The sequence below is a fragment of the Mesorhizobium sp. P2_F5 genome, from assembly GCF_056403715.1.
The window spans coordinates 55,922-108,808 of record NZ_JBFUEY010000015.1 but is presented as its reverse complement, the minus strand read 5'-3'; the positions used below and the strand labels follow the sequence as shown (position 1 = coordinate 108,808).

Genomic DNA, 52,887 nt, shown 5'->3' with positions numbered 1-52,887 from the left:
ATTGCGGCCGGCGCCGGCATCACCCTTGGCTTGCTGTTCGGGATAATTGCCCCGTCGCTGAAGCCGATCTGGCTGAGCCCGGCGATCAAGGCCGCGGTCGACGCGAACCGTCCCTGCGACACGACCGTGCTTGCCTCGGCGCCGTATCACGAACCGAGTCTTGTCTTCCTGGTCGGGACCAAGACAATCCTGACCGATGTTGACGGCGTCGCCGGACACCTGCTCGGCGATCCGGCCTGCGCGCTCGGGCTGGCGCCAGTCGCCGACGAGAAGAAGCTGAACGATATGCTGGCCGCGCAAGGCAAGACGGCCAATCGTCTCGCCGAGATCGACGGCCTCAATTATTCCTCGGGCGACAGGCTGCAGCTTGGCCTCTATCGGGTGGCCAGGTGAAAACCCCCGTAACGCCGTCCGTGGTGTTTCACCGGTCGCGCGACAATTTCCTCGATACGATGCGCATCGTCGGCAAGCGCTTTGCCGCGCGCAAAACCTACTATCCCGACATTGCCTGGCCGGTCTGGCTCGTGGCCTGGATCCTGCTTGCCGCTGCCGCCTTCGTTCACCTCGACCGGGCGGCAGGCGTCCTCTGGGGGGAATGGCCGCCTCGGCTTGCCAGGTTTACTGAGTTTTTCACGGTTTTTGGCCTCGGCGGCTGGTATCTGATCCCGGCAGCCGCCTTGCTCGTAGCCGCCAATCTGACGGATTGGCGAAGCCTTTCCAGGCGATCGCGGATGCTGGTTTACAACTGGACCTGCTTTGCCTTCCTGGTGCTTGGCGGAGTTGGCCTGTCGGGCCTTGCGGTCAATGTGCTGAAATACGGCATCGGCCGGGCGCGGCCGCTCTATTTCGACAATTTCGGCGTGCTGTCACTGCATCCATTCGCCATGAATGCCCGCTTTGCCGCTTTTCCATCCGGCCACGCCACCACCATGGGCGCCGTGTTCGGCATCGCTCTGCTGCTGTTTCCAAAGCGCTGGTACGTCGCACTGGCAATCACCGCCTGCATCGCCTCCACCCGGGTGTTCGTCGGCGCGCATTACCCGAGCGACACGGTCGCCGGTTTCGGCCTCGGCTGCGCCGTCGCGATCCTGTGTGGGCTTATCCTTGCGCGGCTTGGCTTCATCTTTCGCCGGACACCGTCCGGATTGCCCGTCCGCAAGACGACCTTTCGATTGGCAGGCGGTCCACCGGTTCAAAACCGCGTCGCTGCGGACCGGCCCGCAAACTACTAAGGCTCAAGCCCGCCATAGGATCGAACCAGCCCGGCCATATCCGGCGCGCTTGCGCTCGGCGCCTCGCTTTCAAGCCCCTCGGCGACACCGACGCGATCGGCGACAGGCCGGTTCTGGCTGACCTTCCACTTGCCGCTGATCTCGGCGATCTCGATCTCCAGCCCAATAATGCCCTTGATCTGCGACTGGATGTAGCTTGGCGGCGCATCGGTGACCGCCCAGGGCGTCTCCCGGGCGCCTTCCTGGGATAGCGTCAGATCGGAAATCTGCCGCGCGATCCAGGCGGTATCCTCGATCACCTTGACCGTTCCGCGCACCTGGACGATGGCGTAGTTCCAGGTCGGCACGACCTTGCCGGTCTCGCGCTTGGTCTCATACCAGGACGGCGTCACATAGGCGTCGGCGCCCTGGAACACCACCAGCACCGGCGATGCCGGATTGTCGGCAAGCAGGCGCCATTGCGGGTTGGCCTTGGCAAGGTGCGCGCGCAGCTTGCCGTTCGGCCCCGCCTCGGCGTCGAGCAGGAACGGAATGGCGTTGGCGATGGGGCCGTCCTGTCCATTTGAAATCAGCAACCCCAGCGGATGTGCCCGGATCAGCCCGTGCAGGACGTCCTGTCGCGTTTCGATGAAATGGGGAGGTTGGTACATGATCGGTCACGCCTTCTTCGGCTTTCTGAACCCGGCATTCTGCACCGTTCAGCCAGGCTGCGCCACATGTCAGGCGTGCCAGATCATATGGATCAGCGGAAACGGCATTCGCGCCCGTCACGGGCACGAATGCGCACGGCGCAACATCCGATTGGGAGGGACCAGGCCTCTAGCGCAGCCGCTTCGGCCGCGGATCCGACAATTCGCCGGCCAGCCGCCGGTCGAGATAGTCGGCGCATTCCTCGAGCAGCAGCTCGGAATCGTTGGCGAAGAAATGGTTGGCGCCGGGCAAGGTCTTCTGTGTGATGGTGATGCCCTTTTGCGTGTGCAGCTTGTCGACCAGGCCTTGCACGTCCTTGGGCGGCGCCACCTTGTCGGCGTCGCCATGGATGATCAGGCCCGATGACGGGCAGGGCGCCAGAAACGAGAAATCATAGGTGTTGGGCTGCGGCGCGATCGAGATGAAGCCTTCGATCTCCGGACGGCGCATCAGGAGCTGCATGCCGATCCATGAGCCGAAGGAATAGCCGGCGACCCAGCAGCTCTTGGAATCCGGATGCAGCGACTGCACCCAGTCCAACGCCGCGGCCGCATCCGACAATTCGCCGGTGCCGTGGTCGAATTCGCCCTGGCTGCGGCCGATGCCGCGGAAATTGAAGCGAAGCGTGGTGAAATCGCGCTTCTGGAACATGTAGAAGAGGTCATAGACGATCTTGTTGTTCATCGTGCCGCCGAACTGCGGATGCGGGTGCAACACGATGGCAATCGGCGCGCTCTTTTCCTTGGAAGGCTGGTAGCGACCCTCCAGGCGGCCGGCCGGACCGGTGAAAATGACCTCAGGCATAAAATACTCCACGTGGCATACGAATGCGCGGCGCCCGGAACAACTCTTTACTCTGGCCCCCAGCCTTCTGCAGGCCTTGACGCAGGGCGAGCGTCTTCTTAGAAGCTAGTTTAGAATTGTTCAAAACTGGATAGCCAGCCGTGACGGCTCGGCCATCCCCGCCGCAAGCCGCGTAAATAGGACGTCTTGCCTTGCAATTTCAAGGAAATAACGCGCTATCCCTGCGGAATGGGTTTTGACGGGATCGATTGAGTGAAAATGGCCGCAGCACGCGCCTATCTCGACTACAATGCCAGCGCGCCGCTCACCGCAGAGGCACGTGAGGCGACGATTGCCGCGCTTGATCTTGTCGCCAATCCGTCGTCGGTGCATGCCGAAGGCCGCGCGGCGCGCAGGCTGATCGATGCTGCCCGGCGCGACGTGGCCGCGCTTGTTGGCGCCAGGGCCGAGCATGTCGTGTTCACCTCCGGCGCAACCGAGGCCGCCTCGACGCTTTTGACGCCGGACTGGCAGATGGGCCGTGGCACTGTGCGCATGAGCCGGCTCTATGTCTGCGAAGCCGATCATCCTTGCCTGCTCAATGGCGGCCGTTTTCCTGCGTCTCAGGTTTCGCGGATCGGTGTCGATGCCAACGGCATCGCCGATCTCGCTCAACTGACGGCGGCTCTGGCCGCGCATGACAAGGCCGAGGGCCTGCCGCTGGTCGCCATCCATGCCGCCAACAACGAGACCGGCGTCATCCAGCCGATTGATCGCATCGCTGCCATCGTCAAGGCGGCGGGCGGCATTCTGATGGTTGACGCCGTGCAGGCGGTGGGCCGCGTTTCCATCGATATGTCAGCGCCTTACGCCGACTATTTGATTCTGTCTTCGCACAAGATCGGCGGCCCCAAGGGCGTCGGCGCCATCATTGCGGCAGCCGATCTGATGATGCCAAAGCCGCTGATCAATGGCGGCGGCCAGGAAAAAGGCCATCGCGGCGGCACCGAAAACCTGGCGGCCATCGCCGGCTTTGGCGCCGCGGCGCGGCAGGCTCTGGCGGGGCTGAGCGACATCGATGCGCTCGCGCATCGCCGCGGTGAAGTCGAAACCATCATCAAAACCCTGGTGCCGGACGCGGAAATCTTCGGAACCGGCGCGCCAAGGCTTGCCAATACGACATTCTTCGCTATTCCCGGCATCAAGGCCGAGACGGCGCAGATCGCTTTCGATCTGGCCGGCGTGGCGCTGTCGGCGGGATCGGCCTGTTCGTCGGGCAAGGTCGGGCCGAGCCATGTGCTGAAAGCCATGGGTTACGGCGACAGCCTCGGTGCTTTGCGCGTGTCCATCGGCCACGCAACGAGTGCCGGGGATATCGACCTGTTTCGTACTGCGCTGGCGGGCATTGCCCAGCGCCGGGCGGGCAGGGAACAAGCCGCCTGAGGCGGCGAAAAGAAATTCAGGCCTCGTGGCCTGGTAGAGCCGTGCGTTTGCAAGTGGCCGGGTGAATTCCCGGTCGAGACGCACTATATGGAACTTACGCCGCCTTCGGCGCCCAATGGGCAGCCCTCGGCGATGCCATAGTTTGAAAACTGTCGGGCCTTGACCCCGGCGTGGATGGAGAACGCTTATGCCTGCTGTGCAGGACACGATCGATCGGGTCCGAAAGATCGACGTCGACCAGTACAAATACGGATTCCAGACAGAGATCGCGATGGACAAGGCCCCCAAGGGCCTGAGCGAAGACATTATTCGCTTCATCTCGGCCAAGAAGGATGAACCGTCCTGGATGCTGGAATGGCGTCTGGAAGCCTATCGTCGCTGGTTGACGCTGGAAGAGCCGACCTGGGCGCGCGTCCATTACCCCAAGATCGACTTCCAGGACCTCTATTACTATGCGGCGCCCAAGAGCACGCCCGGCCCGACCTCGCTGAGCGACGTCGATCCCGAGTTGCTGAAGGTCTATGAGAAGCTCGGCATTCCGCTCAGGGAACAGGAGATCCTCGCCGGCGTGCAGAAGACCGACGCATCCGATCTCGAGGAGCCAAGCGACAACGTCTACAAGTCGGGCCGTGTCGCGGTCGACGCGGTGTTCGATTCCGTCTCCGTCGTCACCACCTTCAAGAAAGAGCTGGCGCAGGCCGGCGTGATCTTCTGCTCGATCTCGGAAGCCATCCGCGAGCACCCGGAATTGGTGCAAAAGTATCTCGGCTCGGTCGTGCCGACCTCCGACAATTTCTACGCCACGCTGAATTCGGCCGTGTTCACCGACGGCTCCTTCGTCTTCGTGCCCAAGGGCGTGCGCTGCCCGATGGAACTGTCGACCTATTTCCGCATGAACGAGAAGAACACCGGCCAGTTCGAGCGCACGCTGATCATCGCCGAGGAGGGGGCTTACGTCTCCTATCTCGAAGGCTGCACGGCGCCGCAGCGCGACGAGAACCAGCTGCATGCCGCTGTCGTCGAACTGGTGGCGCTCGACGATGCCGAGATCAAATATTCGACGGTGCAGAACTGGTACCCCGGCGACGCCGAGGGCAAGGGCGGCATCTACAATTTCGTCACCAAGCGTGGCGACTGTCGCGGCGACCGTTCGAAGATCTCGTGGACGCAGGTCGAGACCGGCTCGGCCATCACCTGGAAGTATCCGAGCTGCATCCTGCGCGGCGACGATTCCTCGGGCGAGTTCTATTCGATCGCCGTGTCGAACGGCTACCAGCAGGTCGACTCAGGCACCAAGATGATCCATCTCGGCAAGAACACGTCGAGCCGCATCATCTCCAAGGGCATTGCCGCCGGCTTCTCGCAGAACACCTATCGCGGCCAGGTCTCGGCGCACCGCAAGGCGACCAACGCCCGCAACTTCACCAATTGCGATAGTCTGCTGATCGGCGACCAGTGCGGCGCGCACACCGTGCCCTACATGGAAGCCAAGAACTCGACGGCGCAGTTCGAGCACGAGGCGACAACGTCGAAGATTTCCGAGGACCAGAAATTCTACGTCATGCAGCGCGGCATCCCTGAGGAAGAGGCGATCGCGCTGATCGTCAACGGCTTCGTCAAGGATGTCATCCAGCAACTGCCGATGGAGTTCGCGGTCGAAGCGCAGAAGCTGATCGGCATCAGCCTTGAGGGCTCGGTCGGCTGACCGGACAATATCTATCCAGGAAAGAAAAAATGCTCGAAATCAGAAACCTGCATGCCCGCATCGTCGATGACGGCACCGAGATCATCCGCGGCCTGAACCTGACCGTGAAAGCCGGCGAGGTCGCCGCTATCATGGGCCCGAACGGCTCGGGCAAGTCGACGCTGTCCTATATCCTCGCCGGCCGTGAGGACTATGAGGTCACCGAAGGCGACATCCTCTACAACGGCCAGTCGATCCTCGAAATGGATCCGGCCGAGCGAGCCACGGCCGGCATCTTCCTGGCCTTCCAGTATCCGATGGAAATACCGGGCGTCGCGACCATGGAATTCCTGAAAGTGGCGATGAACGAGCAACGCAAGGCACGTGGCGAGGAGCCGCTCAAAATCCCGGAATTTCTGAAGCGGGTTAAGGAGGCAGCAGCCTCGCTCAACATGGACATGGCGATGCTGAAGCGGCCGCTCAATGTCGGCTTCTCCGGCGGCGAGAAGAAGCGCGCCGAGATCCTGCAGATGAAGCTCTTGGAGCCGAAACTCTGCGTGCTCGACGAGACCGATTCCGGCCTCGACATCGACGCGCTGAAGATCGTCTCGGACGGCGTCAACGCGCTGCGCTCGCCGGACCGCGCCATCGTCGTCATCACCCACTACCAGCGCCTGCTCGAGCACATCGTGCCGGATAGCGTGCACGTGCTCTACAAGGGCCAGGTGATCAAGTCCGGCGACAAGTCGCTGGCGCTCGATCTCGAGGCCAATGGCTATGCCGGCGTGATCGGCGAAGCCGCGTGAGATGCCAGGTCATTTTGTACCAAAAGACAAGGCCAGACTGATGAACATGCACTCGACACCCCAGCGCACCCAGGCCGAGACGGCGCTGATCGACGCCTTCGGCGAGCGGCTGTCGCTGCTGCCCGGCGATGGCGCGGTGATGCTGAAGCGCGACGACGCCATCGAGGCGATTAAGCACGGTCTGCCGACGCGGCGTATCGAATCCTGGCACTATACGGATCTGCGCCGCCTGCTGGCTTCGGTGCCGGCATTCGATTCCACGGCCGCCACCAAGGCACTCGCGCCCATCGTCGAAGGCTCCGCTGTCCTGGCCGTGCTGAACGGCGTTTCGAGCGCGAAATTTCCCGCGATCGAAGGCGTGACCGTCCAGCGCCTGTCGGAAAAGCTGACCGACGGCTCCATCGCACCGGGCCTCGACCCCTATGGCAGCGATGACGCCATCGGCGCGCTGAACACAGCCTTCGTCGCCGACGGCTATTTCGTCGACATCGCCGATGGCGCAGCACTGGAAAAGCCGATCGAACTGCAGAATTTGCAGGCCGGTGGCCAGGCGCATGTGCGCTTTCCCGTGCGTGTCGGCGCTGGTGCCAAAGCCGCTATCGTCGAGCGTCAGGCCGGCGAGGGCGCGGCACTTGCCAGCTCGGTCAGCCAGCTCGTTCTGGGCGAGGGTGCTGATGTGACCTGGCTGATCGTGCAGGAACAGCCGGAAACGGCCACGCATCTTGCCCAGTTCAAGGCACATCTCGGCAAGAATTCGAAGCTGACCGTGTTCTTCATGAATGCCGGCGGCAAGCTTGTGCGCCAGGAGATCGTGGTCAGAACGACGGGCGAAGGTGCCGACTTCAAATTGCGCGGCATCAACCTGCTGGCCGGCGACACCCACACCGACGTCACCATGGTGCTCGACCATGCCGTGCCGCACACGACTTCTACGGAAGTGATCCGCAATGTCGTGACCGGCAAGGCGCGTGGCGTCTTCCAGGGCCGCATCAACGTCCATCAGTATGCGCAGAAGACCAACGCCAAGATGGCCTGCAACACGCTGCTTCTGTCCGATGATGGTGAGTTCTCGACCAAGCCGGAGCTGGAAATCTTTGCCGACGACGTCATCTGCGGCCACGGCGCGACCGTTACCGAGATCGACCACAACCATCTGTTCTACCTGATGGCGCGCGGCATCGACGAGAAGAGCGCCCGCGGCCTGCTGGTCAAGGCGTTTGTGGCCGAAGTGATCGAGGAACTGGACGACGAAACCATAGTCGAGGCCCTGGAGACACGGCTCGATGATTGGTTTGTTGCGCATGGGTAAGCGCCCAACCTTCTCCCCTTGTGGGAGAAGGTGGATCGGCGCGTAGCGCCGAGACGGTTGAGGGGTGTTGGAAGGATCGCGGCCTTGGCCGGCTAGGACTTTGTAATGGACCAGAAAGTCGAAAACACCCCCTATGACGTCGAGGCGATCCGCCGCGACTTCCCGATCCTGTCGCGCGAAGTCTACGGCAAACCGCTCGTCTATCTCGACAATGGCGCCTCGGCACAGAAGCCGCAGGTGGTGCTGGATACCATCCAGCACGCCTATTCCAAGGAATACGCCAACGTCCATCGTGGCCTGCATTTCCTGTCCAATGCCGCGACTGATGCCTATGAGAAGGCGCGTGAGACGGTGCGCCGCTTCCTCAACGCGCCAAGCACCGACAACATCGTCTTCACCTCCAACACGACTGCGGCAATCAACACTGTAGCCTACGGCTATGGCGTGCCCAATATCGGCGAGGGCGACGAGATCGTGCTGTCGATCATGGAGCACCACTCCAACATCGTGCCGTGGCATTTCATCCGCGAACGCCAGGGCGCCAAGCTGGTCTGGGTGCCGGTCGACGATCTCGGCGTCTTCCACATCGAGGAATTCGAAAAGCGGCTGACCGACCGGACCAAGCTGGTCGCCATCACGCAGATGTCGAACGCGCTGGGCACGGTGACGCCGATCAAGGAGATTGTCCGTATCGCCCATGCTCGCGGCATTCCCGTACTCGTCGACGGCAGCCAGAGCGCGGTGCATATGCCGATCGACGTCCAGGACCTCGACTGCGACTTTTTCGTCTTCACCGGCCACAAGGTCTACGGGCCCTCCGGCATCGGCGTGCTCTACGGCAAGAAGGACATTCTCTCGGGCATGCGGCCCTTCATGGGCGGCGGCGAGATGATCGAGGAGGTGACGGAAGACATCGTCACCTACAACGAGCCGCCGCATCGCTTCGAGGCCGGCACACCGCCGATCGTCCAGGCGATCGGCTTGGGTGCGGCACTCGAATACATGGAAAAAATCGGCCGCGAGCGCATCGCCGCCCACGAAGCCGATCTCAAGACCTACGCGCACGAGCGTCTCAGAGCGATCAACTCGCTGCGCATCTTCGGCGATGCGCCGGGTAAGGGCGCCATCATCTCGTTCGAATTGCAGGGTATTCACGCCCATGACGTATCGATGGTGATAGACAGGCAAGGCGTGGCGGTGCGCGCCGGCACCCATTGCGCCCAGCCGCTGTTGAAACGCTTTGGCGTAACCTCCACATGCAGGGCGTCGTTCGGCATGTATAATACCAGGGCCGAAGTCGATGCTTTGGCCGAAGCGCTTGAGAAAGCGCGCAAGTTCTTTGGATGATGACCATGGATGATGCGAGCCACACTACCGAGACCGCGCCGGAAGCAGCCATCAACCCGCTGGTTTCCGCCTCGGCCATTCCCACCGACGAACTGGCGCGGCTGACCGACGACATCGTCTCGGCGCTGAAGACGGTCTACGACCCGGAAATCCCGGCCGACATTTATGAACTCGGCCTGATCTACAAGATCGACATCGAGGACGATCGCTCGGTCAAGATCGACATGACGCTGACCGCGCCCGGCTGCCCGGTTGCCGGCGAAATGCCGGGCTGGGTGGAAAACGCTGTCGGCGCCGTCGAAGGCGTGTCCGGCGTCGAGGTCAACATGACCTTCGACCCGCCTTGGTCCCCCGACCGCATGTCGGAAGAGGCGCAGGTGGCAGTGGGTTGGTACTAGGCTAGTAGAGGCTGGCGTACTTGCGCCAGTGGTAAAACTTCACCATTTTAGGTGAGGAATCATTCGGCAGGCCTTGAACCTGCATGGAATGGAAGAGGAAAAAGAATGGGACGCTTCGCCGTCATCACGATGACCGAAAAGGCCGCCGACCGGGTGCGCGAGATCGTCGCCACCCGCGACAACGCGCATGGCATTCGCCTCGGCATCAAGAAGGGCGGCTGCGCCGGCATGGAATACACAGTCGACCTGGTGACCGAGCCTAACACCAAGGACGACCATATCGAGCGCGACGGCGCCCATGTCTATGTGGCGCCGGAAGCTGCGCTTTTCCTGTTCGGCACCGAGATGGATTTCGAGCAGACGACGCTGCGCACAGGCTTCACCTTCCACAACCCGAACCAGAGCTCGGCCTGCGGCTGCGGCGAATCGGTCGAGCTGAAGCCGGCGGATTTGAAGGCGCTGGCTGAAGCGCGCGAGTCGGCTTGAGGCCTCTTCCTTCGCCCCGTTCACGGGGAGAAGAAGGCTACTTCACCCACATCCCCGTCCGCTTGTGCCAGTCGGCGATCGATTCCTCGGGATAGACGTCGAAGACCTTATCTTGTCTGCCGATCACTGGCTCGACCCAGCTCGCCTTGTATTTCAGCATCAGATGCACCTTTTCCGGCGGCGTCGGCAGCTCGCTGTCGATCGCCGAGGCGAAGGGGTGCACCAGATTCGGCCATGTCGGGTCGTAGAGCCACAGCGCCGAGCCGCATTTCTTGCAGAAATTGCGCTCGCCCGACGACACCTCGCACAGCGGATGCTCGTCGTCCTCGATCTCGGCCCGGTACACGCCGAGGCTGCGCTTACCCTTGACCTTCAGCGTCTTGTAGTCGGCGCCGAGATTGATGGCGAAGCCGCCGCCGCCCTGCTGCTTGCGGCAGATCGAGCAGTAGCACAGCATGAACGGCACCGGCGTGTGGCTCTCCACCTCGAAGTGGACGGCATCACAGCGGCAGGATCCTTTGAGCAGAAGTGGCACGGCAAAACTCCAACGAATTGGTTCTCAACCTGTCAGCATGGTTTTGGTTGCGGCGATGACAAGGCCAAATCCCGGTGACATGATCGCGGCATGGATAATGAACGCATAGAAGAACTTTTCGAAAGCCTGGGCCCGGTCAGTATCCGAAAACTGTTCGGCGGCAAGGGCATCTATTGCGACGGCGTCATCGTCGCCATCGTGCTGCGTGGCGAGTTGAAGCTAAAGGTCGATGGAGAAAGCGCGCCCGATTTCGAAGCCGCCGGCTGCCAGCAATGGACCTATACCGGATCGCGGCACGGCAAGCTGGTCGCCATGCCCTACTGGAGCATTCCGGACAGCGCTTTCGACGATCCCGACGAGATGGCGGTCTGGGCACGGCGGGCCTACGAGGCGGGAAGGCGGGCTGGCAAGTAGGGCCCAGACTGGCGCGTCAACAACGCCTTTCCGCCGATACCAGCGTGTTACATCCCCTTCGTCCCTTACCGGTCTCTCTCGACGTTCGACAAGTGCTTGCAATTACTCGCAAAAAGAGACGTTTTTGGACGGAAACTAGCTAGCCAACCGGAAACTCGCGAGCCGCCTGCGAAGTCTGCCAGATCACCGCAGACACTGGGTGATGGCTATGAGATGGTCAATGACGACACGAATGCGGGCGGAACGGCCGATGTCGGGATGATAGATGAGCCACATTTCGCGTGTGGCTTCCTCGCTCTCGGCCACGCAACGCAGATCTTTTGCCTCCTCAACCAGCAGATGGGGCAGCGCCGCCAGCCCCATCCCGGCCCGGGTGGCCGAAATCAACGACACCAGATCGTTGGTTAGCATTCCAACCGGTCGCCCTTGCGTGATTTTGCGCAGCCAGCGCTGCTGCGGCGAGGCTTCAAGCGCTTCATCATAGGCGAGGAAGACCCGATCCTCCTCAACGACCTCGTCCAGATAGGTGCACGCACCATAGATTCCATAACGCAGACGTCCCAATTTTCGTGCCTTCAAGGCCCCGTTCGTTGGCCGTGAGAGCCGCAACGCGATGTCGGCCTCACGCCGCGCCAGGCTTGCGGCGGCGGTGGCACCGATCACGTCGAGGACAAGACCTGGATGATCCCTCATCAGGGTGGCAAGCCGCGGGACCAGCCAGAGGCTGGCGAAGGCAGGCGGTGCACTGATCCTCACCCGACCTTCGATCGCTGCTTCGCCACCTTGAAGGCGCTGAATTGAGAAAACGGCCTCTTCGAGCACGCCCACGCGCTCGGCAATGCGCTCGCCTTCCAAGGTCAGCACATAACCGCGTGGCAGGCGATCGAACAGCTTCATGTTGAGCGCCCGCTCAAGGCTGTCGATCCGCCTTGCAACTGTCGAGTGGTCGATGCGAAGCCGGCGGGCGGTCGCCGAAAGATTGCCGTGGCGCACCAGCTCGGCAAAGAAGCGAAGGTCGTCCCAATCCATATGCGAATTTTTGCACAGAATCTGTGCACGGATAAGGAATTTTCGGGCGGAGAGACAGCGCGCCTAATGGGTCACCTTACAGGAGATCAATCATGACCCTCAGCATTGCCATGACCGCCATCGGCGGCGTCGAGGTTCTCAAGCCGCTACGCGCGGACCTTCCGCCACCATCTGCGGGCGAGGTTCGGCTGCGCCAGACCGCGATCGGCGTCAACTTCGTCGACATCTACCAGCGCATGGGCCTCTACCCCGTGCCTGCCATGCCCGTCGTTCTCGGCGTGGAGGGCGCCGGCGTTGTGGAAGCCGTCGGGACCGATGTGAAGATGCTTCGCAAGGGAGATCGTGTCGCTTATGCAGGCCTGCCGCTGGGCGGCTATGCGGAGGCCCGCAACTTGCCAGCGAACAGGCTGGTGCGCATTCCCGACGGCATCGACGACCATATCGCGGCGGCGGCCATGTTGCGCGGCGTGACCGCACACATGTTGCTCTATCGCGTTTGCCCGGTGCGGCCGGGTATGGTGGTGCTGGTGCATGCCGCCGCAGGTGGATTGGGATTGATTCTGACTCAATGGGCGAAGCGTCTCGGCGCAACAGTGATCGGCACGGTCGGCTCGCGCGAAAAGGCCGAACTCGCGGTGAGCCATGGTCTCGATCACGCGCTCCTTTATCGCGAAACCGATTTCGTCGCCCAGGTGCGGCGTCTGACCGACGGCGCCGGCGTCGATGTGGCCTACGATGGCGTGGGCGGCGAAACGCTGACACGCACTCTCGATGCCATGAAGTCTTTCGGAATGATCGCGAGCGTCGGCCAGGCCAGCGGAACGCTGCCCGCGATCGCACTTGGCGAGTTAGGCCCCCGACGGTCATTGTCGATTGCACGGCCCAGTTCGTTTGCCTATGCCAACGACCCTAAATCCTACGCTCTCGCCACGACGGGCCTATTCGAGGAGCTTGGACGAGGGCTGAAGATCAAGATCGGCATCGAGTTCCCGCTCGTCGAAGCGGCCATGGCCCAAGCGCAGCTCGAGATGGGCGCGACCGTCGGCTCGATCCTGCTGAGACCGTGAACCAACTGCCTCTACTGACTGCTGAATCCGTCTGATGGAGGGCGCGCCGGGCGTATCAGGCGGGACGGCGGTGGGGAAATAGGTTCCCCGCTACCGCGAGGCCGCCCCCCTCATCCGGCGCTTCGCGGCCACCTTTTCTCCGCTGGGGAGAAGAGGTTGGCGTCGGCGCCGGCACGCTCCTCTCCCCCTTGGGGAGAGGTCGGATTGCCCCGAATTGTTCTTGCAATTCGGTCTTGGCAATCCGGATGAGGGGGCCTTCGCCGCGTGAACTTACAGCGCCTTCGCGACCTTCGCCGCCAGCCGCGCATTGTTTTCCACCAGCGCGATGTTGGTCTTCAAACTCCGGCCGCCGGTGAGTTCGAGAATCTTTCCCAACAGGAACGGCGTCACCGCCTTGCCGGTCACATTCTGCACCTCCGCAGCCTTCTGCGCGGCCTCGATGTAGCCGGTCATCTCGTCGGCCGGGATTTCGTCATCCTGCGGCACCGGGTTGGCGATCAGCATGCCTCCACCCAGGCCCAGCGCAGCCCTGGTCTTGTAGAAATGTGCGATCTCTTCCGGAGTGTGCAGGGTCAGCGGGGCGCGAAACCGCGATTGCCGCGACCAGAAGGCCGGCATGGTTTCGCAGCCATGGCCGATGACCGGCACGCCGCGCGTTTCCAGCACTTCCAGCGTCTTTTCGATATCGAGGATCGCCTTGGCGCCGGCCGAGACGACGATGACCGGCGTGCGCGCCAGCTCGTCGAGGTCGGCCGAGATGTCGAAGCTTTTTTCGGCACCCTTGTGCACGCCGCCGATGCCGCCAGTGGCGAACACCTTTATCCCGACCATGTCGGCCGCGATCATGGTGGCGGCGACCGTGGTGCCGCCGGTGCGGCCTTGCGCCACCGCAAAGCCGAGATCGGCGCGCGACAGCTTCATGGCGTCGCCGGTCATCGCCAGCGACTCGCGCTCGCCGTCTGACAGGCCGATCTTGATGCGGCCGGCAACCACGGCGATCGTTGCCGGCACCGCGCCATTGTCCAAAATGATCTTCTCGACATTGGCCGCCATGGCGCCATTGTCGGGGTAGGGCATGCCATGGGTGATGATGGTGCTTTCCAGCGCCACCACCGGCCGGCCGGCTGCAAGTGCTTCGGCCACCGGCTTGTGGATGTCGATGAAGGGGCGGGCGCTTTGCGGGGTCATGACGGTCTCCGGTCCGAAGTGCCGCGCGTCCCCTTGGACGGCGCGCTCCGACAATGGCAATTCGCCGCCCTCATGCCATTTCCTGCGCGTCGGGCACAAGGGCCAGCGCCTCGGCGAAGGTCGCGGCCGTAAAAGCGGGGACCGCGTCCGCGCTTTCGATGGCAAGCGTCGCCGCGGCAACGCCTTCGCGCACGGCCTGGCGCAGGGGCAGGCCGCGCAGCAGGGCAGCGATGGTAGCCCCAGCCAGCGCGTCGCCGGCGCCGGTGACGTCGGCAATTTTTCTGGGCGCCGGCGGCAGGATCGAGAAGGCGCCGGCTTCGTCGAAGCCCAGCACCGGGCCGTCGCCCGCCGTCACCACGCCACTCCCGAGGCCGCTACAGCGCAGGCCGTCGACGGTCTCGCGCTCGGTGGCATTCGCGCCGACGCCGGCCAGCACCATGGCCTCGCGCCGGTTCATGAAGACCTGCGCGAGCTCCTTCAGCACCGGGATCAGCCGCACCACCTTGGCCGGCGAAATGGCAATGGCGTAGACCGGCTTGTCGGCGGCAAGGCCCACCAGCCGCTCCAGCGCCGATGACGGCAGATTGGCGTCGCACAGCACCGCGTCGGCCCCGGCGACCACCTCGCGCACCTTGGAGCGGCGGATCTGCTTGGGGAAGGCGAGGTCGTAGAGCGCCATGTCGGCAAAGCCGGTGATCAACTCGCCGTCGCGGTCGATCAGCGCGGTGTAGCTCGGCGTCGTGCGGTCGAGGAAAACCGCCGAGAGATCGGCAATGCCGGCTTCAGCGATGGCGCGCGACACCGTGTCGGCCGAGGCATCGCCGCCGCGTACCGATAGCAGCGAGGCCGAGACGCCGCGTCGCACGAGGCTGCGCAGCGCGTTGAAGACGCCGCCGCCGACATCCTCGCGCATCGTGCCGGGGTTGGAAGCAGCAGGCACGTAAGCGCCGGACACCTGGCCGCGCCGGTCGATATGGGCGCCGCCCACGGCGAGGATTTTTGCAGATTTCACCATGCCGGCGATATGACCTTTGTTCTTCCTGCCGCACAAGCGCCAGAGCAATTCCAAGAAAAGCGCGCAGCGCTTTCCCTTGGGAATTGCGTCAAAGCAAGAAGCTAGGGCAAGTCGCCGTTTCCATGAAACGGTGAACTGCCCTAGGCTGTGCGGCGGAGCTTCGCAGGCAAGCCAGCGATTCGGGTTGATCGAAACAGCCGGACCGGCTGGCCCAATGTCGGATGCATCCGGAAACAGAGCCCTGAGACAAAAAAAGAACAAATCCGGATACTGATTGTTTTTCAGATATTTGATCCCCCTTGCCAAACGAGAACAAAAAAGGTACAAACTGGGGCAGGGATTACGGATTGTCCGGCCTTCATTGACGACCAAGGGGTGATGTATCATGGCTCAGAATTCTTTGCGGCTTGTAGAGGACAAAGCGGTGGACAAATCAAAGGCTCTGGACGCGGCGCTGTCGCAAATCGAGCGTGCCTTCGGCAAGGGCTCGATCATGCGGCTGGGTGCCAATGAGCAGGTCGTCGAGATCGAAACCGTGCCGACCGGATCGCTTGGCCTCGACATCGCGCTTGGCGTCGGCGGCCTGCCGCGCGGCCGCATCGTCGAGATATACGGGCCGGAAAGCTCGGGCAAGACGACGCTGGCGCTGCACACGGTGGCCGAAGCCCAGAAGAAGGGCGGCATCTGCGCCTTCGTCGATGCCGAGCACGCGCTCGATCCGGTCTATGCCCGCAAGCTAGGTGTTGATCTCGAAAACCTGCTGATCTCGCAGCCCGACACCGGCGAGCAGGCACTGGAGATCTGCGACACGCTGGTGCGCTCCGGCGCCATCGACGTGCTGGTGGTCGATTCGGTCGCGGCGCTGACGCCACGCGCCGAAATCGAGGGCGAGATGGGCGATTCGCTGCCCGGCCTGCAGGCGCGTCTGATGAGCCAGGCGCTGCGCAAGCTGACCGCCTCGATCTCGCGCTCCAACACCATGGTCATCTTCATCAACCAGATCCGTATGAAGATCGGCGTCATGTTCGGTTCGCCCGAGACCACGACCGGCGGCAACGCGCTGAARTTCTACGCYTCSGTGCGCCTSGACATCCGCCGCATCGGCTCGGTCAAGGACCGCGACGAGGTCGTCGGCAACCAGACCCGCGTCAAGGTGGTCAAGAACAAGCTGGCGCCGCCCTTCAAGGTGGTCGAGTTCGACATCATGTATGGCGAGGGCGTGTCCAAGACCGGCGAGCTGGTCGACCTCGGCGTCAAGGCCGGCGTGGTCGAAAAGTCAGGCGCCTGGTTCTCCTACAATTCGCAGCGCCTCGGCCAGGGCCGCGAGAACGCCAAATTGTTCCTGCGCGACAACCCCGACACGGCGCGCGAGATCGAACTGGCGCTGCGGCAGAATGCCGGGCTGATCGCCGAGAAGTTCCTCGAAAATGGTGGCCCCGAGCGCGGCGAAGACGACGGTTTCGAGGAAGAATCCGGCGCGATGTAGGGCAATGGTCAGAGTTCGGCCATAAATCCAGTCTATTATCTGATGCTTATGTAACCGAGTTCTTTAGTTTTGCGTTCCAAACCGCCGGCCTTCGCGCCGGCGGTTTTCGTTTTTGGAAGACCGGCGAATGCACGGATTGGCCCAATTCCGTGTTTCTGGACAGGGTGCGGTGCGACCGCTAAAAGGCCAAGTCCATCTTCCAATGGGCAACGTCCATTTGCCGCCGGCCGCGCCGGCGGTTTTCGCGAAAAGGCAGCAGTCATGAGTGGCGTGAACGAGATTCGGTCGACATTTCTCGACTATTTCCGCAAGGAGGGCCACGAGGTCGTGGCCTCGAGCCCGCTGGTGCCGCGCAACGACCCGACGCTGATGTTCACCAATGCCGGCATGGTGCAGTTCAAGAACGTCTTCACCGGCCTGGAGAAGCGGCCCTATTCGCGCGCCACGACCGCGCAGAAGAGCGTGCGCGCCGGCGGCAAGCACAACGACCTCGACAATGTCGGCTACACCGCGCGGCACCTGACCTTTTTCGAGATGCTCGGCAACTTCTCCTTCGGCGACTATTTCAAGGAGCGCGCCATCGAGCTTGCCTGGAACCTGATCACCAAGGAGCTCGGGCTGAACAAGGACAAGCTGCTGGTCACCGTCTATCACACCGATGACGAGGCGGCCGGCTTCTGGAGGAAGATCGCCGGTTTCTCCGACGACCGCATCATCCGCATCCCGACCTCGGATAATTTCTGGGCGATGGGCGACACCGGACCGTGCGGCCCGTGCTCGGAAATCTTCATCGACCGCGGCGAGCACATCTGGGGCGGCCCTCCGGGCAGCCCGGAGGAGGATGGCGATCGCTTCCTCGAATTCTGGAACCTGGTGTTCATGCAGTATGAGCAGGTCACCAAGGAAGAACGCATCGACCTGCCGCGGCCGTCGATCGACACCGGCATGGGCCTGGAGCGCATGGCGTCCATCCTGCAAGGGGTGGAAAGCGTCTTCGAGACCGATCTGTTCCGCCACCTGATCGACGCCGCGTCGTCTGCGCTTGGGCAGGGCCCCGACAAGGAGACGGTCGCGTCCTTCCGCGTCATTGCCGACCATCTGCGCTCGTCCTCCTTCCTGGTGGCCGACGGCGTGCTGCCTTCCAATGAGGGCCGCGGCTATGTGCTGCGCCGCATCATGCGCCGCGCCATGCGCCATGCGCAGCTGCTCGGCGCCAAAGAGCCGCTGATGTGGAAACTGGTGCCGGCGCTGGTGCGCGAGATGGGCCAGGCCTATCCCGAGCTGCTGCGCGGCGAACAGCTGATCACCGAGACGCTGAAGCTCGAGGAGACGAGGTTCCGCAAGACGCTGGTGCGTGGCCTCGGCCTGCTCTCGGAGGCGACCGATACGCTGCACGCCGGCGACATGCTGGATGGCGAGACGGCGTTCAAACTCTACGACACTTACGGCTTCCCGCTCGATTTGACGCAGGATGCGCTGCGCCAGCGCAGCATCTCGGTCGATCTTGCCGGCTTTACCCATGCGATGGAGCTGCAGAAGGCCGAGGCGCGCAAGCATTGGGCCGGCTCGGGCGATGCGGCCACCGAGACGATCTGGTTTTCGGTGCGCGAAAAGGCTGGCGCCACCGAGTTCCTCGGCTACGAGACTGAAGCTGCGGAAGGCCTCATCCAGGCGCTGGTCAAGGACGGCAAGACCATCGACAGCGCCGCCAAGGGCGACGTCGTGGCTGTGGTCGTCAACCAGACGCCGTTCTATGGCGAGTCCGGCGGCCAGATGGGCGACACCGGCATCATCTCCGGCGAAGGTTTTTCGATCGAGGTTTCGGATACACAGAAAAAGGCCGACGGCCTGTTCGTGCATCTCGGCAAAGTGGCGAGCGGTACGGCCAAGACCGGTGCGGCCGTCGAACTGAAGGTCGACCATGCACGGCGCACCCGGCTGCGCGCCAACCATTCGGCGACGCATCTGATCCACGAGGCGCTGCGCGAGGTGCTGGGCACGCACGTCGCGCAGAAAGGCTCGCTGGTGGCGCCGGAGCGGCTGCGCTTCGACATCTCGCACAACAAGCCGATCTCGGCGGAAGACCTCGAAGAGGTCGAGCGCATGGCCAATGAAATCGTCGTTCAGAACAGCCCGGTGACGACGCGCCTGATGTCGGTCGACGATGCCATTGCCGAGGGCGCCATGGCGCTGTTCGGCGAAAAATACGGCGACGAGGTGCGCGTTGTGTCGATGGGCACCAGCGTGCATGGCGCCAAGGCCAACCGGCCCTATTCTGTCGAGCTCTGCGGTGGCACCCATGTCCGGGCAACCGGCGATATCGGTCTGGTGCGTGTCGTCTCCGACAGCGCGGTCGCTGCCGGCGTTCGTCGCATCGAGGCGCTGACCGGCGAAGCCGCGCGTAAACATCTCGACGAGCAGGACAGGCGCCTGAAGGCAACGGCGGCCGTGCTGAAGATCTCGCCGGCCGACGTGCCGGCGCGCGTCGAGACGCTGCTCGATGAGCGCAAGAAGCTCGAGAAGGAACTGAGCGAAGCGCGCAAGAAATTGGCGCTGGGTGGCGGCTCGGCAGCCGATGCTCCAGCCACCAACGAGACGGTCGCCGGCGTCGGCTTCCTCGGCAAGGCGGTCTCCGGCGTCTCGCCTAGGGATTTGAAGCCGCTGGCCGATGCCGGCAAGACTTCGCTCGGCTCGGGCGTTGTCGTCTTCGTCGGCGCCGGTGAGGACAACAAGGCGAGCGTCGTGGTCGCCGTCACCGACGACCTCGTCGGTCGCTTCAGCGCCGTCGATCTGGTGCGCGTGGCCTCCGCAGCGCTCGGCGGGCAGGGCGGCGGCGGACGGCCCGACATGGCGCAAGCCGGTGGTCCGGACGCATCGAAGGCCAATGATGCGATCGCAGCCGTCAGGGCGGCGCTGGAGGCAGCCTGAAAGCCACCCCATGCCCGATAGTCCCGGCAAGAAGGTGCTTGTCCTTGGCGGCTACGGACTGATCGGTGAAGCCGTCGTCGGTCGCCTGCTTGGCGACGGGCATCAAGTGACCGGCCTTGGCCGCGATGTCAGAGATGCCGAACGGCGTTGGCCGGCGGTGCGTTGGGTCGCGGCCGACATGGCGCGGCTGCTTGCCGCTGAAGATTGGCTGCCGCTGGTCGCCGGCATGGATGCGGTCGTCAATGCGGCCGGCGCCCTACAGGACGGCCCGCGCGACCGCCTCGACGCCATCCACCGCGGCTCGGTCGTGGCACTGGTGGCGGCCTGCGAACAGGCCGGTATCAGCCGCTTTGTGCAGATATCCGCGATCGGCGCCGATCCTGCCTCTTCAGATGCTTTTTTCAGCACCAAGGGTGAAGGCGACAAGGCTGTCGCAAACTGCTCGCTGGAATGGACGATCCTGCGGCCGGGCCTGGTGATCGCGCCCGCCGCCTATGGCGGCACGGCACTTCTGCGAGCCCTTGCCGCCTTTCCCGGTTTCATCCCTGCCGTCATGGCGCGCCAGCCGATCCAGACCGTGGCCGTCACCGACGTCGCTGAGGCGGTCTCTCGCGCGGTTGTCGGATCCCTGCCGCTGCGTCTTTCCGTCGATCTCGTCGAAGCCGAGGCCCGCTCGCTCGCTGATGTGTTGGTTGCCTTCCGCGCATGGCTTGGCCTGTCGCCGGCTCGCATTGTGCCGATGCCGGCCTTTCTTGGCCGGCTTGCTGCTGTTGTTGCCGACGGCCTCGGCCTGCTTGGCTGGCGATCGCCTTTGCGTAGCGCTGCCCTTGCCGCATTGGCGCGCGGCGTGACCGGCAACGCCAAATCCTGGAATGAGATTTCCGATCATAGATTGCAGCCGCTTGAAGCAACGCTGGCCGCAATGCCGGCCCATGTCCAGGAGCGCTGGTTCGCGCGCCTGTGGCTGCTGAAACCGCTCGTATTCGGCGTGCTCTCCCTCTTCTGGCTGGTGTCCGGCATCGTCGGCTTTATCAGGCAGGATGCGGCGGCCGAAATTCTGGTCTCGCATGGCCTGTCACCGGCGCTCGCGCTCGGAATGGTTCTCGTCGGAAGCGTCGCCGACATCGTTGTCGGCGCCGCTGTTCTCGTGCGGTCCTTCGCGCGCCTTGCGCTGCTGGGGATGATTGCGATCACCTTGGTCTATCTCAGCGCCGCAACCGTACTTGCGCCCGATCTGTGGCTCGACCCTCTTGGGGCAATGGTAAAGGCGGTACCCGCGCTTTGCCTTGCCCTGGTGGCGCTTGCGATCTTGGAGGACCGATGAACCTCTGGGCCGACCTCCTGCGCTGGGCGCACATCATCGGCGCCACGGTGTTGTTCGGTACTGGCGCCGGCATCGCCTTCTTCATGCTGATGGCGCAGCGCACCGGCCGCGCCGAACTCGTTGCCCATGTCGCCGGTACGGTCGTCATCGCCGATATGATCTTCACCGCGACCGCCGTCATCGTGCAGCCGATCACGGGCGTGCTGCTGGCGCAAGCCGTGGGCTGGCCGCTGTCGGAAGGCTGGATCGTGCTGTCCTTGCTGCTTTATGTCGTGACCGGCCTGTTCTGGCTGCCGGTGGTCTGGATCCAGATACGCATCCGCAACCTGGCGCGGCAGGCGGCCAGCGAAAACGCGCCGCTGCCGCCTGAGGAAAAGCGCCTGTTTCGCACCTGGTTTCTCTGCGGCTTTCCGGCATTTGGCGCCGTGCTCGCCATTCTCTGGCTGATGGTCACCCGGCCGGAAATCGCCCTTTAGACCTAGGTCAGCTTCGCCGCCTTCAGCGCGCGCGTCATTCTGCTGGAATCGCCCCAGGTGGACAGCCAGATCAGGGCGTCGGTGGCGACCGAAATCAGCGACCGTAAAAAGTTCAGCGCCGGGCTGGGCGATTTCAGCTGCTCTTCGGCGTGATGGAGATGCGCGAGCTCTTCCTCGCGGATTGCCAGGATGATGCCGTGCAAGTCGCGGTCGCGGTTGGCCAGAAAGAAAAGCTGATCGTCGAGATGCCGGTGAACAGCGGCTTCGACGGCCGCTGTGCAGGCCCAGATGCCTTGCGGGCCGAGCAGGGCGGTTACAAAGCCCAGAAACCAGCCTCCCCAGCTCCAGAATTGCATCACCCGGCACGGTCGCGACTGCCGCGCCGGCATGGCGGCGCGGAAGGCAGCGCAATGAATGCGCTCGTGCCCAAGCATCTCCGACAAGGATGGCACGCAATCCGGCCAAAAGCGCCTGGCGACAAGAATCTGCGCCGAATAGATCCTGATCGCACCGAACTCGCCGGCGTGGTTGACCCTGACTATTCTGGCAATGGTGAGCGCGTCCTGGCGAGAAAGCTCAGCCATGGGCGCCCCTCAACCCCATGTCAGCCTGCCGCCATGCTCGGACGTTTTGCGATGCGGTCCCACCAGGCCCGGATGTCGGCGAACGCAGCAAGCAGCTTTTGCCCCTCGGGGACCTTGAGGAAATAGGCGATGATGGATGCCGCGTGCAGGTCGGCGAGCGTCAGCTGATCGCCGAGCAACCACGGCCCGGGCGCTTTGAGGGAGGTAAGCACCCTGAGCACCGCTTCGGCCTGGCGCAGCCCGTTGGCGATCAGCGCCTCGTCGGGCGCTTCCTTCTCCAGCCGCTCGACGGCGACATCCCAGACCATGGCGCGATAGCCGTAAGCGTCGAGCATGCCGATAATCTGGTTCATCCGTGCGCGGCCGTGCGGGTCTTTCGGCTGCAGCGCCGGGCCGTCGAACGCCTCATCGACATAGCGCGCGATCGCACTGGTTTCGAACAGGCGAAAGCCATCATGCTCGAAAGCCGGAATGCGGCCGAACGGGTGATGCTCCAGATACCAGGCCGGGATGCCCTCGGCCGCGAAGATGTCGAGAGGCACCAACTCATAGCCGACGCCCTTTTCCGCAAGCGCCATCCGCGCAATGCGGACATAGACGCTGTAATCAGCGCCGTAGAGGATCGGCTTGGTCATCGATCAGCCCTCGCTCCTGCTCGCATCGCTGGCCCAAAAAACGAAGGCTCCTCTCGGAGCCTTCGTTGTCGGCTTACGCCATCGCCTTCTGCAGATTCTCGTCGATCTTGTCGAGGAAGCCGGTGGTCGAGAGCCAGGGCTGGTCAGGGCCGATCAACAGCGACAGATCCTTGGTCATGAAGCCGCTTTCGACCGTCTGGATGCAGACCTTCTCCAGCGTGTCGGCAAACCGCTTCAGTTCGGCATTGTCGTCGAGCTTGGCGCGGTGCGCCAGGCCACGCGTCCAGGCGAAGATCGAGGCGATCGAATTGGTCGAGGTTTCCTCGCCCTTCTGGTGCTGGCGATAGTGGCGGGTGACCGTGCCGTGCGCGGCTTCGGCTTCCACCGTTTTGCCGTCCGGCGTCATCAGCACCGAGGTCATCAGGCCGAGCGAGCCAAAACCCTGCGCCACCGTGTCGGACTGCACGTCGCCATCATAATTCTTGCAGGCCCAGACATAGCCGCCAGACCATTTCAGGGCGGAGGCCACCATGTCGTCGATCAGCCGGTGCTCGTACCAAAGCTTCTTGGACTTGAATTCCGCCTCGAATTCGGCCTCGTAGACCTCCTGGAAGATGTCCTTGAAGCGGCCGTCATAGGCTTTGAGGATGGTGTTCTTGGTTGAGAGATAGACAGGATAATTGCGCAGCAGGCCGTAATTCAGCGAGGCGCGGGCGAATTCGCGGATCGAATCGTCGAGATTGTACATGGCCATGGCAACACCGGCGCCGGGCGCGTCGTACACGTCGTGCTCGATCACCTTGCCGTCCTCGCCGACGAACTTGATGGTCAGCTTGCCCTTGCCGGGGAAGCGGAAATCGGTGGCGCGGTACTGGTCGCCGAAGGCGTGACGGCCGACGATGATCGGCTTGGTCCAGCCGGGCACCAGCCGCGGCACGTTCTTCATGATGATCGGCTCGCGGAAAATGGTGCCGCCGAGGATGTTGCGGATGGTGCCGTTCGGCGACTTCCACATCTTCTTCAGCTTGAATTCCTCGACGCGCTGCTCGTCGGGCGTGATCGTCGCGCATTTCACGCCGACGCCCCATTTCTTGATGGCGTTGGCCGAATCGATGGTCACCTGGTCGTTGGTGGCGTCGCGGTGTTCGACACCGAGGTCGTAATATTCGAGTTTCAGGTCGAGATAAGGGTGGATCAGCTTGTCCTTGATGAACTGCCAGATGATGCGGGTCATCTCGTCGCCGTCGAGTTCGACGACCGGGTTCGCCACCTTGATCTTCGCCATGGAAAGAATGCCTCGCTTTTGGGGAACGGAACGGCCTTGCCCGCATGGCTTTCGGCCGGGGATGCGGAGCGTATATCAAAGCCTATTTGGCCGCGCAAACGCCGATCGGCGCTGAACGGGTCGTCCGTGCCGCGACCCGGTGTTTTGCAAAAGCTTCATTTTGGCGGGCGGATGTGGCAGGGAACGCTGAAAATGCCGCAAACAGCAGTTCATTGAGATCATGTCCGCCGCGCAACCTCCTGAAAATACTTCCGCCGCCGGCCCGGCGATCATTCTCGTCGAGCCGCAGCTCGGCGAGAATATCGGCATGGTTGCGCGCGCCATGGCCAATTTCGGCCTGTCCGAACTCAGGCTCGTCAATCCGCGCGACGGCTGGCCAAGCGAGAAGGCGCGTGCTGCCGCGAGCCGCGCCGACCATGTCATCGATGCCGTAACAGTGTTCAGCGACCTGGCGTCCGCGGTCGCCGACCTTAATTTCGTCTTTGCCACCACGGCGCGCGAGCGCGACGGCTTCAAAGCCGTGCGCGGGCCGGTCGAGGCGGGCAGGGCGCTCAGGGCGCGCCAAATAACCGGCCAGCGCACCGGCATCCTGTTCGGGCGTGAACGCTTCGGCCTCTACAATGACGAGGTCGGGCTGGCCGACGAGATCGTCACCTTCCCGGTCGATCCTGGCTTCTCGTCGCTGAACATCGCCCAGGCCGTGCTCTTGATGTCCTATGAATGGATGAAGTCGGGCCTGGAGGACGAGACGGTGACCAATTTCTCCAGTCCTGAAATGAAGCCGGCGAGCAAGGAAGAGTTGCACGGCCTGTTTGCCTATCTCGAAGGCGCGCTCGAAGCGCGCGGCTATTTCCGCCCGGCGCCGAAGAAACCCAAAATGGTCGACAATCTGCGAGCCGTCTTGACCCGCGCCGGTTTCGCCGAGCCGGAACTGAAAGTGCTGCGCGGCATCATCTCGTCGCTCGACCGGTTTTCACCGGCAATGCCGCGCGGAGATGGCTCGCCGGGAGACGATCCAAGACGGCTTCCGGCCGCCGCGAAAAGCCGGAAGACAGACCAGGAAGGTTAAGATCAGTAAGCTTCGACCGTCCGGCGTAACCGAATATTATCCGGTGCTGATCCATTGTTGTGAAAACGGTGGGTTGCTCATGTTCACCTCCAATATCGGCCGCATGCGCTTCTTCCTCTATTCCCTCGGGGTAGCCTTCCTCGAGGCCATGGCTGCTCTGGTGTGCATCGTGGGGACGATGGGCTTTGAGGGCTTCATCAACTCCGCGCCTGGTCCGTCGCGGCAAGGGATGGCCGGCGCGGTCCTTATTGTTTCCCTGCTGGCTGTGGTCATGCGCGGCAACTTCGCGTGGCGTCGCAGCCGCGACGCCAACGGCAAGGCCTGGATCTTGTGGTCCTACATCGTGTTCTGCGCCATCTACGCCTTCCTGCAGGCCGGCACGCTGCTGGTCGTGGATTTCAACAACCCGGAAAGCACGTCCAGCGGCCTGAACCTGCTCGCTCTGTCGATCTTTGGCCTCTGGATAACCATCCTGGTAGCAAAGCCGGTGGCCGGCGTTAACATCGATGAGCTGACATCGGTTTTCGATTTCGAGGGCGCTGTTCCGTCGGCCAGCGGCCGGATGACTACCAGTCCTGCACAATCTGCTGCGCGGATCGCCACGCCGGTCACGCGTTCGGTGCCGTCCGTGCAGCCGCAGGGTCGTCCTCGGCCCGCCGGCTTCGGCAAGCGCGGGCTGTAGGGCAATCGCGAGAAAGCGATCTTCGCGGGCTCTGCGCAAAACTTGGCTGAATTCGCCACTTCAAGACCATGATCGTTGCGGATAGAACGGCATCGGCCACATCACCGGCCAGCCCTTCTGATCTCCAGCCCTTTCATGGTCCGACATCAATGAGCCACCGTCCGATCCTGATGTTCGATTCCGGTGTTGGCGGATTGACGGTATTGCGCGAAGCGCGCGTGCTGATGCCCGACCGGCGCTTTGTTTACGTCGCCGACGATGCGGCTTTCCCCTACGGCGCCTGGGAAGAGCCGGCGCTGCAGACCCATATCCTCGAGCTCTTCGCAAAGCTGCTGGACCGGTTTTCGCCAGCGATTTCGGTTATCGCCTGCAACACCGCCTCGACGCTGGTGATCGATGCGTTGCGCGACAGATTCCCCGGCCATCCGTTTGTCGGCACCGTGCCGGCGATCAAGCCGGCTGCCGAGCGCACCCGATCCGGGCTGGTCTCGGTGCTGGCGACCCCGGGCACGGTGAAGCGCCAGTACACGCGCGACCTGATCAGCAAATGGGCGCAGAAATGCCATGTCCGCCTGGTCGGCAGCAACAATCTGGCCGGATTGGCCGAAGTCTACATGCGCGAGGGCTTTGTCGACGAGGAGGCGGTGCGCGCCGAGATCGCGCCGTGCTTCATCCAGCATGACGATCTGCGCACCGATATCGTCGTGCTCGCCTGCACGCACTACCCGTTCCTGGCCAACCGCATGCGCAAGACCGCACCCTGGCCAGTGGACTGGATAGACCCGGCCGAGGCGATTGCCCGCCGTGCCCTGTCGCTGCTGCCGCCGGTCGACGGGCCGCTGCCGCAAGGCGAGCCCGACATCGCCGTCTTTACCTCGGGAAAGGCGGATTTCGCCATCAGCCGGCTGATGCAGGGTTTTGGCTTGAGCGCGCGCTAGAGCAATTCCAGGAAAAGTGTGAAGCGGTTTTCCCGGGAAAAGCGCGTAGCGCTTTCCCTTGAGGAATTGCGTCAAAAAAGAAATAGAGCAGTTCGCCGTTCTGTGAAACGGTGAACTGCTCTAGGCAGGTTCGAAGACGACGCTGCGTTGGTCCGGATCGGCCGAAACCAGCCTTAACGCCAGACGATCGCCTTGTCTGGACCCGGAGGCCTTCACATTGGCAACGACAGGCATGTCCGAGAGCTGAACGCGCATACGCTGGTCGGCGACGTCGGTGACGACGGCCTTGAACATCTCACCCTCACGTCCCTTCAGCATGACTGCCTCTGCAAGGTCGATGGCCGCGTGGTTGATCTGCGAGGCGCGGGCATCCGCGCGCCCCATAACCCTGGGCAATCTGGCGAACGCATCTGTGACGGCCTGCGGCACCGGCTGTCCGTTGGCGATTGCCAGCGTGCAGCGCACGACGTAGCGGTCTGCCAGCCGCCTCAGCGGCGCGGTGGCGTGGGCATAGGTCGCAGCCATCGCCTCGTGCCAGGGGACAACGCCTTCCGCATAGGGTTGGTAGGACGCACCGGAACCGGCACGGCGGATTTCCAGCATCAGCGCTGCCTGTTGCTTGTTGCTGGGGTCCAGGGTTCGCTGATAGTCGCGCAAGCTGGTCGGGGCCGGCCAGGACAGGCCGAGAGCCTGTGCCGCGTTGCGCAGTCTCTGCACCTTGGAGGCATCCGGCGCCGCCATCACCCGGAACAACCCGGTCCGGTGTGCCAGCATCGCGTCGGCAATCGCCATGTTGGCGGCCAGCGAAAGCGCGGCGTTGTCCTGCTCGGATTGCAGCAGCGGCCTGAACGCAAGCTGGAACGTGCCATCGGCAAGCTGTTCCACCTCCTGCTCGGGCGGGTCGACGCGGGAAGCCCCACGACGCTCTTCGGCTGCCGCCATGCGCCGCGCAATTTCGGCGAAGCCTGTGGGAACGTCGGTGGCTCGCACGCTGTCATAGGCGAGCTTGGCGCGGCTCTGAATGATTGCCCGCTCCGCGCCGTCCAGTCTTACCGCTCCGTCCTCAGCGATCCGAACCGTGAAGATAACAGCCGGACGCGGTCCGCTGGGCAGCAAGCTCGCGGCACCCTCGGCAAGCACCTGGGGATAGAGCCCCGCCTTGCCATCCGGCAAATACAGGGTCTCACCCCGTGCCCAGGCTTCGAGATCGACCGCGTCGCCGTCATCGACGAACCAGGCCACGTCGGCAATGGCATAGTGCAGCAGCAGGTCGCTGCCGCTCGCTTCGATCGAAAACGCCTGATCGAGATCGGTGGAAGTCGCCGGATCGAGTGTCACGAAGGGCATCGCCGTCCGGTCGGCATGCTGATTGGGCACCCGCTTGGCCGCCGTCTGTGCGAGGGCCACCACGTTGGGCGCAAATCCCTCCGGCACATGGAACTCGGTACGGATTTTGGCGAGGCCGTTAGCGAGTGCTTGCGAGGGATCGTTCAACGATTTCATCGCGCCGTCCTACACTGGCGTTCCGGACACGGGAAGGCCGATTTGCTGGCAGGGCAGACACGAGCGCGGACCGGAAGTTGAACTGCCACAGGAACCGTCGCCGAAGCGCTACGTTTCTTCTTCTGGCAGCAAAGGAGGAACCGATATGCCTGCAAAATCACAAGCCCAGCAAAAGGCCGCCGGCGCCGCGCTTTCGGCCAAACGCGGCGAAACCAAGAAAAGCGAACTCATAGGCGCTGCACGCGAAATGTATGAATCGATGAGCGAAAATCAGCTTGAGGAGTTCGCCGAGACCAAGCGTAGGGGGCTTCCCCAGAAGAAATCGGCGGACTGAGTCCCGAGCCAGTCCAAACAAAAAGCCCGCGGCCGAGACCGCGGGCTCTTCATTTCAAACCGAAGCCGAAACTACCAGCGCCACCAGCAGCGCTTCACCTTGTAGCGGATGACCTTCTTGTGGCCGTGCCGCCAGACGACCTTCTTCGTGACCACGATCCGGCAGACCTGATAATGTCGGTGACCGTGCCAATGCCTGGCCATCGCCGGCTCGGGAACGGCAATCGACATCGATCCCGCCAGGACGGCTGCACTTACCAACGAAAGGAAGAACTTCTTCATGCGACTTCAGGCTCCTCTAGGTCCAGTCCCTTCCTAATGCCGTCGGCAACGACCCCGCCACGTCCGGCACTTAACATCAGAAATGCTATATGGTTGCCGCCGCCGCCGCCAGCCGCGAGCTTGACACCGGTTGAATCTCCGTTTAACGAGCCCACCAACACCGGGCCGCAATGCCCGGTTGTTTCTTTTGCATGGCAGGCCCCGGGAAATCAGGTTTATCGTTTCCTAGGTCTTGTCTAGACTGACGTGTCCCGTGGGTTTTCCATCGCATTGCGTGGAAAACCCTGTCAGGTCTCGAAAACGGAGGCCAGAGGAGGGCGCGTTTCCTTCATCCGGACCATGAGGTTCCGGGTGGTTTGTTTTGAAAGGGAATGCGATGAGCAAGCGCGAATCCGCGAAGTACAAGATCGACCGCCGTCTCGGCGAAAACATCTGGGGCCGCCCTAAGTCCCCGGTCAACAAGCGTGAATACGGCCCGGGCCAGCATGGCCAGCGCCGCAAGGGCAAGCTTTCCGATTTCGGCCTGCAGCTGCGCGCCAAGCAGAAGCTGAAGGGTCACTATGGTGACGTCTCCGAAAAGCAGTTCCGCAAGGTCTATGAAGAGGCCGATCGCCGCAAGGGCGACACCTCGGAGAACCTGATCGGCCTGCTCGAGTCGCGTCTGGACGCGGTCGTCTACCGCTCCAAGTTCGTGCCGACCATTTTCGCCGCCCGCCAGTTCGTCAACCACGGCCACGTCAACGTCAACGGCAAGCGCGTCAACATCGGCTCGTACCGTTGCAAGCCGGGCGACGTCGTCGAAGTGCGCGAAAAGTCGAAGCAGCTGGTCATCGTTCTGGAATCGGTCGGCCTCGCCGAACGCGACGTGCCGGACTACATCGAAGCCGATCACAACAAGATGGTCGCGACCTTCTCGCGCATCCCGGGCCTGGCCGACGTTCCGTTCGCCGTGCAGATGGAACCGAACCTGGTCGTCGAATTCTATTCGCGCTGATCGGCCTCTTTGCCGCAGATATCGAAGGCCGCCTTTCGGGGCGGCCTTTTTCTTTGTGCGTCGCGCTTTGCGAAGCATCGACCAAAAACCGATTTCGATTTTCGAGCCAATGCGCTAATCCGGGCGCAACAGGGATTTGGGCCGACGCGCCATGAACATGTTGCCAAACGCCGATCTGCTAGAACCGGTCGCCGATGCCGAAGGCGGCTTCCATCCGCTGTTCGCCGACGTGCCGTCCTCGGTCGAATTCAACAAACTGCGCAAGCGGCTCCTGCGGCTGACCCGCCAGGCGATCGAGGATTTCGCCATGGTGCGGCCCGGCGACCGCTGGCTGGTGGCGCTCTCCGGCGGCAAGGATTCCTACGGCCTGCTCGCCGTGTTGCTCGATCTCAAATGGCGCGGGCTGTTGCCGGTTGAGCTGCTCGCCTGCAATCTCGACCAGGGCCAGCCGAATTTCCCGAAGCATATTTTGCCCGATTACCTCAATGCGCATGGCATCGCCCACCGCATCGAATACCAGGACACCTATTCGGTGGTCACCGACAAGCTGCCTCCGGGCAGCACCTATTGCTCGTTGTGCTCGCGACTGCGGCGCGGCCATCTCTACCGCATCGCCCGCGAGGAGGGCTGTTCGGCACTGGTGCTCGGCCATCATCGCGAGGACATCCTCGAAACCTTCTTCATGAACCTGTTCCATGGCGGCCGTCTTGCCGCCATGCCGCCAAAGCTGCTCAATGACGATGGTGACGTCATGGTGCTGAGGCCGCTGAGCTATTGCGCCGAGATCGATCTGGAAAAATTCGCCGGCGCGATGAAATTCCCGATCATTCCCTGCGATCTCTGCGGCAGCCAGGAGGGCCTGCAGCGCAACGCCACGAAGGCGATGCTCGACGATATGGAAAAGCGCATGCCGGGCCGCAAGGATACGATGCTGCGCGCGTTGTCCAACATCAGGCCCTCGCATCTGCTCGACCGCAAGCTGTTCGATTTCACCGCCCTCAATGGCAGCCTCACCGCGGGACAAGACATTTCCGATGATTTTTGACGACCGTGCGATCGACTGGCTGGCCGAGCTTCTTGCCGATGCTGCCAGAGTTGAAATCATGCCGCGCTTTCGCCGGCTGGGCGAGGATGACGTCCGCCAGAAGACCTCGGCCGCCGATCTGGTGACCGAGGCCGACGTCAACGCCGAGCGGTTGATCACGGCAAGGCTGCGGGAGCGCTATCCCACAGCGATGATCGTCGGCGAGGAAGCCTGTTCCGACAATCCGGCGCTGCTCCAGGGGCTTGGCGATGCCGATCTCGCCTTCGTCGTCGACCCGGTCGACGGCACCTTCAACTTCGCCTCCGGCGTGCCGCTGTTTGGCGTCATGCTGAGCGTCGTGGTCAAGGGCAAGACCGTCGTCGGCATCATCCATGATCCCGTCGGCAAGGACTGGCTGATCGGCGCCAAGGGCGCCGGCAGCCACATCCGACATGCACATGGCGCGCTGGAGAAGGTGCATGTCGCCGATGCCGTCCCTGTCTCGCAAATGACCGGTTCCGTCTCTTGGCAATATCTGGCCGAGCCGCAACGCTCGCTTCTGGCCCGCAACCAGACCAAGACCTTGTCGCAGTTCGGCTATCGCTGCGCGGCGCATGAATACCGGCTGCTGGCCAGCGGCCACGCTCATTTCGTCGTCTACAACAAGCTGATGCCGTGGGACCATCTGGTCGGCGTGTTGATCCATGCCGAGGCCGGCGGTTATACGGCCCGCGTCGACGGCAGCGCCTATTTGCCGTCGCACATCGACGGCGGTATCCGCGTCGCGCCGGACAGGGAAAGCTGGCAGGAGTTGCGCCGCGAACTATGGGCTGAGTAGGATCAATTCCTGCTCTGGCGTTTCAGCCGCCAGGCTTCCGGCCTCCAGACCAAAATTAATGCAGGCCAAATCAATGCAGATCGGTGACGTGCCCTGAAACGGGTGGGTTGTGCGGCTGGAACATCTTGCCGCGCTCGGCGATGAGGATCATCAGCAGCGCCGCGACCGAGACGCTGCAAAAGCCGGCGGCCAGCGGCGTCACCGTGCCGTTGAAGGCCTGACCGATCAGTGTGCCGAGAATGCCGCCGAGAAAAGTCTGCATGAAGCCTAAAATGGATGATGCCGTGCCAGCCAATTGACCGAGCGGCTCCATGGCGAGCGCGTTGAAGTTGGCGCCGAGCGCGCCGAACGGGATCATCGCGCTGGCGAAGAAGGTGATGAACAGCCAGAGCGGCATCGTCATCTCCAGTGACACGGTGAGCCAGGCAAGGCTGATCACCAGGAAGAGAAGCAGCGCACTCTGTGAGAGGCGGCGCATGCCGATGCGGCCGACCAGGCGCGAGTTGAGGTAGTTTGAAAAGGCAAGAACGCCGGCGACACCCGCGAAGATGATCGGAAACATCTCGCCGACATGAAAAATGTCGACATAGATTTGCTGCGCCGAGGCAATGAAGCCGAACATGGCGGCGAAGATGAAGGTGCTGGCGAAGGCATAGCAGAGCGCGATGCGGTTGGTGAGCACGATGCGGAAACCGCCGACGACGGACGATACTGTCAGCGGCCGGCGATATTCCGGATGCAGCGTCTCCGGCAGGCGCAGCAGCGACCAGGCCGACACGATCAGCGCCCCGACTGCCATGGTGACGAAGATCCAGTGCCAGCTTGCGAACAGCATGATGAACTGGCCGATGCCCGGAGCGATGACCGGGATGGCCATGAACACCATGAAGATCAGCGACATCACCTCGGCCATGCGCCGGCCGTCGAATGTGTCGCGTACGATCGACACCGCGATGACGCGGGTAGCGGCCGCACCGATACCTTGCACCAGCCGGCACAGGAGAAGGATGGCGAATGACGGGGCGATGGCGGCAGCCGCAGCCGCCACGACGTAGATCGCCAGCCCGACGACCAGCGGCGCGCGGCGCCCGAACCGGTCCGAGATCGGGCCGAAGAAAAGCTGTCCGCCGCCGAAGCCGAGGATGTAGGCGGTGATTACATATTGCCGGTGGTTTTCATTTTCGACGCCAAGCGTGGCCCCGATCTGCTGCAGCGCCGGCAGCATGATGTCGATGGCCAGCGAGTTCAACGCCATCAGTGCCGCGCACAGCGCGATGAATTCCCAGCGCGGAATAGGCAATTTGCTTGCCTGTTGCGGCGCTCCTGACTGCTGGTCCACGGCGGGTCCGATCTTCAAAACGAATATGCGCCGGCATGCCGGCGCATCGGTTCGTCCTCACCCAATAGGTAGGGGAGGTAGCATTTCGGGGCGGGGCTGCCCCGTCTCAAACCAGAATCAGGCGGTGGCTTTGACGCTGACGCCCTTTTCGACGAGCAACGTCTGCAACTCGCCCGCCTGGAACATTTCGCGGATGATGTCGCAGCCGCCGACGAATTCGCCCTTGACGTAGAGCTGCGGGATCGTCGGCCAGTTCGAATATTCCTTGATGCCCTGGCGCAGTTCGGCCGAGGTCAGCACGTCGACGCCCTTATAGTCGGCGCCGATGTAATCGAGGATCTGCACCACCTGGCCGGAAAACCCGCACTGCGGAAAACCGGGCGTGCCCTTCATGAAAAGGACGACGTCGTTGCTCTTCACTTCGCTGTCGATGTAGTCGTTGATGCCGCTCATGGAATATCCTTTCACGCCTGTGGGAGTCAGGCTCGAAGCATAGCCATCAAATAAACCCATAGATGGGCCGAAACAAGATGTTTGCGCCGCCGCCGCGGAAATGGCGCAAAGGATCGCCTGTCTTGGGCCAAGCATCCGAGCCGATTGCAGCCTCCGGGACATGATGAAAAGACGATATGGCGCCGCCCTTCTGATCGCCATCCTGCTGGCGGCGATAGCCATTATCTGGTGGCCGAGAAGCCCGGAGCCGCCGCCGCTGGTGATCGGTGGCGAACTGCCCGCGCCTTGCCGGAATGTCGCCTTCGAGGCCGTGACCTATGTCGTCTGCACGGTCGACCTGCGGAGCTATAACCTCGCTGTCTTTCGCGCCGGTGCCGATGGCAAGCCCTTCGGCTCGCTGGAGGCCTTCGACAAGGCAATGGCAGGCGAGGGCAGGCCGGTGCTGCTCGCCATGAACGGCGGCATGTATCACGAGGATTTGTCGCCGGTCGGCCTGCTGGTCGAGAACGGCGTTGAAAAGTCGCCGCTCACCAGTGCCGACGGCGAAGGCAATTTCTTCCTGAAGCCGAACGGCGTCTTCCTGGTCGGCAAGGACGGCAAGGCCGCGGTCATGGAAAGCAGCGCCTATGCCGCTGCCAAGCCTGACGTCGCTTTCGCCACGCAGTCCGGCCCGATGCTGGTGATCGACGGCCAGATTCACCCGCGCTTCGAGCCGAATGGCACTTCCCGCTACATCAGGAACGGCGTCGGCGTGCGCGATGAAAACACGGTCGTGCTGGCGATCTCGCGCTCGGAAGTGAGCTTCGGCAGTTTCGCGCGGCTGTTCCGCGACGCACTTCAATGCCGCAACGCGCTGTTCCTCGACGGTGCGGTCTCGGCGCTGTCGGATGGGAAGAGAATGATCGTCGGCGGAAAATTCCCGGCCGGACCGATCATCTCAGTGTCGGCAAAGCCGATCACGCCAGTGTCGGCGAAAAGGTGACGACGAAATTTCAGTCCGGCACGCTGGTCTGCAACGCCAGCGCATGCAGCACGCCGCCCATATTGCCCTTCAGCGCGTCATAGACCATCTGATGCTGCTGTACGCGGCTCTTTCCCCGAAAGCTCTCGGCCACCACTTCGGCCGCATAGTGATCGCCGTCACCGGCGAGGTCGCGGATCGTCACCTTGGCGTCGGGAATGCCGTCCTTGATCAGTTTTTCGATGTCGTGGGCATCCATTGCCATGGCAAAATCCTGTTCTGGGCGGCGGCTAGGCAGCTTGTACGAAGTGACTCGGGCGCAAGCCTAAAGCCTTTCTGCCTCGGGTTGAAGCCGTCCTGTCGGTGACGCAGTGTCTAGGGGCCATCCTGCCGTGGGTGGACCACACCGTCCTCGGTGATGTCGTCGCGAGTCGAGAACCCCCGACCAAGGCTGAAGACCAGCACATAGAGCGGAATGTTGATCACCAGGCTGACGATGGGGAGATAGCTGGTCATCCGCCAGAGCGGCGAGAAAAACGCCTGGCCGTAGCCGTCGCAGGCCAGCGATGAGCCATACTCCCACAGCGCCCCTATGATCGCAGCAGCAATGAAAAGCTTGATGCAGGTGACGACATGCCTTGCTCGCGCCGGGTCCGGCAAAAGCCGAATCCAAAGCACAAGGCAGATGACCGGAACCGCATAGATGAGGTTCTGCAGGACCAGCATCGGCAGCGTGCCGTTGGCCGCCTCTAAGAACTGCTCACGCCTTTCCAGCAGCGGACAGACCTCGCTCGAGGTCGTCGACAGCAGGAAGAAGACGAACGGCCCGAGGAACCAGAAGAAGAACAGCGACGGCCAGAAAACGACTGCGATCAGCGTCCTGGCGGCCAGTCTGGTCAACTGGCCTTGTCCATAAAGCCAGGGAACCAGCCTTCGTGGGCGGCGGTTAATTCACTGACCGGGATGGCTTTGGCATCGCCGAGCTTCAGTTCGCTTCCGCCGGTCGAGCCGATCCATGGCGCAAAAATTCCAAGCTTGCTCTGCTCCTCGCGGATGGCGTCCCATTCCTTGCTTTGCGGATCGAGTGACAGCGTCAGGAGGTAGCGGCCCTGGTCTTCGCCGAACCAGACGGGGATCGGGTCGGTGCCGGCGAGGCCCGGAATGGTGGCGCCGATGCCGGACGCCATCGCCATTTCGGCCAGCGCCACGGCAAGGCCGCCGTCGGAAAGGTCGTGCGCCGCTGTCACGACGCCCGACGCGATCAGCGCGCGCACATGGTCGCCGACGCGCTTTTCATGCGCGAGGTCGACCGGTGGCGGCGGGCCGTCGGTGCGGCCGTGGATATCCCTCAGATAGGCGGACTGGCCGAGATGGCTGCCCCACGTCGCCGGCGCGCCGACCAGCAGGATCATCTGACCCTCGGCGGCAAAGCCGATCCGCGCCATCTTCGACCAGTCGGCGATCAGCCCGACGCCGCCAATGGTCGGCGTCGGCAGGATGCCCTGGCCGTTGGTTTCGTTGTAGAGCGAGACATTGCCCGACACGATCGGGAAGCCGAGCGCCCGGCAGGCGTCGCCAATGCCTTTCACCGCGCCGACAAGCTGGCCCATGATCTCGGGCCGCTCCGGATTGCCGAAATTGAGGTTGTCGGTCGCCGCCAGCGGCAGCGCGCCGGTGGCGGTCAGATTGCGCCAGCACTCGGCCACCGCCTGCTTGCCGCCCTCATAGGGGTCGGCCTCGCAGTAGCGCGGCGTGACGTCGGAGGAGAAGGCGAGCGCCTTGGTCGGGTGGCCTTCGACGCGCACCACGCCGGCATCGCCCCCCGGCAGCTGCAGCGAATTGCCCTGGATCAGCGTGTCGTACTGTTCCCACACCCAGCGGCGCGAGGACAAATCCGGCCCGCCGAGCAGCTTCAGCAGCGCATCGGCGACATCGGCCTTCGGCGCATCGCCAGCCGCCAACGCCGCCGGCTTCTTCGGCTCGACCCAGGGGCGGTCATATTCCGGCGCCTTGTCGCCAAGATCCTTGATCGGCAGATTGGCGACCTCGTCGCCCTGGTGGATGACGCGGAAGCGCAGATCGTCGGTGGTTTTGCCGACGATGGCGAAGTCGAGGCCCCATTTGTGGAAGATCGCCTCGGCTTCTTTTTCCTTTTCGGGGCGTAGCACCATCAGCATGCGCTCCTGGCTTTCCGACAGCATCATCTCATAGGCGCTCATGCGCTCTTCGCGCACCGGCACCTGGTCGAGCTGAAGCTCGATGCCAAGGTCGCCCTTGGCGCCCATCTCGACCGCCGAGCAGGTCAGGCCGGCCGCACCCATGTCCTGGATGGCGATGACCGCGCCCGATGCCATCAATTCGAGGCAGGCTTCGAGCAGGCATTTTTCGGTGAAGGGATCGCCGACCTGCACGGTCGGCCGCTTCTCGTCGATCTTGTCGTCGAACTCGGCCGAGGCCATGGTGGCGCCGCCGACGCCGTCGCGGCCAGTCTTGGCGCCGAGATAGACCACCGGCAGGCCGACGCCCTTGGCTTCCGACAGGAAGATCGCGTCGGTCTTGGCCAGACCGGCGGCAAAGGCGTTGACCAGGATGTTGCCGTTGTAGCGGGCGTCGAAATTGACCTCACCGCCAACCGTCGGCACGCCGAAAGCATTGCCGTAGCCGCCAACGCCGGAAACCACGCCAGACACCAGATGCCTGGTCTTGGGATGGTCCGGCGCGCCGAAGCGCAGCGCATTCATCGCCGCGATCGGCCGGGCGCCCATGGTGAAGACGTCGCGCAAGATGCCGCCGACGCCGGTCGCCGCACCCTGGTAGGGCTCGATGTAGGAAGGGTGGTTGTGGCTCTCCATCTTGAAGACCACGCAGTCACCGTCGCCGATATCGACGACGCCGGCATTCTCGCCGGGACCCTGGATCACCTGCGGCCCGGTGGTCGGCAGCGTGCGCAGCCATTTCTTCGAGGATTTATACGAACAATGCTCGTTCCACATCGCCGAGAAGATGCCGAGTTCGGTGAAGCTCGGCTCGCGCCCGACCAGATCGAGGATGCGCTGGTATTCGTCGGGCTTCAGCCCGTGCGCGGCAATGAGTTCCGGGGTGATCGGCACGGAATTGGAAATGGTCATGGGCAGCGATTGGTATCCGTGGGAGAGGGGGATTTCTGAGTCCCCTCTTATCGCAAGCTTTGGCGCGATACACCCCATCCGCTGACGAAAAACGCCGGAAAGCCACAAGGTGACGATGGCAGCGGTGAGCCGTGGGGGAACGCTATGGCATGCCGGCCGTTAGGTCTCCAACCAATCAGGAGATTTCGACATGGCCACGAAGCAAGGCAAGAAAGACAATCGCCTCTCGGACAAGGAGGCTATGCATATTGCCGAGACCACCGATGTTTCGCCCAAGCAGGCCAAGGACCTGGCCGAGGAGCACGGCAAGGACAAGGGCGCGAAGGAAGCCAAAAACTTCAAGGCCGAGGGTTGAACAGGATCAGGGGCCACGAGCACAGTTGAGCGTAAACGGGTCAGGAAGACCTGTCGTAGCCGGCGCGGCCTTCCTCCAGCAGCCGCCGGATCACCGCGACGCCACCGGCGATCTCCTCACGCCGCCTTGGTTGCGAGACGCCGAAACGCACGCCGTGGAAAACCTGCTCGGAGCGCCCGGCCTTGAATTCGTCCTCGTCGTCAAGAAGCACGCCATTTTCGAGACAGGCGCTCCTGAACGTGCCGGACAGCCAGGGGTCGGGCAGGGTCAGCCAGACGAAGGGCACGTTCTCGTGTGACTTGAAGGCGAAGCCGGTCAAAGTCTCGCGCACGATGGCGATACGGGCGGCGATTTCGGCAATGCAGCGCCGACGGATATCGCCAGCCTGCCCTGACAGAACCAGCCGGGCATTCACCTCCGCCAGCAGGAACGGCATGCCGCCAGTCATCATCTTGTGGGCGACGCGGATGCGATGGCGATAGGCGGGCGGGCAGGAGAGCCAGCCGCCGCGAACGCCGGCGGCGACTGATTTCGACAGGCCGCCGGCGACAATGGTGCGCTCGGGCGCATATTCGGCGAGTAGCGGCGTCGGATCTTCGGTCAAGCCGCCATAGAGATCGTCCTCGATCAGGATGACATTGTACTCGCGCGCGACGCGCGCGATCGCCTCACGGCGCGAAACCGACAGGATCGCCAGCGTCGGGTTTTGCACCGTCGGCATCAGGAAGATCATTTTCGGGTGCTTTTGCGCGCAGACGCGCTCAAAATCCTCGGGATCGAGGCCTTCGGCGTCCGATGCCACCAGCGCCGTGCGCCGTCCGATCAGTCCGGCGCTGCGGGCGATCTGCGAATAGGTGAGGTGCTCGAAGGCGACATAGTCGCCGGGCGTGGTCAGTGCCGCGATCGCCGCCATGACGGCGGCATGGGTGCCGAGCGTGGGAACGATGGTCTCGGCCGCCGGGCGGAACGAATTGCGTGACAGCCAGCGGGCGCCGGCTTCGAACCAGCGCTCGGGAAAATCCCTGGTGTAGCTGGAAATCTCATGTGGGTGATCCTGCACCGTGCGCGACAGCATGTCGGCGACAATGGCGCCCTGGCCGATGTCGGGTGCGGCCGTGCTGTCGAAGCGCAGTTTGCCGGACGGTGCGTCGACATAACGCGTGCCTTGCGCGGTGGGCTCGACGAATTCTGGTGACGCCGCTTCCGATTGCTGGGCCAGAACATAGGTCCCGCGTCCGACCTCGCCGCTCACCAAGCCGCGCTCGCGCAGCAACTGATAGGCCCGGCCGATCGTGCCGACGGTGGTGCCGATGTCATAGGCGAGATCGCGCTGCGGCGGCAATTTTGCCCCGGCATCGATGACGCCCTTGTCGATATCGGACTCGATGCTGTCGGCGAGGCGCTGATAAAGCGGGCCGGAACCAATGGAGAGGTCGGGAAGCCAATTTGTCATGGTGACAATTTTGTATATTGCACCGAAATAGGAGTCAATACATATCAGCGTCGTACCGAAATGGGTACAATTTGCAACCTTGGCAGAAAGACAATGAGCACAATCGAGACAATCCGCTATACGGGCATTGAACTGGTCGGGCCGCGCCCGTCTGGACGGCGAGGCTTTGTCAGCCGCATCGTGCATGTGGTCAGGTCACTGGCGCAGCAGATCGACGCGCTCATCGAGCGCCGCCGCGGCCGCCTGGCTCTGCTGGAAATGACCGACGAGCAGCTTAGGGATATCGGTGTGTCGCGTGGCGACGCTCACCGCGAAGGGATCAGGCGGTTCTGGGACTGAACCGTAGTTCGGTCAGCGGCGCACGCCCCTGAGGCGTGCGACGCCCTTGTCGACAAGCACGGCAACAACGCACAGCACCAGAAAAACCCCGGTGACGGCCAGTGCCGCAAGCGCGACGCTGGCCGCACCGTTCTTCGCAACGTCGAGGAACGGGTAGGGCACTTCGCCAGCGATCGGGGCGCGCGCCAGCGCATAGGCGAGATAGGCGATCGGATAGGCCATCCACCACGAAATGTCGTTCCAGCGTGTCCTGCCGTCGGCGCCCGCCACCAGCCACCACAGCACGAACAGCACCGGGGTCACATAATGCAGCAGCACGTCGCAGAGCAGGAACAGGCCCTGCGGTTGCCAGAGCTGCGCCAGGACCGTCGCATAGACGATGAAGACAAGCGCGATGGACACTGCGACGCCCGCCCGCATCCGCGGTCCGGCAAAGGCCGGCAGCCAGGCATAGCCCGAAGGCGACAGCAGCGAGGTGTGGACCAGCACCGCGCCGATGTTGGTCAGGATGGTGAAGAAACTGAACAGAAAGACGATGGAGCCGAGAAAACTGCGGCCGGCTTCCATCGAAGCCGGGATGGTGATGCAGGCTTGCAGGACAAGCCCAGCCAGACCGACGATCAATCCCGCAATCTGCAGGAAGCGGCCCATGGCGTCAGGCGGCCGCGTTGCAGGAGGGGTTGCCGGTCTGCCAACGCGCAATATCGGAGCCGATGCGCGCGCCGAGCGGATCGTCCATCAGCGGACCGAACACGTCGATGCGGCTGGAATTGCCTTGCGCCTGCACGACCAGCAGCGGCTTGCCGCCATAATGCTTGGCCGGTACCAGAAGGAAGCGCGGCGTGCCGCTGAACGAATTCAGCTCATTGGCCATCTGATACGATTTGAAGGCGGGATCCTTGCTGGCGATCCAGCATTTGTGGGCTGATATCGCCACCTGTTCCATGGCCAGCAGCGAAGCGCTCTTGCCCATCGGCGCCGGCGCGCTCTTCGGGCTCGACTGGCAGGACGCCAGCGCCAACCCGGCGGCAGTCAGGAGAGCCATCCGGGCAATCGTCAGTCTCATGGTCAGCCGCCCCCGCGCTTTGAAAGGAATTTCGAAAAAAGATATCAGGCGGCAATACCGAGTGCGCCTTCGAACAGCGCCCGGCCGTCGCTGCCGCCATGCGCGGCCTCGATCAGGTTTTCCGGATGCGGCATCAGGCCGAGCACATTGCCTTTTTCGCTGATGATACCGGCAATGTCGTTGATCGAGCCGTTGGGATTGGTGCCCTCGGCGTAGCGAAACACCACCTGGCCTTCGCCTTCGAGACGGGCAAGCGTGTCGGCATCGGCAAAGTAATTGCCGTCATGATGCGCCACCGGCGTGCGAATGATCTGGCCCGGCTGATAGCGGCGGGTGAACATGGTGTTGGCGTTGGCGATTTCGAGCTTCACCTGCCGGCAGACGAATTTCAGCGACGAATTGCGCATCAGGGCACCGGGCAGCAGGCCGGCCTCGACCAGGATCTGGAACCCGTTGCAGACACCAATGACCATGACACCCTTGGCCGCCTTTTCAGCGACTGCCCGCATCACCGGCATACGCGCGGCAATCGCGCCGCAGCGCAGATAGTCGCCGAAGGAAAAGCCGCCGGGAATGGCGATCAGGTCGGCATCGGGGATTTCGGTATCGGTCTGCCAGACGGTCGCCGGCGCCTGTCCGGAAATCTTGGTCAGCGCCGCAATCATGTCGCGGTCACGGTTAAGGCCAGGCAGAAGGACAACGGCGGATTTCATGGCAATTCCTGTTCGCTGATCTCAAGCAGATACCGGGGCGGAACGTGATTGGTCAACCAGACGCCGTTGTCGGAGAGAAAGAATATCTCGCCATCCCCAGCCATGGCTGCCGAGTCGACCTGAAGGATAACATCTTTTCCCTTGCGCCGCCGCGCCACGATGCGGGCCGTTTCGACATCCTTCGACAGATGCACATGCTGGCGCGACTGGCTGGTCAGGCCCTCGCGCAGGATGCTGGGCAGAAACTCCACCTTGGTGCCGTGGTAGAGGATGATGGGCGGCACGCTCGGCGCCAGCCCGAGATCGACTTCGACGCTGTGGCCTTGCACGGCGCGGATGCGATTGTCGTCGATGGCAAAGCGCTTTTTCGGATTTTCATCGACGATGCGGACAATCTCCGCCGCTGATGCGCCGAACTTCGATTGCAGCACCGCGCAGAGCTCGGCGAAATCCGCCCAGCCGTTTTCGTCGAGCGAAAGGCCCGCCTCTTCCGGCGCGTGCCGAAGGACCAAGCTCATGAATTTGGAAATCTGTGTGTCGTTCGGCATGGTGACGGCAGTTTCAGTCCATTTGCCGATCCGAGGTCATTTCGGCTCAAAGGGCCTTTGTGCTTCGGCGAGTTCGCGCAATTCGAGGCGCTGCTCAATCAAGACGTTGATCGATACGACCGGTTATCGCGTAGATGTTGCTGACGTCGGTTTGCGTGCTCAAGGCCTGCAGTCGGATCGCAACGATCTCTTGCTTGACTTCGCCCAGACCATTCTCAAGCCGATCCATTCGTGAATGGATTTTCTTGAGAAGTTCGTACATCAGCTCATTCGTGACTTCCGGCATCCAAGCCCCCGGATACAACCTCAGGTAAGCGTCACACTATAATTCTCAATCACCGTATTCGCCAGCAGCTTGTCGCACATGGCTTTGAGATCGGCCTCTGCCTTGGCCTTGTCGGTCTGGGCAAGTTCGAGGTCGAACACCTTGCCCTGCCGCACGTGGCCGACACCGCCGAAACCCAGTCCCGACAAAGCGTGCTCTATGGCTTTTCCCTGGGGGTCGAGCACGCCGTTCTTGAGGGTGACGGTGATGCGGGCCTTGATCATGCTGGAGAGGTTCCTGTTCGAGTATTTTGCTTAGTGCGGCTTGCCTTTGAGGCCGTCGGTCGAGGCGACGAGCACCGGGCCGGTCGGGCGCGGCGGTTCGTTCTCGTTCATGATGCCGAGGCGGCGGGCGACTTCCTGATAGGCTTCGACAAGGCCGCCCATATCGCGGCGGAAACGGTCCTTGTCGAGCTTGTCCTGCGTCGCCACGTCCCACAGCCGGCAGGAGTCCGGCGAAATCTCGTCGGCAACGACGATACGCATCATATCGCCCTCGAACAGGCGGCCGCATTCGATCTTGAAGTCGACGAGCTGGATGCCGACGCCCATGAACAGGCCGGAGAGGAAGTCGTTGACGCGGATGGCGAGCGCCATGACGTCGTCGATCTCCTGCGGGCTCGCCCAGCCGAAAGCGGTGATGTGCTCTTCCGACACCATCGGATCGTCGAGCGCATCGGCCTTGTAATAGAATTCGATGATCGAGCGCGGCAGAACGGTGCCCTCCTCGATGCCGAGGCGCTTCGACAGCGAACCGGCGGCGACATTGCGCACCACCACTTCGAGCGGGATGATCTCGACTTCCTTGATCAGCTGCTCGCGCATGTTGAGCCGGCGGATGAAGTGGGTCGGAATGCCCATGCGGTTCAGGTGATTGAAGATGTACTCGGAAATGCGATTGTTGAGCACGCCCTTGCCGTCGATGACCTCGTGCTTCTTCTTGTTGAACGCGGTCGCATCATCCTTGAAGAACTGGATCAGCGTGCCCGGTTCTGGTCCCTCATAGAGGATCTTGGCCTTGCCTTCATAAATGCGGCGGCGATTTTTCATCTGATTTTTCTCTGGATTTGCGGGCAGGCGGCAAGCGACCAGTTCCTGTCCGTCTGCCTAAATTAGTGCGGCGACGGGTGGGGTTCAATGCCGGGTCTATCCCAATCACACCGTTTGCTCAATCGGCAAATCCTTTCAATCTACCGCTTTCAGGAATGAAATGCCGCAGCGCAGCAAGTGATGTAGCATATTGACCGACCCGCGCCCTTTTGGTTTGTGCTGCGGCAACACACATATCCATCGCCAACGCGAATCGATTTCACCGGAGGGAAGCCATGAGCAGCATGAAAGACCGCGAAGAGGGTTTTGAGCGCAAATTCGCCTTCGACGAAGAACTTCGCTTCAAGGCCGCGGCACGCCGCAACAAGGCGCTCGGCCTGTGGGCCGCCGAAAAGCTGGGCAAGTCCGGCGCTGACGCCGACGCCTATGCGAAGGAAGTGGTTGTCTCCGACATCGAGGAAGCCGGCGATCACGACGTGTTCCGCAAGATCCGCAAGGATTTCGACGCCGCCGGCGTCGACCAGTCGGATCATCAGATCCGCCGCACCATGGACGAACTGATGGCGCAGGCGATCGAGCAGATCAAGAACACCTAATCCCAGCCAATTCTGGACCAATCGACCGCCCGGCCCAGCCGGGCGGTTTTTCTTTGCCTTTTCAGCCTTTTCCGGCTGAAACTGTGCGTGGGCCTGTTAGAAAGGTCCTGGCCAACAAGGAAAAGCGCCGATGTCCCTGAAATCACGCCTGGCGGCGGATGAAACGCTGTTCACCGCCTGGTCCGGGGTTCCGGACGCCTTGACGGTCGAAATCATCGCCAGGCAGGGTTTTGACGCCGTCACGCTCGACATGCAGCATGGCGGACACCACGAAGACTCGGTCTTGCGCGGTCTCGTGCCGGTGCTGGCGGCCAACAAGCCGGCGCTGGTGCGCATTCCGGTCGGCCGCTTCGACATGGCCAGCCGCGCCCTCGATTTCGGCGCCGAGGCGGTGATTGCTCCGATGGTGAACTCGGTGGCCGATGCAAAACTGTTTGCCGCCGCGATGAAGTATCCGCCGCTCGGCGAGCGTTCCTGGGGCCCGACCTATGCCTTTCCGCGCCACGGCAAGGGCGACCAGGCCGAGTGGCTGCGCGACACCAATGCGCGCACCATGGCTTTCGCCATGGTCGAAACGCGCGCCGCGCTCGATGCGCTGGACGGCATTCTCGACACGCCTGGCATTGACGGCATCTTCCTCGGCCCATCGGATTTCTCGATCGCCTGGTCGAACGGCGCTACCGTCAATTCGACGCTGGAAAGCATGATGGAAACCGTCGCGTCCATTGCTGAGCGGACACGCAAGGCAGGCAAGCATGCCGCAATCTACGTCATCGAGCCGGCCATTGCCGGCCGCGTCGTGGCGATGGGTTACCGGCTGCTGGCGATTGGCTCGGACCACGCGCTGATTTCGCTCGGCGCAAAAACCCTCATCAAGAGCATGAACGATTCGATCAAGGGCTGAGGCGTGGTGCCTTGCCCGGTCAGGCCTTGAGGTCGGTCAGGAACTTGGCGAAGGTCATCGATCCCTCCGGCCACGGGCCGAAGCCGGCATCCTCATTGAGGTGGCCGGTTTCGCCGGCATCGATGAACAGCGAACCCCAGGCGCCGGCAATGTCTTCGGCAACCTCGAAGGCGCAGAACGGATCGTTGCGGCTGGCAATCACAATGGATGGAAAGGGCAGCGGCTCGCGCGAATAGGGGCCGAAGGTCATCAGGTGCCTCGGCCTTATCTCCGGGTTGGCGACATCGGGTGGCGCGACAAAGAAGGCGCCGGCGACCGGCTTCCTGAATTGCGGAATGGCCTGCACCGCGGCTGCCACGCCCAGCGAATGGGCAACGATCACCACCGGCCGCTCGGCTTCGTTGACGGCGTTTGCCACGCTCGCTGTCCAGTCCTCGCGCACCGGCTTCGACCATTCGGCCTGCTCGACCCGGCGTGCCGTCGACAGTTTGGACTGCCAGCGTGTCTGCCAGTGTTCCGGGCCGGAATTGGTGTAGCCCGGCACGATCAAGATATCTGCGTCTTTGACTTTCATGGCGCTGAGATAGCGAGCAGCTCTGTCTCGTGCAACCATGCTGATGGATGCGGCGCATCACAATTGTGAACAACCTGTTCGATTCTTTCCGTCTTGTGTGAACGATCGGGATAGGCGATCTGTGGACGGGAAGAGCGACCGTGAAAACCAGGGCTTGTTGGTTGAAACGGCGCTACAGTTGTTGCGGCGCCGGGCCTCTGGCTTGGAAACCTCGCGGAACGCCGCCCGAGCGGAGATTTTGATGAGCGAACTGCCTTTTGCCGCGACTACCCCCGTCAGTGTGTCACGCGTTGGCCTGAAGGCGCGCGATGCCGAGAGCCTCGCGGCCTATTACCGTGCCGTTGTCGGGCTGCAGGAATTGAGCCGCGCCGACGGCGCGATCACGCTGGGCGCCGCCGAGCGCCCCTTGCTGGTCATCGAGGCGGATACGGCAGCCAAGCCCGACGATCCGCGCAGCGCTGGCCTGTTCCACACGGCGTTCCTTTTGCCCAGCCGCGCCGACCTCGGCCGCTGGATCAACCATGCCGCCGCCAACAAGATCCGCGTCGAAGGCGCCTCCGACCATCTGGTCAGCGAAGCGCTCTATCTGACCGACCCCGAAGGCAATGGCATTGAAATCTATAGAGACCGCCTGCCGGAGGAGTGGAAGTGGAACGGCGACAAGATCGCCATGGCGACCGAGCGGCTGAACCTGGCCGCTGTGGCCGCCAGCGTGCCAGCCGGTGACGCCGGCTGGCAGGGCGCGCCGGAAAACAGCATTGTCGGCCACGTCCATCTGCGTGTCGGCCGGCCCGAAGACGCCGAAGCCTGGTGGCACCAGGAGTTCGGTTTCGACACGGTGGCCAAGTATGGCGGGCAGGCGGTGTTCCTGTCGTCCGGCGGCTACCACCACCATATCGGTGGCAATTCGTGGCACAGCGCCGGCGCCGGCCGCCGCGATCCGTCCCGCTCGGGTCTGGCCTGGGTCGAGATGCGCTCGGACAATGTGACCAAGGAAACGAACCGCGAGGATCCGTGGGGCACGGTTATCAGGACGGTTCCTGGCAAGGCTTGATTGCACGCCGCTGGCGATTGGCGAAAGCGGCGGCGAGAGCATCTTTCTCCCCGTAACTATACGGGGAGAAATGCCCGGCAGGGCAATGAGGGGCAGCGCCAATATCCTGAGATTGTCAAAGCGTGAGTGGGTTCGATCATCGCCGAAGTCGGCGCTGCCCCTCATCCGCCTGCCGGCACCTTCTCCCCGTATAGTGACGGGGAGAAGGAAGCTATTCTATCCAAAAACCCGCTTGAAGATCGTGTCGACATGCTTGGTGTGATAGCCAAGGTCGAACTTTTCGCGGATCTCGGCCTCGGGCAGCGCTGCCGTCACTTCCTTGTCGGCCAACAATTCCTCAAGGAAATCAGCGCCTTGTTCCCACACCTTCATGGCGTTGCGCTGCACCAGGCGGTAGGCGTCCTCGCGGCTGACGCCGGCTTGCGTCAGCGCCAAAAGCACGCGCTGCGAATGCACCAGCCCGCGGAACTTGTTCATGTTCTTCAGCATGTTGTCGGGATAGACCAGCAATTTGTCGACGACGCCGGTCAGCCGCGACAGCGCGAAATCGAGCGTCACCGTGGCGTCCGGCCCGATCATGCGCTCGACCGAGGAGTGCGAGATATCGCGCTCGTGCCAGAGCGCCACATTCTCCATCGCCGGCAAGGCCATGGACCGCACCATGCGGGCGAGGCCGGTGAGGTTTTCCGTCAGCACCGGATTGCGCTTGTGCGGCATCGCCGACGAGCCCTTTTGCCCCGGCGAAAAATACTCCTCCGCCTCCAGCACCTCGGTGCGCTGCAGATGGCGGATTTCGGTCGCCAGACGCTCGACCGACGAGGCGATGACGCCGAGCGTGGCGAAGAACATGGCGTGGCGGTCGCGCGGGATGACCTGCGTCGATACCGGTTCCGGCTTCAGTCCAAGCTTTTTCGCCACATGCTCTTCGACATAGGGGTCGATGTTGGCGAAGGTGCCGATGGCGCCCGAGATGGCACAGGTGGCGATGTCTTCGCGCGCATGCACCAGGCGCTCGCGGCAGCGCGAGAACTCGGCATAGGCCTGCGCCAGCTTGACGCCGAACGTGGTCGGCTCGGCATGGATGCCGTGGCTGCGGCCGATGGTGACGGTATCTTTGTGCTCGAAAGCACGGCGCTTCAGCGCCGCGAGCAGGCCGTCGAGGTCGGCGAGCAATATGTCGCTGGCGCGGCTGAGCTGCACCGCAAGGCAGGTGTCGAGAACGTCCGACGAGGTCATGCCTTGGTGGATGAAACGCGCATCCGGCCCGACGAATTCGGCGAGATGGGTGAGGAAGGCAATGACGTCGTGCTTGGTGACGGCCTCGATCTCGTCGATCTTGCCGACATCGAATTTCGCCGCATTGCCCTTTTCCCAGATGGTTTTGGCGGCTTCCCTAGGGATGACGCCGAGCTCGGCCAGCGCATCGCAGGCATGGGCCTCGATTTCGAACCAGATGCGGAAGCGGGTTTCCGGCGACCAGATGGCGACCATTTCCGGCCGGGAATAGCGAGGGATCATCCGTCAGTCCTGATATGTCGGTGGTTAAGTCCGCCTCCTATCAGAGGCGGACCGAATGCTCAACGCTGCTGGCGCGCAAACCACACGCTGGCGCAGGCAAGAGCTATGAATCCGAGCGGGAAATAGAGCCGCACGCCCAGCACCACGAATTGATAGAGCGCCGTCAGCGAGGTGAACACCAGTTCGAACGCCCAACGGACGGTGAAGGCTTCCGCATGCCATTCGGCGTAGTAGGAGCGGTATTGCAGCGCAAACAGCCCGCCGGTGAAGGCGAGCGTCGCGGCAAGCAGGCAGACGAAGGCGGCGGCGAACGCCACTTCCGAGGGCCGGCCGAGCGAGACCAGCCGCGCCGCGAACAGGCCGACGGGAAAGGCAAGTGCTGCACCCATGGCAAAGAGCAGGACGACGAAGCGGATCTTTTCCGGCGTCTCCCAATTGTCGAGCCAAAGACAGAGCAGCGCGCTTGCGCCCATGGCCATCGCCCACAGCAAGGCGCCGACAAGCGCCGTGCCGGTCGATGGTACGGCGCGGCGGGCGCGATTGCCGGCGCGCTTGCGCCAGCTGGATCGATCGAGCGCGGTCACAGGCGGCCGGTCACGGCGATCCAGCGAAAATCCGGCCCTTCGAAGCCGTATTGGCGCACCGCGATCAGCACCGCATAGGCGCTGATACTGTCCATCGAAAACGTCTGCACCGCGCCGATCCGGTAGCCGTTCGGGCAGCCGCGGCTTTTCGGGATCGATTTGTCCTCGTGCAAAAGATGGGTCTGGCCGCCATCTTCCGCCTCGATACGCAGCAGCCTAAACCCGTTGATCTCGCCCTGGCTCTCACAGCCTGCCGTATTGTTCATGCCGATCTCGTCGAGCCGGAATTCCAGCGGCGGGTCGACCGGCGAAAAGATCGGCCGCGGGTTGACCACCATGCGGAACGGGTCGGCCGACAGTTCGGTCACCGGATTGAAGCCGGCGGTGATGCCGCGATTGGCGGCAAGCTCGGCCTGGGCAATGATCGCTTCGCCCTTCTGCCTGGCTTGCTGACGGGCCGTATCGAGCGAGGCGGTCTCGTCCTCCAGCCGGACCCGGATCGGCGTGCCTTTCAGGAACGTGTCGTCGGCGGTGTCGATGTAGTAGCGGTTGGCATAGGGAAAGCCCGATCCGTCCGCGACGCCGTATTCCTCGAAGCCGAAGACACCGCCATCTCTGGTAAAGCCGAGGATTTCGAGCTCGGCGACATCGCCCGCCCGGGCGGCGACGCCAGATGCCAGCTGCACCAGCAGGCAAATGCCAATCAGGACAAGATTTCGCATCGGCATTTCTGCTCCGGCTGCCAAGGTTCGATCGTTCCCTATCATGAGACAGTCAAAACATCGTGCTATCCAAAAGCCGATGCATCCAATTGCGCCTCTGTTTGTTATCGTCGATCGTTTTCAAAAGGAGAACACCCCATGTCCGAGGCCAGCAAGATTCGCGAACATATGGAAGTGGTCGGCGCCGACGGCGTTCACATCGGCACCGTCGACAAAGTCGAGGGCGACCGGATCAAGCTGACCAAGGCCGACAGTGGCATGGGTGGGCACAAAGGCCATCACCACTACATTCCCTTGAGCCTGCTTGCCGAGGTCGATGGCAAAAAAATCTGGCTGTCGGCGAATTCGGATGTCGCGGTCAGCTTCGAAGAAGAAAAGTCCGATCCGACCTGATCGAGTTCCGCGCTCAGCGAGACGACCACACCGGAAACAGATCGCCATCGGCCGGCGTCGCGGCATGGATGCCGCGGCTGATGGCGCGCGCCATGGTGGCGCCTGCGGCGGCGAAGAAGTCGACAGCGTTGTCGGCTGAAAGCTCGATGCCGCTCTTGCCCGTCGCCAGCGCGAACACCAGATCGCCGTCGGCCGGCGTATGCACCGGCCAGATGGCGCGCACGAAACCGTCATGCGCCGATATGGCCAGCCGCTTGGCAGCCGCCTTGGTCAGCACGGCGTCGGTGGCGATGACAGCGATGGTGGTGTTGCCGCCGGCCTCGCCCGTCCCACCCACACGCTTGTCGCGGTATTTCAAAAGGATCCGCCGGGCGTCGTCCGGCATCGGCGAGGGATAGCCGAGCCCGCCGAACTCATCGCCGATCTCGAAGGGTGCAGCCCAGAAATGGCGAGTTCGGGCGATGGTCACCGAGCCGGTCGGGTTGGCGGCGGCGAGCGCGCCGATGGTGACGCCGCTGTCGAGCACGGTCGAGGCCGAGCCGAGACCGCCCTTCAGCCCGGAACTCAACGCGCCAGCGCCGGCGCCGATGGTGCCGAGCTGAAAATCGGTACTGGCGGTTTGCGCTGCTTCATAGCCGAGGTCGCGATAGGGGGGATAACGACCCCAATCCTTGTCGCCGCCATTGCGCAGGTCGAACAGGATCGCCGCCGGCACGATCGGCACGCGAAAGCCGCCGACATCGACGCCGATGCCCTTTTCGCGCAACGCCGCCTGCACACCCGAGGCGGCGTCGAGGCCGAAGGCCGAGCCGCCTGAAAGCACCACGGCATGAACCGCTTCGATGGAATTGTGCGGTTCGAGCAAATCGGTTTCGCGCGTGCCCGGCGCGCCGCCGAGGATCTGCACGCCGCCGACCGCCGGTTCGTCGCACAGCACCGTGGTAACCCCGGATTTCAGCCTGGCATCGGAAGCGTTGCCGACACGCAGGCCCGCAACATCGGTGATCAAATTGCGCGGCCCGGTGCGGAACATCAGTTCGTCTCCGCCGGCACAAAACGCGTTCCGTCGAAACGGAAAGCGCGATAGAGGTTTTGGGTCAGATCGCCTTTATCGTCGAAGCGCAGCGGGCCGATCGCGGTGGTGAAATCATGCCCGGTGAGCGCATCGGCCAGCCCCTTGCCCGAAGTGTCGGCCCCCGCAGAGGCGGCTTTGGCGATTTCCACCGCTGCGTAGGCCGGCAGCGTATAGCCATCCGCCGCAACGTTTTTGGCTGCAAATGCCGCCAGCACCTTGGGATCGGCGACATCGGCCCATTCCGGTGGCGCGATCATCAGCGTGCCCACGGCGTAAGGCACGTCGCCGGCTGGCGCACGCATGTTCTCGCCCCCGGCAAAAACAATGCCGGCCTCGAGCTGGCCGGCGTCGCGGCCCATAATGGCGATGTCGTCGCCGTCGCCGCCGGCAAAGACATGCGTGGCGCCCGCCTTCTTCAGCCGGCCGATCAGCCCGATCTGGTTGTCGAGCTGCGGCCGGAACGTATCGGTGAACACCGGCTTCAGCGCCGCCTGTTCGGCCGCTGCCCGCAACGTCTCGGCGATTTCGCGGCCATAGATGGTGCCGTCGTCAACAATGGCGAAAAGTTCGCTCTGCCACAGCCGGGTGAGGATGGCGGCCACCGCATTGCGCTCGTCGTCACCGCGCGGCCCCAGCCGATAGACCGGCCAGCCGGTCTTGGCGCGGCGGTCGGTCAGGCTTTCGGTGCGCACGCCAACGGTGATGACCGGTATGTTGGCGTCCTTCAGGATCGGCAGCGCCGCCTGGATCGCATCGGTGCAGAGGAAGCCGACGACCACATTGACCTTCGCCGCGGCGAATTCCCTGGCGGCGGCAGCCCCGCCATCGGCGGTGCAGGCGTCGTCGACCGTCTTGATCTCAGCGCCATTGCCTTCCGCTGCAAGGCCAGCGCCCGTCTCGATCTGCTTGCCGAGGATCGCCGACGGGCCGGACAAGGGTGCTGCGACGCCGACGAGCAGCGTCTGAGCGCCGGCGCTTGCCGGCAACAGCCAGAGCAGTGCCGCTATTACAGCTGTTAGGGGTCGCATTCTGACGAAGAATTCCTCCGTGCTGGTCGCATGCTTCCAGCGTCTCCTGCGCCAAGACCTAAAGGCTGCCCGCCCCAGGCGCAACACGGGAATTTGCGGATTGTCGTCAAGCACTTCGCTTGTGGCCTATTGTGTGCCGCCATATATAACGCTTGGGTTTCCGCTTATGGAAAATCATCAGTGTTGAAGTTGAACGACATAGGGCCGCAGGCCTATCGCGACGCGATGGCGCATTTCGCCGGCCACGTCCATGTGGTGACCACCGACGGTCCCGCCGGCAAACGCGGCACGACGGTGATCGCCGCCTGCTCGGTGTCGGACACGCCGCCGACGGTTCTCGTCTGTCTCAACCGCGAGAATGCCAAGAACGAGCTGTTCGTGCAAAACGGCCGGTTTGCGCTGAACACGTTGGCTTCGCACCAGCAGCCGCTGTCGGTGGCGTTTTCCGGCCTGACCGGCCTGACGGCCGATGAGCGTTTCGCGCTCGGCGAGTGGGATGTCATATCGACGGGTTCGCCTACCCTGAAGGGCGCGCTCGCCGTTTTCGACTGCGAATTGATCGACACCAAGGATCTCGCCACCCATCGTGTGCTTTTTGGCAAGGTGACAGGCCTGCGCATGGGCGATAATTTGCGGCCGCTGATCTACCACGCCCGCGACTACCACGTGCTGGAAAGCGGAGCAGAGGCGTCAACGGAGAAAGAATGACCGAGCTGAAACCGCGCCCCGCGCCGCGGACGATCGACGAAACGCTCGATCTCCTGACCGGCGCGGACTATGTCGCGGACCGCCCGCTGGCAACGGTGCTGTTCCTGTCGCTGCGCATGCAGCGGCCGCTCTTCCTCGAAGGCGAGGCCGGCGTCGGCAAAACCGAGATCGCCAAGGTGTTGGCGCAGGCGCTCG

61 protein-coding genes (2 of these 61 only partly in view) are annotated in these 52,887 nt (G+C 63.0%); 32 read left to right on the top strand and 29 right to left on the bottom strand.

Annotation, left to right across the window (positions count from 1 at the left end):
- Both AC1DYO_RS20745 and AC1DYO_RS20740 read left to right on the top strand, forming a co-directional pair.
- Positions 1-393 carry the final stretch of an ArnT family glycosyltransferase gene (locus AC1DYO_RS20745; protein ID WP_477266374.1) on the top strand. The gene continues 1,251 nt to the left of window position 1, outside the view, so the window shows 393 of its 1,644 coding nt (coding positions 1,252-1,644); its start codon lies beyond the left edge, outside the window; the stop codon is at positions 391-393.
- A complete protein-coding gene (locus AC1DYO_RS20740) occupies positions 390-1,232 on the top strand; it encodes a phosphatase PAP2 family protein (RefSeq protein ID WP_477266373.1) in 843 nt (280 codons plus the stop codon). Before AC1DYO_RS20745 ends, AC1DYO_RS20740 begins: the two co-directional genes overlap by 4 nt.
- On the opposite strand, the gene AC1DYO_RS20735 is transcribed toward AC1DYO_RS20740, so the two are convergent.
- Together AC1DYO_RS20735 and AC1DYO_RS20730 are read right to left on the bottom strand one after the other, a co-directional pair.
- On the bottom strand, positions 1,229-1,882 hold the full coding sequence (locus tag AC1DYO_RS20735; RefSeq protein ID WP_477266372.1) for an FMN-binding negative transcriptional regulator: 654 nt from the start codon (positions 1,880-1,882) through the stop codon (positions 1,229-1,231). The two genes, AC1DYO_RS20740 and AC1DYO_RS20735, sit on opposite strands and share 4 nt — an antisense overlap.
- 169 nt (positions 1,883-2,051) lie before the next feature.
- Complete coding sequence (locus AC1DYO_RS20730; RefSeq protein ID WP_192253503.1) at positions 2,052-2,726, bottom strand: alpha/beta hydrolase; 675 nt, start codon at positions 2,724-2,726, stop codon at positions 2,052-2,054.
- Positions 2,727-2,984: 258 nt separating this feature from the next.
- Between AC1DYO_RS20730 and AC1DYO_RS20725 the strand changes: the two genes are divergently transcribed.
- The 7 genes from AC1DYO_RS20725 (at position 2,985) to sufA (ending at position 10,178) form a co-directional block, all read left to right on the top strand.
- On the top strand, positions 2,985-4,148 hold the full coding sequence (locus AC1DYO_RS20725; protein WP_477266371.1) for a cysteine desulfurase family protein: 1,164 nt from the start codon (positions 2,985-2,987) through the stop codon (positions 4,146-4,148).
- 187 nt (positions 4,149-4,335) lie between these two features.
- Positions 4,336-5,853, top strand: coding sequence for a Fe-S cluster assembly protein SufB (sufB, locus tag AC1DYO_RS20720; RefSeq protein WP_023700863.1), 1,518 nt, complete (start codon positions 4,336-4,338; stop codon positions 5,851-5,853).
- Positions 5,854-5,882: 29 nt separating this feature from the next.
- On the top strand, positions 5,883-6,638 hold the full coding sequence (gene sufC / locus AC1DYO_RS20715; RefSeq protein ID WP_477266370.1) for a Fe-S cluster assembly ATPase SufC: 756 nt from the start codon (positions 5,883-5,885) through the stop codon (positions 6,636-6,638).
- Positions 6,639-6,678: 40 nt separating this feature from the next.
- Positions 6,679-7,947, top strand: a complete 1,269-nt coding sequence (gene sufD / locus AC1DYO_RS20710; RefSeq protein WP_477266369.1) for a Fe-S cluster assembly protein SufD — start codon at positions 6,679-6,681, stop codon at positions 7,945-7,947.
- A gap of 105 nt (positions 7,948-8,052) precedes the next feature.
- Complete coding sequence (locus AC1DYO_RS20705) at positions 8,053-9,294, top strand: cysteine desulfurase (RefSeq protein WP_477266368.1); 1,242 nt, start codon at positions 8,053-8,055, stop codon at positions 9,292-9,294.
- A gap of 5 nt (positions 9,295-9,299) precedes the next feature.
- Positions 9,300-9,692 carry an SUF system Fe-S cluster assembly protein gene (locus AC1DYO_RS20700; protein ID WP_477266367.1) on the top strand — a complete coding sequence of 131 codons (393 nt, stop codon included), beginning with the start codon at positions 9,300-9,302 and terminating at the stop codon, positions 9,690-9,692.
- Between the two features lie 105 nt (positions 9,693-9,797).
- On the top strand, positions 9,798-10,178 hold the full coding sequence (sufA, locus tag AC1DYO_RS20695) for a Fe-S cluster assembly scaffold SufA (protein ID WP_477242922.1): 381 nt from the start codon (positions 9,798-9,800) through the stop codon (positions 10,176-10,178).
- 37 nt (positions 10,179-10,215) lie between these two features.
- On the opposite strand, the gene AC1DYO_RS20690 is transcribed toward sufA, so the two are convergent.
- The gene (locus AC1DYO_RS20690; RefSeq protein ID WP_477266366.1) at positions 10,216-10,713 is read right to left on the bottom strand and encodes a GFA family protein; all 498 of its coding nucleotides are present in this window, start codon (positions 10,711-10,713) and stop codon (positions 10,216-10,218) included.
- A gap of 90 nt (positions 10,714-10,803) precedes the next feature.
- Here AC1DYO_RS20690 and AC1DYO_RS20685 point away from each other — a divergent pair, with 90 nt between their 5' ends.
- Positions 10,804-11,127, top strand: coding sequence for a TfoX/Sxy family protein (locus tag AC1DYO_RS20685; RefSeq protein ID WP_477266365.1), 324 nt, complete (start codon positions 10,804-10,806; stop codon positions 11,125-11,127).
- Between the two features lie 183 nt (positions 11,128-11,310).
- On the opposite strand, the gene AC1DYO_RS20680 is transcribed toward AC1DYO_RS20685, so the two are convergent.
- Entirely contained in the window at positions 11,311-12,156 is an 846-nt protein-coding gene (locus AC1DYO_RS20680) for a LysR family transcriptional regulator (protein WP_477266364.1), read from the bottom strand.
- A 92-nt stretch (positions 12,157-12,248) separates the two neighbouring features.
- On the opposite strand from AC1DYO_RS20680, the gene AC1DYO_RS20675 reads away from it, so the two are divergent.
- On the top strand, positions 12,249-13,223 hold the full coding sequence (locus AC1DYO_RS20675; protein ID WP_477266363.1) for a quinone oxidoreductase family protein: 975 nt from the start codon (positions 12,249-12,251) through the stop codon (positions 13,221-13,223).
- Between the two features lie 270 nt (positions 13,224-13,493).
- On the opposite strand, the gene AC1DYO_RS20670 is transcribed toward AC1DYO_RS20675, so the two are convergent.
- Together AC1DYO_RS20670 and AC1DYO_RS20665 are read right to left on the bottom strand one after the other, a co-directional pair.
- Complete coding sequence (locus AC1DYO_RS20670; RefSeq protein WP_477266362.1) at positions 13,494-14,411, bottom strand: pseudouridine-5'-phosphate glycosidase; 918 nt, start codon at positions 14,409-14,411, stop codon at positions 13,494-13,496.
- Between the two features lie 70 nt (positions 14,412-14,481).
- Entirely contained in the window at positions 14,482-15,426 is a 945-nt protein-coding gene (locus tag AC1DYO_RS20665; RefSeq protein WP_477266361.1) for a carbohydrate kinase family protein, read from the bottom strand.
- A 385-nt stretch (positions 15,427-15,811) separates the two neighbouring features.
- Between AC1DYO_RS20665 and recA the strand changes: the two genes are divergently transcribed.
- From recA to AC1DYO_RS20645, 4 genes are all read left to right on the top strand, one after another.
- Positions 15,812-16,912 (top strand): recombinase RecA, encoded by a 1,101-nt coding sequence (gene recA, locus AC1DYO_RS20660; RefSeq protein ID WP_112561417.1) that lies wholly within the window; start codon positions 15,812-15,814, stop codon positions 16,910-16,912.
- A 261-nt stretch (positions 16,913-17,173) separates the two neighbouring features.
- Positions 17,174-19,840: an alanine--tRNA ligase gene (gene alaS / locus AC1DYO_RS20655; protein WP_477266360.1), complete on the top strand. Its 2,667-nt coding sequence runs from the start codon at positions 17,174-17,176 to the stop codon at positions 19,838-19,840.
- Between the two features lie 10 nt (positions 19,841-19,850).
- Positions 19,851-21,164: an SDR family oxidoreductase gene (locus AC1DYO_RS20650; RefSeq protein WP_477266359.1), complete on the top strand. Its 1,314-nt coding sequence runs from the start codon at positions 19,851-19,853 to the stop codon at positions 21,162-21,164.
- Entirely contained in the window at positions 21,161-21,640 is a 480-nt protein-coding gene (locus AC1DYO_RS20645) for a DUF2269 family protein (RefSeq protein ID WP_477266358.1), read from the top strand. The genes AC1DYO_RS20650 and AC1DYO_RS20645 overlap by 4 nt, the downstream gene beginning before the upstream one ends.
- Positions 21,641-21,642: 2 nt before the next feature.
- Here AC1DYO_RS20645 and AC1DYO_RS20640 read toward each other — a convergent pair whose 3' ends face one another.
- From AC1DYO_RS20640 to AC1DYO_RS20630, 3 genes are all read right to left on the bottom strand, one after another.
- Positions 21,643-22,224, bottom strand: coding sequence for a demethoxyubiquinone hydroxylase family protein (locus AC1DYO_RS20640; protein ID WP_477266357.1), 582 nt, complete (start codon positions 22,222-22,224; stop codon positions 21,643-21,645).
- 20 nt (positions 22,225-22,244) lie between these two features.
- Positions 22,245-22,859 carry a glutathione S-transferase family protein gene (locus tag AC1DYO_RS20635; protein ID WP_477266356.1) on the bottom strand — a complete coding sequence of 205 codons (615 nt, stop codon included), beginning with the start codon at positions 22,857-22,859 and terminating at the stop codon, positions 22,245-22,247.
- 73 nt (positions 22,860-22,932) lie between these two features.
- Complete coding sequence (locus AC1DYO_RS20630) at positions 22,933-24,144, bottom strand: NADP-dependent isocitrate dehydrogenase (RefSeq protein ID WP_181057229.1); 1,212 nt, start codon at positions 24,142-24,144, stop codon at positions 22,933-22,935.
- Positions 24,145-24,364: 220 nt separating this feature from the next.
- On the opposite strand from AC1DYO_RS20630, the gene AC1DYO_RS20625 reads away from it, so the two are divergent.
- The 3 genes from AC1DYO_RS20625 (at position 24,365) to murI (ending at position 26,833) form a co-directional block, all read left to right on the top strand.
- The gene (locus tag AC1DYO_RS20625; RefSeq protein ID WP_477266355.1) at positions 24,365-25,213 is read left to right on the top strand and encodes an RNA methyltransferase; all 849 of its coding nucleotides are present in this window, start codon (positions 24,365-24,367) and stop codon (positions 25,211-25,213) included.
- A 79-nt stretch (positions 25,214-25,292) separates the two neighbouring features.
- Complete coding sequence (locus AC1DYO_RS20620) at positions 25,293-25,895, top strand: hypothetical protein (protein WP_477266354.1); 603 nt, start codon at positions 25,293-25,295, stop codon at positions 25,893-25,895.
- Positions 25,896-26,044: 149 nt separating this feature from the next.
- Positions 26,045-26,833 (top strand): glutamate racemase, encoded by a 789-nt coding sequence (murI, locus tag AC1DYO_RS20615; RefSeq protein WP_477266353.1) that lies wholly within the window; start codon positions 26,045-26,047, stop codon positions 26,831-26,833.
- Positions 26,834-26,953: 120 nt separating this feature from the next.
- On the opposite strand, the gene AC1DYO_RS20610 is transcribed toward murI, so the two are convergent.
- A complete protein-coding gene (locus AC1DYO_RS20610; protein ID WP_477266352.1) occupies positions 26,954-28,336 on the bottom strand; it encodes an RNB domain-containing ribonuclease in 1,383 nt (460 codons plus the stop codon).
- 145 nt (positions 28,337-28,481) lie between these two features.
- On the opposite strand from AC1DYO_RS20610, the gene AC1DYO_RS20605 reads away from it, so the two are divergent.
- On the top strand, positions 28,482-28,670 hold the full coding sequence (locus AC1DYO_RS20605) for a DUF3008 family protein (protein ID WP_477266351.1): 189 nt from the start codon (positions 28,482-28,484) through the stop codon (positions 28,668-28,670).
- A 71-nt stretch (positions 28,671-28,741) separates the two neighbouring features.
- On the opposite strand, the gene AC1DYO_RS20600 is transcribed toward AC1DYO_RS20605, so the two are convergent.
- The gene (locus AC1DYO_RS20600; protein ID WP_477266350.1) at positions 28,742-28,951 is read right to left on the bottom strand and encodes a hypothetical protein; all 210 of its coding nucleotides are present in this window, start codon (positions 28,949-28,951) and stop codon (positions 28,742-28,744) included.
- Between the two features lie 376 nt (positions 28,952-29,327).
- Here AC1DYO_RS20600 and rpsD point away from each other — a divergent pair, with 376 nt between their 5' ends.
- The 3 genes from rpsD (at position 29,328) to AC1DYO_RS20585 (ending at position 31,807) form a co-directional block, all read left to right on the top strand.
- The gene (gene rpsD / locus AC1DYO_RS20595; RefSeq protein WP_023773182.1) at positions 29,328-29,945 is read left to right on the top strand and encodes a 30S ribosomal protein S4; all 618 of its coding nucleotides are present in this window, start codon (positions 29,328-29,330) and stop codon (positions 29,943-29,945) included.
- Between the two features lie 151 nt (positions 29,946-30,096).
- Positions 30,097-30,990, top strand: coding sequence for a tRNA 2-thiocytidine(32) synthetase TtcA (ttcA, locus tag AC1DYO_RS20590; protein ID WP_477266349.1), 894 nt, complete (start codon positions 30,097-30,099; stop codon positions 30,988-30,990).
- Complete coding sequence (locus tag AC1DYO_RS20585; protein WP_477266348.1) at positions 30,980-31,807, top strand: inositol monophosphatase family protein; 828 nt, start codon at positions 30,980-30,982, stop codon at positions 31,805-31,807. The genes ttcA and AC1DYO_RS20585 overlap by 11 nt, the downstream gene beginning before the upstream one ends.
- 70 nt (positions 31,808-31,877) lie before the next feature.
- Here AC1DYO_RS20585 and AC1DYO_RS20580 read toward each other — a convergent pair whose 3' ends face one another.
- Together AC1DYO_RS20580 and grxD are read right to left on the bottom strand one after the other, a co-directional pair.
- Positions 31,878-33,146: a multidrug effflux MFS transporter gene (locus AC1DYO_RS20580; protein ID WP_477266398.1), complete on the bottom strand. Its 1,269-nt coding sequence runs from the start codon at positions 33,144-33,146 to the stop codon at positions 31,878-31,880.
- A 117-nt stretch (positions 33,147-33,263) separates the two neighbouring features.
- Positions 33,264-33,599: a Grx4 family monothiol glutaredoxin gene (grxD, locus tag AC1DYO_RS20575; RefSeq protein WP_477266347.1), complete on the bottom strand. Its 336-nt coding sequence runs from the start codon at positions 33,597-33,599 to the stop codon at positions 33,264-33,266.
- Between the two features lie 160 nt (positions 33,600-33,759).
- On the opposite strand from grxD, the gene AC1DYO_RS20570 reads away from it, so the two are divergent.
- Positions 33,760-34,581 carry a phosphodiester glycosidase family protein gene (locus AC1DYO_RS20570; protein WP_477266346.1) on the top strand — a complete coding sequence of 274 codons (822 nt, stop codon included), beginning with the start codon at positions 33,760-33,762 and terminating at the stop codon, positions 34,579-34,581.
- Between the two features lie 10 nt (positions 34,582-34,591).
- Here the strand turns inward: AC1DYO_RS20570 and AC1DYO_RS20565 are convergent, their stop codons facing one another.
- From AC1DYO_RS20565 to purL, 3 genes are all read right to left on the bottom strand, one after another.
- A complete protein-coding gene (locus tag AC1DYO_RS20565; protein ID WP_010909092.1) occupies positions 34,592-34,825 on the bottom strand; it encodes a BolA/IbaG family iron-sulfur metabolism protein in 234 nt (77 codons plus the stop codon).
- A gap of 110 nt (positions 34,826-34,935) precedes the next feature.
- Positions 34,936-35,460 carry a hypothetical protein gene (locus AC1DYO_RS20560; protein WP_477266345.1) on the bottom strand — a complete coding sequence of 175 codons (525 nt, stop codon included), beginning with the start codon at positions 35,458-35,460 and terminating at the stop codon, positions 34,936-34,938.
- Positions 35,457-37,688: a phosphoribosylformylglycinamidine synthase subunit PurL gene (gene purL, locus AC1DYO_RS20555; protein WP_477266344.1), complete on the bottom strand. Its 2,232-nt coding sequence runs from the start codon at positions 37,686-37,688 to the stop codon at positions 35,457-35,459. The genes AC1DYO_RS20560 and purL overlap by 4 nt, the downstream gene beginning before the upstream one ends.
- Positions 37,689-37,878: 190 nt before the next feature.
- Between purL and AC1DYO_RS20550 the strand changes: the two genes are divergently transcribed.
- Positions 37,879-38,043, top strand: a complete 165-nt coding sequence (locus tag AC1DYO_RS20550) for a hypothetical protein (RefSeq protein WP_477266343.1) — start codon at positions 37,879-37,881, stop codon at positions 38,041-38,043.
- A gap of 40 nt (positions 38,044-38,083) precedes the next feature.
- Here the strand turns inward: AC1DYO_RS20550 and AC1DYO_RS20545 are convergent, their stop codons facing one another.
- Positions 38,084-39,496, bottom strand: coding sequence for an aminotransferase-like domain-containing protein (locus AC1DYO_RS20545; protein ID WP_477266342.1), 1,413 nt, complete (start codon positions 39,494-39,496; stop codon positions 38,084-38,086).
- Between the two features lie 93 nt (positions 39,497-39,589).
- On the opposite strand from AC1DYO_RS20545, the gene AC1DYO_RS20540 reads away from it, so the two are divergent.
- Positions 39,590-39,835, top strand: coding sequence for a DUF1127 domain-containing protein (locus tag AC1DYO_RS20540; protein WP_477266341.1), 246 nt, complete (start codon positions 39,590-39,592; stop codon positions 39,833-39,835).
- 12 nt (positions 39,836-39,847) lie between these two features.
- Here the strand turns inward: AC1DYO_RS20540 and AC1DYO_RS20535 are convergent, their stop codons facing one another.
- From AC1DYO_RS20535 to AC1DYO_RS20520, 4 genes are read right to left on the bottom strand one after another with little or no spacing between them, the layout of a single operon-like run.
- The gene (locus tag AC1DYO_RS20535; RefSeq protein ID WP_477266340.1) at positions 39,848-40,486 is read right to left on the bottom strand and encodes a Pr6Pr family membrane protein; all 639 of its coding nucleotides are present in this window, start codon (positions 40,484-40,486) and stop codon (positions 39,848-39,850) included.
- 4 nt (positions 40,487-40,490) lie between these two features.
- Complete coding sequence (locus AC1DYO_RS20530) at positions 40,491-40,901, bottom strand: hypothetical protein (RefSeq protein WP_477266339.1); 411 nt, start codon at positions 40,899-40,901, stop codon at positions 40,491-40,493.
- 44 nt (positions 40,902-40,945) lie between these two features.
- Entirely contained in the window at positions 40,946-41,614 is a 669-nt protein-coding gene (gene purQ, locus AC1DYO_RS20525; RefSeq protein WP_477266338.1) for a phosphoribosylformylglycinamidine synthase subunit PurQ, read from the bottom strand.
- Positions 41,611-42,162, bottom strand: a complete 552-nt coding sequence (locus AC1DYO_RS20520; RefSeq protein ID WP_477266337.1) for an RNA 2'-phosphotransferase — start codon at positions 42,160-42,162, stop codon at positions 41,611-41,613. Before AC1DYO_RS20520 ends, purQ begins: the two co-directional genes overlap by 4 nt.
- Here AC1DYO_RS20520 and AC1DYO_RS20515 point away from each other — a divergent pair.
- Positions 42,131-42,397 carry a hypothetical protein gene (locus tag AC1DYO_RS20515; RefSeq protein WP_477266400.1) on the top strand — a complete coding sequence of 89 codons (267 nt, stop codon included), beginning with the start codon at positions 42,131-42,133 and terminating at the stop codon, positions 42,395-42,397. The genes AC1DYO_RS20520 and AC1DYO_RS20515 overlap by 32 nt on opposite strands.
- Before the next feature lie 71 nt (positions 42,398-42,468).
- Here AC1DYO_RS20515 and purS read toward each other — a convergent pair whose 3' ends face one another.
- Positions 42,469-42,711 (bottom strand): phosphoribosylformylglycinamidine synthase subunit PurS, encoded by a 243-nt coding sequence (purS, locus tag AC1DYO_RS20510; protein ID WP_477266336.1) that lies wholly within the window; start codon positions 42,709-42,711, stop codon positions 42,469-42,471.
- 30 nt (positions 42,712-42,741) lie between these two features.
- Positions 42,742-43,536: a phosphoribosylaminoimidazolesuccinocarboxamide synthase gene (purC, locus tag AC1DYO_RS20505; RefSeq protein ID WP_013532127.1), complete on the bottom strand. Its 795-nt coding sequence runs from the start codon at positions 43,534-43,536 to the stop codon at positions 42,742-42,744.
- Positions 43,537-43,811: 275 nt separating this feature from the next.
- On the opposite strand from purC, the gene AC1DYO_RS20500 reads away from it, so the two are divergent.
- Together AC1DYO_RS20500 and AC1DYO_RS20495 are read left to right on the top strand one after the other, a co-directional pair.
- Entirely contained in the window at positions 43,812-44,132 is a 321-nt protein-coding gene (locus AC1DYO_RS20500) for a DUF1476 domain-containing protein (protein ID WP_027028128.1), read from the top strand.
- A 130-nt stretch (positions 44,133-44,262) separates the two neighbouring features.
- The gene (locus tag AC1DYO_RS20495; protein WP_477266335.1) at positions 44,263-45,036 is read left to right on the top strand and encodes an HpcH/HpaI aldolase family protein; all 774 of its coding nucleotides are present in this window, start codon (positions 44,263-44,265) and stop codon (positions 45,034-45,036) included.
- Positions 45,037-45,055: 19 nt separating this feature from the next.
- Here AC1DYO_RS20495 and AC1DYO_RS20490 read toward each other — a convergent pair whose 3' ends face one another.
- Positions 45,056-45,610, bottom strand: coding sequence for an RBBP9/YdeN family alpha/beta hydrolase (locus AC1DYO_RS20490; RefSeq protein ID WP_112561443.1), 555 nt, complete (start codon positions 45,608-45,610; stop codon positions 45,056-45,058).
- Between the two features lie 241 nt (positions 45,611-45,851).
- On the opposite strand from AC1DYO_RS20490, the gene AC1DYO_RS20485 reads away from it, so the two are divergent.
- Complete coding sequence (locus tag AC1DYO_RS20485) at positions 45,852-46,664, top strand: VOC family protein (RefSeq protein ID WP_477266334.1); 813 nt, start codon at positions 45,852-45,854, stop codon at positions 46,662-46,664.
- A gap of 216 nt (positions 46,665-46,880) precedes the next feature.
- On the opposite strand, the gene purB is transcribed toward AC1DYO_RS20485, so the two are convergent.
- The 3 genes from purB to AC1DYO_RS20470 form a co-directional block, all read right to left on the bottom strand.
- Complete coding sequence (gene purB, locus AC1DYO_RS20480; protein WP_477266333.1) at positions 46,881-48,182, bottom strand: adenylosuccinate lyase; 1,302 nt, start codon at positions 48,180-48,182, stop codon at positions 46,881-46,883.
- A gap of 59 nt (positions 48,183-48,241) precedes the next feature.
- Positions 48,242-48,661: a hypothetical protein gene (locus AC1DYO_RS20475; RefSeq protein ID WP_477266397.1), complete on the bottom strand. Its 420-nt coding sequence runs from the start codon at positions 48,659-48,661 to the stop codon at positions 48,242-48,244.
- A 101-nt stretch (positions 48,662-48,762) separates the two neighbouring features.
- Positions 48,763-49,488 carry a DUF2259 domain-containing protein gene (locus AC1DYO_RS20470; RefSeq protein ID WP_477266332.1) on the bottom strand — a complete coding sequence of 242 codons (726 nt, stop codon included), beginning with the start codon at positions 49,486-49,488 and terminating at the stop codon, positions 48,763-48,765.
- A gap of 138 nt (positions 49,489-49,626) precedes the next feature.
- Here AC1DYO_RS20470 and AC1DYO_RS20465 point away from each other — a divergent pair, with 138 nt between their 5' ends.
- Entirely contained in the window at positions 49,627-49,881 is a 255-nt protein-coding gene (locus AC1DYO_RS20465; protein ID WP_477266331.1) for a DUF2171 domain-containing protein, read from the top strand.
- Positions 49,882-49,894: 13 nt separating this feature from the next.
- Here AC1DYO_RS20465 and AC1DYO_RS20460 read toward each other — a convergent pair whose 3' ends face one another.
- Complete coding sequence (locus AC1DYO_RS20460; RefSeq protein WP_477266330.1) at positions 49,895-50,914, bottom strand: P1 family peptidase; 1,020 nt, start codon at positions 50,912-50,914, stop codon at positions 49,895-49,897.
- On the bottom strand, positions 50,914-51,984 hold the full coding sequence (locus AC1DYO_RS20455) for a branched-chain amino acid ABC transporter substrate-binding protein (RefSeq protein ID WP_477266329.1): 1,071 nt from the start codon (positions 51,982-51,984) through the stop codon (positions 50,914-50,916). Before AC1DYO_RS20455 ends, AC1DYO_RS20460 begins: the two co-directional genes overlap by 1 nt.
- Before the next feature lie 180 nt (positions 51,985-52,164).
- On the opposite strand from AC1DYO_RS20455, the gene AC1DYO_RS20450 reads away from it, so the two are divergent.
- Positions 52,165-52,692 (top strand): flavin reductase, encoded by a 528-nt coding sequence (locus tag AC1DYO_RS20450; RefSeq protein ID WP_477266328.1) that lies wholly within the window; start codon positions 52,165-52,167, stop codon positions 52,690-52,692.
- A protein-coding gene (locus AC1DYO_RS20445; RefSeq protein WP_477266327.1) for an AAA family ATPase crosses the window boundary here: on the top strand, positions 52,689-52,887 show its 5' end (the start). Its footprint extends 731 nt past the window's final position; only the first 199 of its 930 coding nucleotides appear in the window; its start codon is at positions 52,689-52,691; the stop codon falls past the right edge of the window. The genes AC1DYO_RS20450 and AC1DYO_RS20445 overlap by 4 nt, the downstream gene beginning before the upstream one ends.

What these genes read in the sequence shown, in the direction of transcription:
- AC1DYO_RS20735 (WP_477266372.1), bottom strand. Translation starts at nt 1,882, where the DNA reads ATGTACCAACCTCCCCATTTCATCGAAACGCGACAGGACGTCCTGCAC.
- AC1DYO_RS20730 (WP_192253503.1), bottom strand. Translation starts at nt 2,726, where the DNA reads ATGCCTGAGGTCATTTTCACCGGTCCGGCCGGCCGCCTGGAGGGTCGC.
- AC1DYO_RS20725 (WP_477266371.1), top strand. Translation starts at nt 2,985, where the DNA reads ATGGCCGCAGCACGCGCCTATCTCGACTACAATGCCAGCGCGCCGCTC.
- sufB (WP_023700863.1), top strand. Translation starts at nt 4,336, where the DNA reads ATGCCTGCTGTGCAGGACACGATCGATCGGGTCCGAAAGATCGACGTC.
- sufC (WP_477266370.1), top strand. Translation starts at nt 5,883, where the DNA reads ATGCTCGAAATCAGAAACCTGCATGCCCGCATCGTCGATGACGGCACC.
- sufD (WP_477266369.1), top strand. Translation starts at nt 6,679, where the DNA reads ATGAACATGCACTCGACACCCCAGCGCACCCAGGCCGAGACGGCGCTG.
- AC1DYO_RS20705 (WP_477266368.1), top strand. Translation starts at nt 8,053, where the DNA reads ATGGACCAGAAAGTCGAAAACACCCCCTATGACGTCGAGGCGATCCGC.
- AC1DYO_RS20700 (WP_477266367.1), top strand. Translation starts at nt 9,300, where the DNA reads ATGGATGATGCGAGCCACACTACCGAGACCGCGCCGGAAGCAGCCATC.
- sufA (WP_477242922.1), top strand. Translation starts at nt 9,798, where the DNA reads ATGGGACGCTTCGCCGTCATCACGATGACCGAAAAGGCCGCCGACCGG.
- AC1DYO_RS20685 (WP_477266365.1), top strand. Translation starts at nt 10,804, where the DNA reads ATGGATAATGAACGCATAGAAGAACTTTTCGAAAGCCTGGGCCCGGTC.
- AC1DYO_RS20680 (WP_477266364.1), bottom strand. Translation starts at nt 12,156, where the DNA reads ATGGATTGGGACGACCTTCGCTTCTTTGCCGAGCTGGTGCGCCACGGC.
- AC1DYO_RS20675 (WP_477266363.1), top strand. Translation starts at nt 12,249, where the DNA reads ATGACCCTCAGCATTGCCATGACCGCCATCGGCGGCGTCGAGGTTCTC.
- AC1DYO_RS20670 (WP_477266362.1), bottom strand. Translation starts at nt 14,411, where the DNA reads ATGACCCCGCAAAGCGCCCGCCCCTTCATCGACATCCACAAGCCGGTG.
- AC1DYO_RS20665 (WP_477266361.1), bottom strand. Translation starts at nt 15,426, where the DNA reads ATGGTGAAATCTGCAAAAATCCTCGCCGTGGGCGGCGCCCATATCGAC.
- alaS (WP_477266360.1), top strand. Translation starts at nt 17,174, where the DNA reads ATGAGTGGCGTGAACGAGATTCGGTCGACATTTCTCGACTATTTCCGC.
- AC1DYO_RS20650 (WP_477266359.1), top strand. Translation starts at nt 19,851, where the DNA reads ATGCCCGATAGTCCCGGCAAGAAGGTGCTTGTCCTTGGCGGCTACGGA.
- AC1DYO_RS20645 (WP_477266358.1), top strand. Translation starts at nt 21,161, where the DNA reads ATGAACCTCTGGGCCGACCTCCTGCGCTGGGCGCACATCATCGGCGCC.
- AC1DYO_RS20640 (WP_477266357.1), bottom strand. Translation starts at nt 22,224, where the DNA reads ATGGCTGAGCTTTCTCGCCAGGACGCGCTCACCATTGCCAGAATAGTC.
- AC1DYO_RS20635 (WP_477266356.1), bottom strand. Translation starts at nt 22,859, where the DNA reads ATGACCAAGCCGATCCTCTACGGCGCTGATTACAGCGTCTATGTCCGC.
- AC1DYO_RS20630 (WP_181057229.1), bottom strand. Translation starts at nt 24,144, where the DNA reads ATGGCGAAGATCAAGGTGGCGAACCCGGTCGTCGAACTCGACGGCGAC.
- AC1DYO_RS20625 (WP_477266355.1), top strand. Translation starts at nt 24,365, where the DNA reads ATGTCCGCCGCGCAACCTCCTGAAAATACTTCCGCCGCCGGCCCGGCG.
- AC1DYO_RS20620 (WP_477266354.1), top strand. Translation starts at nt 25,293, where the DNA reads ATGTTCACCTCCAATATCGGCCGCATGCGCTTCTTCCTCTATTCCCTC.
- murI (WP_477266353.1), top strand. Translation starts at nt 26,045, where the DNA reads ATGAGCCACCGTCCGATCCTGATGTTCGATTCCGGTGTTGGCGGATTG.
- AC1DYO_RS20610 (WP_477266352.1), bottom strand. Translation starts at nt 28,336, where the DNA reads ATGAAATCGTTGAACGATCCCTCGCAAGCACTCGCTAACGGCCTCGCC.
- AC1DYO_RS20605 (WP_477266351.1), top strand. Translation starts at nt 28,482, where the DNA reads ATGCCTGCAAAATCACAAGCCCAGCAAAAGGCCGCCGGCGCCGCGCTT.
- AC1DYO_RS20600 (WP_477266350.1), bottom strand. Translation starts at nt 28,951, where the DNA reads ATGAAGAAGTTCTTCCTTTCGTTGGTAAGTGCAGCCGTCCTGGCGGGA.
- rpsD (WP_023773182.1), top strand. Translation starts at nt 29,328, where the DNA reads ATGAGCAAGCGCGAATCCGCGAAGTACAAGATCGACCGCCGTCTCGGC.
- ttcA (WP_477266349.1), top strand. Translation starts at nt 30,097, where the DNA reads ATGAACATGTTGCCAAACGCCGATCTGCTAGAACCGGTCGCCGATGCC.
- AC1DYO_RS20585 (WP_477266348.1), top strand. Translation starts at nt 30,980, where the DNA reads ATGATTTTTGACGACCGTGCGATCGACTGGCTGGCCGAGCTTCTTGCC.
- grxD (WP_477266347.1), bottom strand. Translation starts at nt 33,599, where the DNA reads ATGAGCGGCATCAACGACTACATCGACAGCGAAGTGAAGAGCAACGAC.
- AC1DYO_RS20570 (WP_477266346.1), top strand. Translation starts at nt 33,760, where the DNA reads ATGATGAAAAGACGATATGGCGCCGCCCTTCTGATCGCCATCCTGCTG.
- AC1DYO_RS20565 (WP_010909092.1), bottom strand. Translation starts at nt 34,825, where the DNA reads ATGGCAATGGATGCCCACGACATCGAAAAACTGATCAAGGACGGCATT.
- purL (WP_477266344.1), bottom strand. Translation starts at nt 37,688, where the DNA reads ATGACCATTTCCAATTCCGTGCCGATCACCCCGGAACTCATTGCCGCG.
- AC1DYO_RS20550 (WP_477266343.1), top strand. Translation starts at nt 37,879, where the DNA reads ATGGCCACGAAGCAAGGCAAGAAAGACAATCGCCTCTCGGACAAGGAG.
- AC1DYO_RS20545 (WP_477266342.1), bottom strand. Translation starts at nt 39,496, where the DNA reads ATGACAAATTGGCTTCCCGACCTCTCCATTGGTTCCGGCCCGCTTTAT.
- AC1DYO_RS20540 (WP_477266341.1), top strand. Translation starts at nt 39,590, where the DNA reads ATGAGCACAATCGAGACAATCCGCTATACGGGCATTGAACTGGTCGGG.
- AC1DYO_RS20535 (WP_477266340.1), bottom strand. Translation starts at nt 40,486, where the DNA reads ATGGGCCGCTTCCTGCAGATTGCGGGATTGATCGTCGGTCTGGCTGGG.
- AC1DYO_RS20530 (WP_477266339.1), bottom strand. Translation starts at nt 40,901, where the DNA reads ATGAGACTGACGATTGCCCGGATGGCTCTCCTGACTGCCGCCGGGTTG.
- purQ (WP_477266338.1), bottom strand. Translation starts at nt 41,614, where the DNA reads ATGAAATCCGCCGTTGTCCTTCTGCCTGGCCTTAACCGTGACCGCGAC.
- AC1DYO_RS20515 (WP_477266400.1), top strand. Translation starts at nt 42,131, where the DNA reads ATGAATTTGGAAATCTGTGTGTCGTTCGGCATGGTGACGGCAGTTTCA.
- AC1DYO_RS20520 (WP_477266337.1), bottom strand. Translation starts at nt 42,162, where the DNA reads ATGCCGAACGACACACAGATTTCCAAATTCATGAGCTTGGTCCTTCGG.
- purS (WP_477266336.1), bottom strand. Translation starts at nt 42,711, where the DNA reads ATGATCAAGGCCCGCATCACCGTCACCCTCAAGAACGGCGTGCTCGAC.
- purC (WP_013532127.1), bottom strand. Translation starts at nt 43,536, where the DNA reads ATGAAAAATCGCCGCCGCATTTATGAAGGCAAGGCCAAGATCCTCTAT.
- AC1DYO_RS20500 (WP_027028128.1), top strand. Translation starts at nt 43,812, where the DNA reads ATGAGCAGCATGAAAGACCGCGAAGAGGGTTTTGAGCGCAAATTCGCC.
- AC1DYO_RS20495 (WP_477266335.1), top strand. Translation starts at nt 44,263, where the DNA reads ATGTCCCTGAAATCACGCCTGGCGGCGGATGAAACGCTGTTCACCGCC.
- AC1DYO_RS20490 (WP_112561443.1), bottom strand. Translation starts at nt 45,610, where the DNA reads ATGAAAGTCAAAGACGCAGATATCTTGATCGTGCCGGGCTACACCAAT.
- AC1DYO_RS20485 (WP_477266334.1), top strand. Translation starts at nt 45,852, where the DNA reads ATGAGCGAACTGCCTTTTGCCGCGACTACCCCCGTCAGTGTGTCACGC.
- purB (WP_477266333.1), bottom strand. Translation starts at nt 48,182, where the DNA reads ATGATCCCTCGCTATTCCCGGCCGGAAATGGTCGCCATCTGGTCGCCG.
- AC1DYO_RS20475 (WP_477266397.1), bottom strand. Translation starts at nt 48,661, where the DNA reads ATGGCCATGGGCGCAAGCGCGCTGCTCTGTCTTTGGCTCGACAATTGG.
- AC1DYO_RS20470 (WP_477266332.1), bottom strand. Translation starts at nt 49,488, where the DNA reads ATGCGAAATCTTGTCCTGATTGGCATTTGCCTGCTGGTGCAGCTGGCA.
- AC1DYO_RS20465 (WP_477266331.1), top strand. Translation starts at nt 49,627, where the DNA reads ATGTCCGAGGCCAGCAAGATTCGCGAACATATGGAAGTGGTCGGCGCC.
- AC1DYO_RS20460 (WP_477266330.1), bottom strand. Translation starts at nt 50,914, where the DNA reads ATGTTCCGCACCGGGCCGCGCAATTTGATCACCGATGTTGCGGGCCTG.
- AC1DYO_RS20455 (WP_477266329.1), bottom strand. Translation starts at nt 51,984, where the DNA reads ATGCGACCCCTAACAGCTGTAATAGCGGCACTGCTCTGGCTGTTGCCG.